At 61.4% G+C, this 56950-nt stretch carries 55 protein-coding genes (2 of these 55 only partly in view); 33 read left to right on the top strand and 22 right to left on the bottom strand.

Going from position 1 to position 56950, the window contains the following annotated elements:
* Positions 1-580, bottom strand: the 5' portion of a protein-coding gene (locus J4E08_RS16590) for an SDR family oxidoreductase (protein ID WP_349539452.1). It extends 131 nt beyond the left edge of the window; the window shows 580 of its 711 coding nt (coding positions 1-580); the start codon lies at positions 578-580; the stop codon falls past the left edge of the window.
* A gap of 188 nt (positions 581-768) precedes the next feature.
* Between J4E08_RS16590 and J4E08_RS16595 the strand changes: the two genes are divergently transcribed.
* The 10 genes from J4E08_RS16595 (at position 769) to J4E08_RS16640 (ending at position 14532) form a co-directional block, all read left to right on the top strand.
* The gene (locus J4E08_RS16595; protein WP_349539453.1) at positions 769-2358 is read left to right on the top strand and encodes an ABC transporter substrate-binding protein; all 1590 of its coding nucleotides are present in this window, start codon (positions 769-771) and stop codon (positions 2356-2358) included.
* 86 nt (positions 2359-2444) lie between these two features.
* A complete protein-coding gene (locus tag J4E08_RS16600) occupies positions 2445-3434 on the top strand; it encodes an ABC transporter permease (RefSeq protein WP_349539454.1) in 990 nt (329 codons plus the stop codon).
* Positions 3431-4306 carry an ABC transporter permease gene (locus J4E08_RS16605; protein ID WP_349539455.1) on the top strand — a complete coding sequence of 292 codons (876 nt, stop codon included), beginning with the start codon at positions 3431-3433 and terminating at the stop codon, positions 4304-4306. The genes J4E08_RS16600 and J4E08_RS16605 overlap by 4 nt, the downstream gene beginning before the upstream one ends.
* The gene (locus tag J4E08_RS16610) at positions 4303-5949 is read left to right on the top strand and encodes an ABC transporter ATP-binding protein (protein ID WP_349539456.1); all 1647 of its coding nucleotides are present in this window, start codon (positions 4303-4305) and stop codon (positions 5947-5949) included. Before J4E08_RS16605 ends, J4E08_RS16610 begins: the two co-directional genes overlap by 4 nt.
* 9 nt (positions 5950-5958) lie before the next feature.
* Positions 5959-7596, top strand: coding sequence for an aminotransferase class V-fold PLP-dependent enzyme (locus tag J4E08_RS16615; RefSeq protein WP_349539457.1), 1638 nt, complete (start codon positions 5959-5961; stop codon positions 7594-7596).
* Entirely contained in the window at positions 7593-8894 is a 1302-nt protein-coding gene (locus J4E08_RS16620; RefSeq protein ID WP_349539458.1) for an NAD(P)/FAD-dependent oxidoreductase, read from the top strand. Before J4E08_RS16615 ends, J4E08_RS16620 begins: the two co-directional genes overlap by 4 nt.
* Before the next feature lie 11 nt (positions 8895-8905).
* On the top strand, positions 8906-9415 hold the full coding sequence (locus J4E08_RS16625; RefSeq protein ID WP_349539459.1) for an L-2-amino-thiazoline-4-carboxylic acid hydrolase: 510 nt from the start codon (positions 8906-8908) through the stop codon (positions 9413-9415).
* 3 nt (positions 9416-9418) lie between these two features.
* Positions 9419-10597 carry a M20 aminoacylase family protein gene (locus J4E08_RS16630; protein WP_349539460.1) on the top strand — a complete coding sequence of 393 codons (1179 nt, stop codon included), beginning with the start codon at positions 9419-9421 and terminating at the stop codon, positions 10595-10597.
* A 729-nt stretch (positions 10598-11326) separates the two neighbouring features.
* Positions 11327-12820, top strand: coding sequence for a BCCT family transporter (locus J4E08_RS16635; protein ID WP_349539461.1), 1494 nt, complete (start codon positions 11327-11329; stop codon positions 12818-12820).
* A 197-nt stretch (positions 12821-13017) separates the two neighbouring features.
* A complete protein-coding gene (locus J4E08_RS16640; RefSeq protein ID WP_349539462.1) occupies positions 13018-14532 on the top strand; it encodes a YifB family Mg chelatase-like AAA ATPase in 1515 nt (504 codons plus the stop codon).
* Here J4E08_RS16640 and J4E08_RS16645 read toward each other — a convergent pair.
* The 4 genes from J4E08_RS16645 to rsmI all read right to left on the bottom strand — a co-directional run bounded on the left by J4E08_RS16645 (position 14502) and on the right by rsmI (position 17859).
* Entirely contained in the window at positions 14502-15398 is an 897-nt protein-coding gene (locus tag J4E08_RS16645) for an alpha/beta hydrolase (protein ID WP_349539463.1), read from the bottom strand. The two genes, J4E08_RS16640 and J4E08_RS16645, sit on opposite strands and share 31 nt — an antisense overlap.
* Entirely contained in the window at positions 15395-16330 is a 936-nt protein-coding gene (gene gshB, locus J4E08_RS16650; protein ID WP_349539464.1) for a glutathione synthase, read from the bottom strand. Before gshB ends, J4E08_RS16645 begins: the two co-directional genes overlap by 4 nt.
* Before the next feature lie 88 nt (positions 16331-16418).
* On the bottom strand, positions 16419-16814 hold the full coding sequence (locus J4E08_RS16655; RefSeq protein WP_349539465.1) for a YraN family protein: 396 nt from the start codon (positions 16812-16814) through the stop codon (positions 16419-16421).
* 136 nt (positions 16815-16950) lie between these two features.
* Positions 16951-17859, bottom strand: coding sequence for a 16S rRNA (cytidine(1402)-2'-O)-methyltransferase (gene rsmI, locus J4E08_RS16660; protein WP_349539466.1), 909 nt, complete (start codon positions 17857-17859; stop codon positions 16951-16953).
* A gap of 75 nt (positions 17860-17934) precedes the next feature.
* On the opposite strand from rsmI, the gene J4E08_RS16665 reads away from it, so the two are divergent.
* From J4E08_RS16665 to murJ, 3 genes are all read left to right on the top strand, one after another.
* On the top strand, positions 17935-19128 hold the full coding sequence (locus J4E08_RS16665; RefSeq protein WP_349539467.1) for a penicillin-binding protein activator: 1194 nt from the start codon (positions 17935-17937) through the stop codon (positions 19126-19128).
* Positions 19088-21895, top strand: coding sequence for a [protein-PII] uridylyltransferase (locus tag J4E08_RS16670; protein WP_502949288.1), 2808 nt, complete (start codon positions 19088-19090; stop codon positions 21893-21895). Before J4E08_RS16665 ends, J4E08_RS16670 begins: the two co-directional genes overlap by 41 nt.
* 111 nt (positions 21896-22006) lie before the next feature.
* A complete protein-coding gene (gene murJ, locus J4E08_RS16675; protein WP_349539468.1) occupies positions 22007-23560 on the top strand; it encodes a murein biosynthesis integral membrane protein MurJ in 1554 nt (517 codons plus the stop codon).
* A gap of 235 nt (positions 23561-23795) precedes the next feature.
* On the opposite strand, the gene J4E08_RS16680 is transcribed toward murJ, so the two are convergent.
* On the bottom strand, positions 23796-24494 hold the full coding sequence (locus tag J4E08_RS16680) for a rhomboid family intramembrane serine protease (protein ID WP_349539469.1): 699 nt from the start codon (positions 24492-24494) through the stop codon (positions 23796-23798).
* 78 nt (positions 24495-24572) lie between these two features.
* Between J4E08_RS16680 and trpS the strand changes: the two genes are divergently transcribed.
* Positions 24573-25601 carry a tryptophan--tRNA ligase gene (gene trpS, locus J4E08_RS16685; protein WP_349539470.1) on the top strand — a complete coding sequence of 343 codons (1029 nt, stop codon included), beginning with the start codon at positions 24573-24575 and terminating at the stop codon, positions 25599-25601.
* A 175-nt stretch (positions 25602-25776) separates the two neighbouring features.
* On the opposite strand, the gene J4E08_RS16690 is transcribed toward trpS, so the two are convergent.
* The 4 genes from J4E08_RS16690 to ruvC all read right to left on the bottom strand — a co-directional run bounded on the left by J4E08_RS16690 (position 25777) and on the right by ruvC (position 28749).
* Positions 25777-26409, bottom strand: coding sequence for a hypothetical protein (locus J4E08_RS16690; RefSeq protein WP_349539534.1), 633 nt, complete (start codon positions 26407-26409; stop codon positions 25777-25779).
* An 88-nt stretch (positions 26410-26497) separates the two neighbouring features.
* Positions 26498-27538, bottom strand: a complete 1041-nt coding sequence (gene ruvB / locus J4E08_RS16695) for a Holliday junction branch migration DNA helicase RuvB (RefSeq protein ID WP_349539471.1) — start codon at positions 27536-27538, stop codon at positions 26498-26500.
* 39 nt (positions 27539-27577) lie between these two features.
* Complete coding sequence (gene ruvA, locus J4E08_RS16700; protein ID WP_349539472.1) at positions 27578-28261, bottom strand: Holliday junction branch migration protein RuvA; 684 nt, start codon at positions 28259-28261, stop codon at positions 27578-27580.
* Positions 28258-28749: a crossover junction endodeoxyribonuclease RuvC gene (gene ruvC / locus J4E08_RS16705; RefSeq protein WP_183966836.1), complete on the bottom strand. Its 492-nt coding sequence runs from the start codon at positions 28747-28749 to the stop codon at positions 28258-28260. Before ruvC ends, ruvA begins: the two co-directional genes overlap by 4 nt.
* Before the next feature lie 321 nt (positions 28750-29070).
* On the opposite strand from ruvC, the gene J4E08_RS16710 reads away from it, so the two are divergent.
* Complete coding sequence (locus J4E08_RS16710) at positions 29071-29307, top strand: DUF1127 domain-containing protein (protein WP_349539473.1); 237 nt, start codon at positions 29071-29073, stop codon at positions 29305-29307.
* Between the two features lie 105 nt (positions 29308-29412).
* On the opposite strand, the gene J4E08_RS16715 is transcribed toward J4E08_RS16710, so the two are convergent.
* The 3 genes from J4E08_RS16715 to J4E08_RS16725 form a co-directional block, all read right to left on the bottom strand.
* On the bottom strand, positions 29413-29766 hold the full coding sequence (locus tag J4E08_RS16715) for a hypothetical protein (RefSeq protein ID WP_349539474.1): 354 nt from the start codon (positions 29764-29766) through the stop codon (positions 29413-29415).
* Between the two features lie 113 nt (positions 29767-29879).
* Positions 29880-30746, bottom strand: coding sequence for a 50S ribosomal protein L11 methyltransferase (locus J4E08_RS16720; RefSeq protein ID WP_349539475.1), 867 nt, complete (start codon positions 30744-30746; stop codon positions 29880-29882).
* 66 nt (positions 30747-30812) lie between these two features.
* Positions 30813-32042, bottom strand: coding sequence for an MFS transporter (locus J4E08_RS16725; protein ID WP_349539476.1), 1230 nt, complete (start codon positions 32040-32042; stop codon positions 30813-30815).
* 184 nt (positions 32043-32226) lie between these two features.
* Between J4E08_RS16725 and J4E08_RS16730 the strand changes: the two genes are divergently transcribed.
* The gene (locus tag J4E08_RS16730) at positions 32227-33288 is read left to right on the top strand and encodes a YeeE/YedE family protein (protein ID WP_349539477.1); all 1062 of its coding nucleotides are present in this window, start codon (positions 32227-32229) and stop codon (positions 33286-33288) included.
* A gap of 34 nt (positions 33289-33322) precedes the next feature.
* Here J4E08_RS16730 and J4E08_RS16735 read toward each other — a convergent pair whose 3' ends face one another.
* The 3 genes from J4E08_RS16735 to hemE all read right to left on the bottom strand — a co-directional run bounded on the left by J4E08_RS16735 (position 33323) and on the right by hemE (position 36627).
* Positions 33323-34084: an ABC transporter permease gene (locus J4E08_RS16735; protein WP_349539478.1), complete on the bottom strand. Its 762-nt coding sequence runs from the start codon at positions 34082-34084 to the stop codon at positions 33323-33325.
* Positions 34081-35019 carry an ABC transporter ATP-binding protein gene (locus tag J4E08_RS16740; RefSeq protein WP_349539479.1) on the bottom strand — a complete coding sequence of 313 codons (939 nt, stop codon included), beginning with the start codon at positions 35017-35019 and terminating at the stop codon, positions 34081-34083. The genes J4E08_RS16735 and J4E08_RS16740 overlap by 4 nt, the downstream gene beginning before the upstream one ends.
* Before the next feature lie 582 nt (positions 35020-35601).
* Complete coding sequence (gene hemE / locus J4E08_RS16745) at positions 35602-36627, bottom strand: uroporphyrinogen decarboxylase (protein ID WP_349539480.1); 1026 nt, start codon at positions 36625-36627, stop codon at positions 35602-35604.
* An 87-nt stretch (positions 36628-36714) separates the two neighbouring features.
* Here hemE and hemC point away from each other — a divergent pair, with 87 nt between their 5' ends.
* Positions 36715-37668 (top strand): hydroxymethylbilane synthase, encoded by a 954-nt coding sequence (hemC, locus tag J4E08_RS16750; RefSeq protein WP_349539481.1) that lies wholly within the window; start codon positions 36715-36717, stop codon positions 37666-37668.
* Between the two features lie 288 nt (positions 37669-37956).
* On the opposite strand, the gene rpsU is transcribed toward hemC, so the two are convergent.
* Positions 37957-38163 (bottom strand): 30S ribosomal protein S21, encoded by a 207-nt coding sequence (gene rpsU / locus J4E08_RS16755; protein ID WP_008207378.1) that lies wholly within the window; start codon positions 38161-38163, stop codon positions 37957-37959.
* A 115-nt stretch (positions 38164-38278) separates the two neighbouring features.
* Here rpsU and J4E08_RS16760 point away from each other — a divergent pair, with 115 nt between their 5' ends.
* Both J4E08_RS16760 and J4E08_RS16765 read left to right on the top strand, forming a co-directional pair.
* Entirely contained in the window at positions 38279-38962 is a 684-nt protein-coding gene (locus J4E08_RS16760; protein ID WP_183966822.1) for a COQ9 family protein, read from the top strand.
* A gap of 66 nt (positions 38963-39028) precedes the next feature.
* Positions 39029-40006, top strand: a complete 978-nt coding sequence (locus J4E08_RS16765; protein WP_183966814.1) for an NAD(P)H-quinone oxidoreductase — start codon at positions 39029-39031, stop codon at positions 40004-40006.
* A gap of 51 nt (positions 40007-40057) precedes the next feature.
* Here the strand turns inward: J4E08_RS16765 and J4E08_RS16770 are convergent, their stop codons facing one another.
* On the bottom strand, positions 40058-41539 hold the full coding sequence (locus tag J4E08_RS16770; RefSeq protein ID WP_183966812.1) for a D-alanyl-D-alanine carboxypeptidase family protein: 1482 nt from the start codon (positions 41537-41539) through the stop codon (positions 40058-40060).
* Positions 41540-41854: 315 nt separating this feature from the next.
* Entirely contained in the window at positions 41855-42556 is a 702-nt protein-coding gene (locus tag J4E08_RS16775) for an HAD family hydrolase (RefSeq protein WP_349539482.1), read from the bottom strand.
* Between the two features lie 117 nt (positions 42557-42673).
* On the opposite strand from J4E08_RS16775, the gene clpS reads away from it, so the two are divergent.
* The 4 genes from clpS to hemF all read left to right on the top strand — a co-directional run bounded on the left by clpS (position 42674) and on the right by hemF (position 45911).
* Positions 42674-42997, top strand: a complete 324-nt coding sequence (clpS, locus tag J4E08_RS16780; RefSeq protein ID WP_183967022.1) for an ATP-dependent Clp protease adapter ClpS — start codon at positions 42674-42676, stop codon at positions 42995-42997.
* A gap of 35 nt (positions 42998-43032) precedes the next feature.
* Complete coding sequence (locus J4E08_RS16785; protein ID WP_349539483.1) at positions 43033-44016, top strand: class I SAM-dependent methyltransferase; 984 nt, start codon at positions 43033-43035, stop codon at positions 44014-44016.
* A 40-nt stretch (positions 44017-44056) separates the two neighbouring features.
* The gene (locus J4E08_RS16790) at positions 44057-44857 is read left to right on the top strand and encodes an SDR family NAD(P)-dependent oxidoreductase (RefSeq protein ID WP_183966806.1); all 801 of its coding nucleotides are present in this window, start codon (positions 44057-44059) and stop codon (positions 44855-44857) included.
* 163 nt (positions 44858-45020) lie between these two features.
* On the top strand, positions 45021-45911 hold the full coding sequence (gene hemF, locus J4E08_RS16795; RefSeq protein WP_349539484.1) for an oxygen-dependent coproporphyrinogen oxidase: 891 nt from the start codon (positions 45021-45023) through the stop codon (positions 45909-45911).
* A 15-nt stretch (positions 45912-45926) separates the two neighbouring features.
* Here hemF and J4E08_RS16800 read toward each other — a convergent pair whose 3' ends face one another.
* Together J4E08_RS16800 and J4E08_RS16805 are read right to left on the bottom strand one after the other, a co-directional pair.
* The gene (locus tag J4E08_RS16800) at positions 45927-46472 is read right to left on the bottom strand and encodes a pseudouridine synthase (protein ID WP_349539485.1); all 546 of its coding nucleotides are present in this window, start codon (positions 46470-46472) and stop codon (positions 45927-45929) included.
* A complete protein-coding gene (locus J4E08_RS16805) occupies positions 46472-46921 on the bottom strand; it encodes a nucleoside deaminase (RefSeq protein ID WP_183966800.1) in 450 nt (149 codons plus the stop codon). The genes J4E08_RS16800 and J4E08_RS16805 overlap by 1 nt, the downstream gene beginning before the upstream one ends.
* 75 nt (positions 46922-46996) lie before the next feature.
* Between J4E08_RS16805 and J4E08_RS16810 the strand changes: the two genes are divergently transcribed.
* From J4E08_RS16810 to J4E08_RS16840, 7 genes are all read left to right on the top strand, one after another.
* The gene (locus J4E08_RS16810) at positions 46997-48118 is read left to right on the top strand and encodes a pseudouridine synthase (protein ID WP_349539486.1); all 1122 of its coding nucleotides are present in this window, start codon (positions 46997-46999) and stop codon (positions 48116-48118) included.
* Positions 48119-48222: 104 nt separating this feature from the next.
* Complete coding sequence (locus tag J4E08_RS16815) at positions 48223-48423, top strand: hypothetical protein (protein ID WP_183966796.1); 201 nt, start codon at positions 48223-48225, stop codon at positions 48421-48423.
* 5 nt (positions 48424-48428) lie between these two features.
* Positions 48429-49274 carry a hypothetical protein gene (locus J4E08_RS16820; RefSeq protein WP_349539487.1) on the top strand — a complete coding sequence of 282 codons (846 nt, stop codon included), beginning with the start codon at positions 48429-48431 and terminating at the stop codon, positions 49272-49274.
* 234 nt (positions 49275-49508) lie between these two features.
* On the top strand, positions 49509-50411 hold the full coding sequence (locus J4E08_RS16825; RefSeq protein ID WP_349539489.1) for a 5-bromo-4-chloroindolyl phosphate hydrolysis family protein: 903 nt from the start codon (positions 49509-49511) through the stop codon (positions 50409-50411).
* A gap of 26 nt (positions 50412-50437) precedes the next feature.
* On the top strand, positions 50438-51634 hold the full coding sequence (locus J4E08_RS16830; protein ID WP_349539490.1) for a toxic anion resistance protein: 1197 nt from the start codon (positions 50438-50440) through the stop codon (positions 51632-51634).
* 1 nt (position 51635) lies between these two features.
* On the top strand, positions 51636-52625 hold the full coding sequence (locus tag J4E08_RS16835) for a DUF2927 domain-containing protein (RefSeq protein WP_349539491.1): 990 nt from the start codon (positions 51636-51638) through the stop codon (positions 52623-52625).
* Positions 52626-52653: 28 nt separating this feature from the next.
* The gene (locus tag J4E08_RS16840; RefSeq protein WP_349539492.1) at positions 52654-53769 is read left to right on the top strand and encodes an SPFH domain-containing protein; all 1116 of its coding nucleotides are present in this window, start codon (positions 52654-52656) and stop codon (positions 53767-53769) included.
* A 57-nt stretch (positions 53770-53826) separates the two neighbouring features.
* Here J4E08_RS16840 and J4E08_RS16845 read toward each other — a convergent pair whose 3' ends face one another.
* Positions 53827-54360 carry a hypothetical protein gene (locus tag J4E08_RS16845; protein ID WP_349539493.1) on the bottom strand — a complete coding sequence of 178 codons (534 nt, stop codon included), beginning with the start codon at positions 54358-54360 and terminating at the stop codon, positions 53827-53829.
* Between the two features lie 403 nt (positions 54361-54763).
* Here J4E08_RS16845 and J4E08_RS16850 point away from each other — a divergent pair, with 403 nt between their 5' ends.
* The 3 genes from J4E08_RS16850 to dtd all read left to right on the top strand — a co-directional run.
* Complete coding sequence (locus J4E08_RS16850; RefSeq protein ID WP_349539494.1) at positions 54764-55897, top strand: TFIIB-type zinc ribbon-containing protein; 1134 nt, start codon at positions 54764-54766, stop codon at positions 55895-55897.
* A gap of 139 nt (positions 55898-56036) precedes the next feature.
* A complete protein-coding gene (locus tag J4E08_RS16855; protein WP_349539495.1) occupies positions 56037-56936 on the top strand; it encodes a carbohydrate kinase family protein in 900 nt (299 codons plus the stop codon).
* Positions 56933-56950: the start of a D-aminoacyl-tRNA deacylase gene (dtd, locus tag J4E08_RS16860; RefSeq protein ID WP_349539496.1), read on the top strand. It continues 426 nt past the right edge of the window; the window shows 18 of its 444 coding nt (coding positions 1-18); the start codon lies at positions 56933-56935; its stop codon lies beyond the right edge, outside the window. Before J4E08_RS16855 ends, dtd begins: the two co-directional genes overlap by 4 nt.

A 56950-nucleotide genomic window follows, 5' to 3' on the forward strand; every position in this document is an offset into this window, starting at 1 on the left:
GGCGTTTCGCCAGCAGCGGGGTTGCGACCTCTGCCGGGCAGAGCGCGGTCGAGCGGATGCCGTTTACGCCCTCTTCGGCGTTCAGACTGGCGGAAATATCGGACAGCGCGTGCTTGGATGCGCCATACGCGACGCCACCGTTCGGCGAATGGAACCGGCCCGCCCAGCTTGAGGTGTGGATCATGATTCCGTCTTGCTGGCCGCGCATGATCGGCAGACAAGCGGCAATCACATTCAGCGTCCCGGTTATGTTTATTTTCAGCAGGTTGTCCCAGCTTTCCCAGTCCAGATCGGCCCAACGGCGTTGCGGAATGTTCAGTCCGGCGTTATTGCAAAGGATGTGCAGACCATCGCCCCATTTGGCAATCTTTTGTGCGGCCTCAAGCATGCCTTGCCGGTCGGTTACATCGCCCGGGACCACCAGAACCCTTTCGCTGTCGGGACATCTGGCGGCGACCTCTTCCAGCGCCTGCACGCCGCGCCCCGTCAAGGCAACACGAAAGCCCGCCTTGGCAAAACCCAGAGCAACCGCAGATCCTATGCCCGATCCTGCACCAGTGACCCAAACCGTTTTCAGCATTATGGCCTCTTAAAATGACTGCATGCTAAATATTTATCCCAGTTAAGTTCTAAAACATAGTATTTTTTTCTATTTTATATTCACGAGTTAGATTTTCATTGACTACCCCTGCGTCATGCGCAGTGTTGAAGCAGAGCGAAAGCAAAATCGCGATTCCAGCAAGGAGTCCGACAGAAAGGGAGCTTTACATGAAGAAACAACTGATCGGCCTTGGCGTCGCATGCTTGACCGCAAGCACCGCACTGACGCCCGGCGCGGCTTCGGCGCAGGAGGTCAAGAAGGGTGGCACAGCCATCATTCACATGATTTCCGAACAGCGGACCCTGAACCCCGCGCTGCGCGCATCGACAGGCGTCTACAACATCAGCGGCAAAATCGTCGAACCGCTGATCGACAGAAGCTACGACGGCTACGAGCCCGTACTGGCGACCGACTGGTCCGATTCGGACGACGGCCTGACCATCACGGTCAAGCTGCGTGAGAACGTCCGCTGGCACGACGGGGAGGATTTCACCTGTGATGACGTGTCCTTTACCGCCATGGAGATGTGGAAAGAGCTGCTGAACTATTCGTCGGCTCTGCAAGCCAACCTGGAATCGGTCGATTGCCCCGACCCGCACACGGCCGTGTTCAACTATTCCAAGCCGATGCCGCTTGATCTGTTCGTGGCCGCCATGCCCGACCTTGGCCACCCGATGCCCAAGCACCTGTACGAGGGCACCGACATTCTGAACAACCCGTACAACACGGCGCCTGTCGGCACCGGGCCGTTCAAATTCGTCGAATACGAACGCGGTCAATATGTGATGGCTGAAAAGAACGACGATTATTGGCGCGAGGGCTTTCCTTACCTCGACCGCATCGTCTGGCGGTTCATCAAGGATAAATCTGCCGCTGCGGCCGCGCTGGAAGCGGGCGAAGTCCACGAGTCCGGCTTTATCGGTGTGTCGATGGCCGATGTGGTCCGCCTGTCAGAGGACGACCGTTTTGATGTCGGCACCGAAGGCTACGAAAACAACGTCGCCCACTCGACCGTCGAGTTCAACCACCGCAACCCGATCCTTGCCGACCTGAAGGTGCGGCAGGCCATCTATCACGGTCTGGACATCGATTATGCCATCGACACGATCATGCGCGGCTTTGCGGCCCCCGGTCGTGGGCCTGTTCCGAAAGCCGGTGGTGACAACTACACCGACGACGTGAAAACCTATGAGTATGATGTCGAGCTGGCAAAAAAGATGCTGGATGAGGCCGGTTATCCCGTCAAAGACGACGGCTTCCGCTTCAAGCTGCGTCACCGCCCTGCCCCGTGGGGGGAATACACCCAGCTCTGGGGTGAATACTTTGCGCAAGCCATGCGAGAGATCAACATCGACGTTGAGATCCTGACAAACGACGCGCCCGGTTTCCTGAATGGCGTCTACCGCGATCATGATTTCGACACAGCGAACGGCTGGCACCAGTTCCGGTCGGATCCTGCGGTGTCTACGACTGTCTGGCTGCGCTCGGGCCAGCCCGAAGGAACGCCGTGGTCCAATCAGTTTGGCTGGAAAAGCGAAGAGATGGATCAGATGATCGACGACGCAGCCTCCGAGCTTGACCCGGACGCGCGCGCCGAGATGTATCACGAGATCCAGCGCAAAGAGATGGAAGAAATCCCCGTGATCTTTGCCATCGAGCATCCCTTCATCTCGGTCACGTCGAAGAAGCTGAAGAACCACCACAACACGCCGCGCTGGAACTCTTCCAGCTGGTACGATCTGTGGCTCGACGAATAATCCGACCTTCGGGCAGGCCGCTGTCGGCCTGCCCGCTCCCAAGACCGCAAGCCCCTTTGCCTGCGCGCATCTGAAAGAATTTCGCGATGAAACCGACCATTCCCCCGTTGCTGATCTATGCCCTGAGGCGCCTTCTACAGGCCATTCCGGTCATTATCCTGATTATGATGGGCACCTTCCTGCTGCTCAAAATGGCCCCCGGCGACACGGTTGACGCGCTGGTCGGCGACATGGGGGGGGCCGACGCTGCCTTTATTGCTCGGCTGCGGGCGGAATACGGATTGGACCAGCCGATCTGGGTGCAGCTCTGGCGGTACATGGTCAAGCTGGCGACATTCGATCTGGGGCGGTCCTTCGTGTATGAACAACCGGTGGCAACCGTTCTGATGGATCGCCTTGGCACCACCTTGCTGCTCATGGCGACATCGCTCAGCCTGGCCTTTTCGATTGGTATCACGCTGGGGGCGTTTGCAGCACGGCGCGCCTATTCGCTGACCGACAACCTGATTTCCACACTGGGGCTGATTTTCTACGCAACACCCAGCTTTTTCCTGTCGCTGATGATGATGCTGCTGTTCTCGGTCAAGCTGGGCTGGCTGCCTGTGGGCGGGATCAAGACCATTGCAGGGTTTTACACCGGCTGGGATCACGTCGTGGACGTGGCACGCCACCTGGTCATGCCTACGGCGGCGCTGTCGCTGATCTATCTGTCGTTCTACCTGCGCCTGATGCGGTCGTCGGTGATGCAGGTCGCAGATCAGGATTTCGTGCGCACGGCCCGAGCCAAGGGCGCCGGCGAGACACGGTTGATGGTGCATCACATCATGCGCAACGCCCTGTTGCCTGCGGTCACCCTGTTCGGTCTGCAATTTTCCACCCTGCTGGGGGGATCGGTGGTGGTTGAAACCATCTTTACGCTGCCGGGACTGGGGCAACTGGCCTACCAGTCGGTGATCCAGCGCGACATGAACACCCTGATGGGCATCATCTTTTTGTGCTCGATCATCGTGATCCTCGTCAATTTTCTAACCGACCTGCTTTACGCACGTCTCGACAGCCGGATTGAACTCTCATGACTGTGCTTGATACTGATCTGCGACCGGCAGAACCGCCCCGCTATGTTGTCTTCTGGCAGCGCTACCGACGCAACCGCGCAGCCCTTCTGGGACTGTTCCTGTTCGCCATCGTCGTGCTGATGGCGCTGACCGCAGGTCTGGTCGATCCGGGCGATCCGCTGCGCCGCGCCGGTCAACCACTGGTGGCCCCCTTTGTGAATGCCTCCACTCCGCTGGGAACCGATCAGCTGGGCCGCAGCATCCTGTCGCAACTGTTCTACGGCGCCCGGATTTCGCTGCTGGTTGGCGTTCTCGCCACGCTGGTGTCGATCATCATCGGCATCGTGATCGGCGCGCTCGCGGGATACTTTGGCGGTTGGGTGGACGACCTGCTGATGCGAGTGACCGAAGCGTTTCAGACCATCCCGAACTTTGTGCTGTTGCTGACTCTCGTGGCCATTCTCGGCTCCAAGATCGAGTGGATCACCGTGGCGATCGGCGTCGTCAGCTGGACGGCCCCCGCCCGCATGGTGCGCGCCGAATTCATGTCCCTGCGCAACCGCGAATTCGTCGATGCTGCACGCAATCTCGGGGTGTCGAATACATCATTGATCTTCCGTGAGATCCTGCCCAACGCCCTGCCGCCGATCATCGTCTACGCCTCGGTCATCATGGCGTTGTCGATCCTGCTGGAAAGCGCTCTGGCTTTCCTCGGTCTGGGCGATCCGAACTACGCAAGTTGGGGTAACATGATTGGCCAGGGCCGCGCCGTGCTGCGCACCGCCTGGTACTGTTCGGCCATTCCGGGCATCGCCATCGTGCTGACAGTCCTGTCCTTCTCACTTCTCGGCGAAGGCCTGAACGACGCAATGAACCCGAGGCAGAAACAATGACCGTCGAAGCAAAGCCCATTCTAAAGGTTCGCGATCTGCGCATCGCCCTGCCAAAAGGCTCTGACCGTCCGTTCGCGCTGCAGGGTCTGAACCTGGATGTCCACGCGGGCGAAATCGTCTGCATGGTGGGCGAATCCGGCTCGGGCAAATCCTTGTCGGCGGGCGCCATCATGCGCTTGTTGCCGGAACCGCATGTCACGGTGGCAGGGGGGGAGATCACCTTTGAAGGCGAAGACCTGCTGGCCAAATCGGAAGCGGAGATGCGCAAGCTGCGCGGCAACCGGATTTCGATGATCTTTCAGGAACCGATGACCGCGCTGAACCCGCAAAAAACCGTCGGCTGGCAGATTGACGAGGTTCTGAAACTGCACATGGGCGTCGAGCGCAAGGAGCGTCAGGCCCACGCGATTGAAATGCTCAAACGTGTGCATATCCCGGACCCTGAATCCGCATACAACGCCTACCCTCACCAGATTTCCGGCGGTCAACGCCAGCGCGTGATGATCGCGATGGCATTGGCTTTGTCACCCAAAATGGTGATTGCAGACGAGCCGACAACAGCGTTGGATGTGACGACGCAGTTGCAGATCCTCAAACTGATCCGCGACCTGCAAAAAGAAGAGGGCGCAGGCGTCTTGTTCATCACCCATGACTTTGGCGTCGTGGCTGAAATCGCCGATCATGTGATCGTGCTCCGCCAGGGCGAGGTGGTCGAACAAGGTCCCGCGGGTCAGGTGCTCAACGATCCGCAACATCCCTACACCCAGGCGCTGATTGCATCGGTCCCCGATCTGTTGCCGCCCCCGCACAAACCCGTCACCACCCGTCCGACTGTGCTGAAGGGCACAGGCCTTCGCAAAACCTTTGCTGCGCGCGGCGGGCTGCTGACTGGCAAACGCAAGGCCGTGGTCGCGGTCAAGGATCTCAGCTTTGAGCTCCATCAGGGCGAAACACTGGGTGTCGTGGGCGAATCCGGGTCAGGCAAGACCACGGTGTCGCGTCTGGTCACCCGCCTGCTGGACGCCGATGCCGGCGCGGTCGAAGTGGACGGCACCGACCTGCTGGCCTGCAGCCCCGCCGAGCTGCGCGGTATGCGCAAGCATATCCAGATGGTGTTTCAGGACCCGATGGCATCGCTCAACCCGCGCAAGCGGGTGGTAGATATCATCGCCCAAGGACCGATCGTGCATGGTGAAGACCCTGAAAAGGCCCGTGCCCGCGCCCGTGAGCTTCTGGAACTGGTCGAACTGTCACCCGCCGCCGCCAACCGCTTTCCGCACGAGTTCTCGGGCGGCCAGCGACAACGCATCGGCATCGCCCGCGCGCTTGCAATGGAACCAAAGGTCATCGTCGCGGACGAGCCTGTCTCGGCGCTGGATGTCAGCGTTCAGGCGCAAGTGCTGAAACTGCTGGCCGAACTGCGCCACCGGATGAACCTGTCGCTGCTGTTCGTCACCCACGACCTGCGCGTCGCAGCACAACTCTGCGACCGCATTATCGTGATGCAAAAGGGCGAAGTGGTCGAGGCGGGCTTTACCGCCGAGGTCTTTGCCGACCCGCAGCACCCCTACACCCGCAACCTGCTTGCATCGATACCGGGGCGCACGTGGACGCCCCCCTATCGCAAGACAGACGCCGCCTAAGGACCACCGATGACCATTCAGTTCGACACCATCCGTACGGCCATTATTGGTGAGGGCACGGCAATTCCCGGGCCATTCGGGCCCCGCGCATTGATCTATGCTGATTACGTCGCCTCGGGGCGGTCCATCAGCTTTATCGAGGACGCAATCCGCAAGCATGTGCTGCCGTTCTACGGCAACACGCATACCGAAACATCGTTTACCGGTCGGCGGTCCACGCAACTGCGCGAACTGGCGCGGGACACTGTGCGCAAGGCTGTCAGCGCGGACGCAAACCACGCCGTCATCTTTACAGGCTCGGGCGCCACCGGTGCGGCAGACAAGCTTGTCCGGGCGTTGTCCATGCAGGGGCTGGACGCCACCTCGGTCGTGTTTGTCGGCCCTTACGAACACCACTCGAACGATCTGATCTGGCGTGAAAGCGGGGCTCAGATCGTGCGCATTCCGCTCAACGACGAGGGCGGTGTCTGCCTGACGACATTGGAAAGCGCCCTGAAACAGCACGCGGATGCGCCCGTGAAAATCGCGGCCTTTTCGGCGGCCTCCAACGTCACCGGGGTACGCACCGATCTGCGCGCCATTGCCCGGCTTGTACATGAAGAGGGCGGCTGGTGCGTGGCGGATTTCGCGGCGGCTGCCCCCTATATCCCGGTGCGTTTGAGCGCATCGAGCGACGGCGCGAACGACCGTATTGATGCGGCGTTTCTGTCACCGCACAAATTCCCCGGCGGCCCCGGGGCGTCGGGCCTGCTGATCGCCGACCGCCGTATGCTGGACAGCCTGCGCCCCACCATCAGCGGCGGCGGCACCGTGTCCTATGTGACCGCGCTGCGCCACAACTACGTCTCTGACCCCGAACGCCGCGAGGAAGCCGGGACCCCGTCGATCGTCGAAAACATACGCGCCGGTATGGTTTTGCAACTCAAGGCGGACATGGACGAGGATGAGGTCGAACGCCGCGAGCAGGCCATGACCAACCGATTGGAAACCGCCCTGCGCGCCATTCCGGGGGTCGAGATCCTCGGGCCTCAGAATGTGCCGCGCATCGGCGTGTTTTCGTTCAACATCCGGGTCGCGGGCAAGCTGCTGCACCACAACTATGTGGTTGCGCTGCTGAACGATCTGTTTGGCATACAGGCGCGCGGTGGATGCTCTTGCGCCGGTCCCTACGGGCATGCGCTGCTGGGCATTGATGACGAAACCTCTGAATGCCACGAACGCGCCGTCGAACAGGGACACTCTGCCTTTCGTCCCGGCTGGGCGCGCCTGGGGGTGAACTGGTTCTTTGACGACAGCGATACAGACCGGATCGCGGCGGCACTGGCGCTGATCGCTGAACACGGTCTCGATTTGCTGGCCTACTACCGTCTGGATCTGACCGCAGGCGTCTGGCGCGCCCAACGCACCGTCGAGGACAAAGCGGCGGCTTCGCTATCGGACCTGTGGACATTGCAGGAGAGCGCACAGGACACCCCGCCAACATTCGAGGCGTGCCTGACCTATGCCCGCGATCTGGCAGATGCGGCGGCCGACCTGCCCCCCGCGCCGATCACGGACCTTTTGCCCGAAGAAGAAGCCCTGCGCTGGTTCTGGATGCCCCACGACACGGTCCCGCCCGCGCAACCCGACCTGGAGCCAGCCCATTGACAGACGTCGCATTTCCACCTTCGCTATGGGCCGCCACAGCCCCACACCGCCCCCCCGCGCCACCGCTGGGCGGCACGGCTGAAACCGACGTGGCCGTGATCGGCGGCGGCTTTACAGGTCTTTCGGCCGCTATCGAAGTTGCCCGTAACGGCGGATCAGTCACTGTCCTTGAAGGCAAGGCCGTGGGCTGGGGCGCGTCGGGGCGCAACAATGGGCAGGTCATTCCAATCCTCACCGCCGCAGAGCCCGCGGCCTGGATCAAACGCTACGGTGCTGCTGGCGAACGCATGGTCCAGCTGATCGGCAATTCGGCAAACATACTGTTCGACCTGGTCCGTGAATTCGACATGAAAGCCGAAGCGGAACAAGCTGGCTGGTTCCAGCCCGCCCACAGTCCGGGGCGTGTGAAGCTGTGTCAGTCACGGGTCGATACATGGCAACGCCACGGCTTTCCCGCCGAATTCAAAACTGCCGAAGAAACCCGCGACATTCTGGGTAGCGATTTCTGGTATGGCGGCATGTTCAACCCGACGGGCGGCCATATCAACCCGCTGGCGCTGGCGCGCGCGATGGCCAAAACGGCAGAAGATCTGGGCGCAACGATCCACGAAAACTCACCTGTCATCCGATACGAGCGGGTTGGCGCACAGTGGGTGATCCGCACGGCCACCGGCACACTGAAGGCGCGCGCCCTGATCCTGGCCACCAATGCCTACACAGGTGAACTGGTGCCCTCATTGGCGCCGCGACTGGCGAAATCCATCATTCCGGTGTTGAGCTGGCAAATGGCGACGCAGCCCATTGGCGACAACTTGCGCCGCAGCCTGTTGCCGGGCCGGCAAGCGGTGTCCGACACCCGCGGCGACCTGCGCTTTTTCCGCTATGATGCGCGCAACCGGCTGATCACGGGGGGCGCAGTCATAGGCAGCTATGACGTAGCAAACCGCGTCCGGGCCAAGGCCGCCCGCAGTCTGGGCGAGGCGTTCCCCGAACTTGGCACGCCCGAGATGACCCACGTCTGGTCCGGCTACATCGGCATGAACTGGGACCGTTTCCCACGCATTCACCGGCTTGGCACCGACGGCTGGGCATGGATCGGCTGCAATGGGCGCGGCGTGGCCTTTGGCACGGCATTGGGCCGCGAGCTCGCCCGGGCGGCCACCGGAACGGACGAAAACGAGCTGGCCTTGCCCGTCACCGAACCGCGCCCCTTCCCCGTTCACAGCATCGCTCGTCGTGTTGCACCAACCTACCTCGCCTGGTTGAAACGCAAAGACCTGAGCGAACCCAAACTATAAGGACTTGCCTCATGACAACTGACACAAACACCTCTGACGGACTGGACGTGAACAGCGTGCCGATCCTGATGCGCCGCAAAATCGAGGCGATGATCCTGAAGCACGTTCTGGACGTCATAACCGACCGAACCGACCGCGCCGAGGCCGAAGCCGTTATTGGCGAAACATGCTCCCGGTCGGCGATCGAACAGGGCAAACAGCTTGCCGAGGCTTTGGGCCACGCGCCGGACCTGACGGATTTTGCAGCAATCCAGCCGAACTGGACGCGTGAGGACGCGTTGCGGATCGAAACACTGGAAGCCTCCGAAGAGGCGCTGGATTTCAACGTCACCCGCTGCCGCTATTCGGAGATGTACAAGGACATGGGGCTGGGCGACATCGGCCACCTGTTGTCGTGCAACCGCGATGGTGATTTCTGCATCGGCTATAACCCCGACATGGAGATGACGCGCACTCAGACCATCATGAAGGGCGCAAGCTACTGTGATTTCCGCTACCGCATGAAAAACAAGGACGCTTGAGCCATGGCCGTTGAAAACTGGGTCGCCAAACAAGTTGAATCGTTGACCGCCTTCCGCCGCGATCTACACCAGAATCCCGAACTGCTGTATGATGTGACCCGCACTGCGGCCACCGTCGCCGAAGCATTGCGCGCCGCAGGTGTGGACGAAGTGGTCGAAGGCATCGGGCGCACCGGTGTCGTGGGTGTTATTCGCGGACAGACCAACACATCAGGCCGAACGATCGGCCTGCGGGCGGACATGGACGCCCTGCCGATCGTCGAAGCCACGGGCAAGCCCTGGGCATCGCAGGTCGATGGCATGATGCACGCCTGCGGCCACGACGGGCACACCACCATGCTGCTGGGCGCCGCCCGCCAGCTGGTCGAAAGTCGCGCGTTTGATGGCACCGTGATCGTCATCTTCCAACCCGCCGAAGAAGGCGGTGCAGGCGCGAAAGCAATGATCGACGACGGCTTGTTCACCCGCTGGCCCTGCGATGAGGTCTACGGCATGCACAATCGCCCCAACCTCCCTGTTGGAGAGTTCACCATAGCGTCAGGCCCGATCATGGGGTCGGTCGACGAGGTGCGCATCACCATCGAAGGTCGCGGCGGCCACGCCGCACGCCCGGACAGCACCATCGACACGTTCCCGATTGCGGCGGCGTTGATTCAGGCGATCCAGACCATCACCTCGCGCACCATTGATCCGATGGACAACGCTGTGGTGTCGCTCTGCACGATCCACGCAGGCAATGCGTTTAACGTGATCCCGCAAAAGATCGAGATCACGGGCACGGTGCGCACCCTGCGCGAAGAGGTTCGCACGCATATCGAAGCACAACTGGCCGCGCTGGTGCCACAGATTGCGGCGGGCTTTGGTGCAACTGGAACGCTCGATTATATCCGGATGTATCCGGTCACCGTGAACCACGAACGTGAAACCGAACTGGCCGCCAAAGCCGCGCAAGAGGTGGCAGGCATGTCGAACGTCTCGCTCGATATGCCACCGGTTCTGGGCGGCGAGGATTTCTCGTTCATGTTGAACGAAGTGCCGGGAGCGATGATCAATGTCGGCAATGGTCCCTCTGCGGGCCTGCACCATCCTGAATATGACTTCAACGACGATGTCATTGCCTGGGGCTGCTCGTACTGGACCACGCTCGTGCGCCAACGGCTGCCGATCAGCTCTGAAACATAACGATAACGACCTGCCCAACCGGCGTGGGCGCATGACCGCGTCGGTTGGGCGTTTAGTTGCCTTGCCACAACACCCATGGGACCTGGCACCGAAATCCGAGGCATTTGCTCCCAAGCTATAAGTGTGCGTTTCGTTCTAAAAACTGAGAAAATCGCACACTTCGCCGAAACCGCCCGCGCATGGATCTGCGCGGGCGGCAAACGGTCTTCATCGCACCAATGCAATCTTGGAACATCCGCTCCTGCGGCAGTTGCACCGCGAGGTTCCCGCCCGCCATGCGGATTGCGACGCATTCGGCTGCCAAAGAATGGGCGAGGGCCGGCGGGTCGGACTTCGCCATTCAGCCCGAGGCCCGGATCATGATTGACAGATCGCGACACGACGCCATGTCAGGCCAGACAGCGCTCTGATGGGTAGCCTCCACCAAAGTAACAAAAGCACCGCACCGTAGACGAGAAGCCGACCACCCACTGGCATTGAAACTGGAACAATGCCGTGGAGTCAGGTCAGTCATGCATTGACAACCAACAGGCGCTTTCGTTACGCGGCAGCCTAGACTCGAGCCCTCCAGCTCACCGCCGGGCGCTTGCCGCCTCCCCTTCGGGTGCCATGTCGCCCATAGAACCTGCGTCCACGGCAAGAATGCCGGACGAGCGCCTGCACGACCTCCCCCGAAAGGACGATATGCCTGACAGACAAAGTCCCTCCCTCCGGGAGCGGAGCCTCGACGTGCCACTGGTCGTACTGACCGGCGGTTTCATTGTAGCATTCTGCACCTTCGCGCTTTTCGATATCGAGCAGCTTTCCGTCTGGATCGACGCAGCGTTCGCTTTTTCGGCCCGCTGGTTCGGGCTTTACTGGCAGGTACTGCTGCTGGCGACGTTCCTCATTGGCATCGGCCTGTGCCTCATGCCTGGGGCGCGCCATAAGATGGGGGACCTCGAAGCGCCCGAGTTTTCGACCTTCCAGTGGGGAGCGATGATCATGTGTACGCTGCTCGGCGGCGGCGGCGTCTTCTGGGCGGCCGGCGAACCCATCGCGCATTATCTCTCGACCCCGCCGCTTTTCGGCGACCTCTCCGGTGATCCGGATGCGCGGGCTCATGCCGCGTTGGCACAGGCGTTTTTGCATTGGGGTTTCCCCGGCTGGGCCATCCTCGGTGCCTTGGCGACGATACTGCTGTCGCATTACCACCATGACCGCGGACTGTCCCTTGCGCCGCGCACGCTGCTTTTTCCCGTCTTTGGCGACCGGGTGATCCACGGCCCGCTGGGCACCCTCGTCGATGCATTCAGCATCATTTCCGTGGTTGCCGGAACCGTTGGGCCGATTGGCTTTCTCGGGCTGCAGGTCAGCTACGGACTGGACGCGCTGTTTGGGATTCCGGACACCTTTACGACGCAGGCAGTCGTGGTGCTGGGGCTCGTTTCGATCTACTCGATCTCGGCCGTCACCGGGCTGTCAAAAGGCATACGGATTCTGTCGCAGTTCAACATAGGTCTGGTTTTCGTGCTGCTGGTCTTCATGCTGGTGGTGGGCCCCACGTCGGCGATCTTCGCCAACTTCGCGGGCGGCTTCACCACGTATATCGAAAACTTCTTTGCCATGTCGCTATTTCGTGGCGAGGCCGGTGCCTTCGGCGACAGTGCCTGGCTTGGCTGGTGGACAATCTTCTTCTGGGGCTGGTTTATCGGGTATGGCCCGTTGATGGCGATCTTCATCGCGCGGATCAGCCGGGGCCGGTCAATTCGATCCATGATCCTGATGCTCTCCATCGTGGCACCTGTGGTCACCAACTTCTGGTTCTCCATTATCGGCGGCTCTGGCATCATTTTCGAGCAGATGGATCCCGGCGTCATCTCCGCGCCCTTCGAAGGGCTGAACCTGCCGGCTGGCCTGCTGGCGACCACTCAGGCTTTCCCCTTTGGAACAGCACTGTCGATTGCGTTCCTTGTGCTGACGGTGGCATTCGTTGCGACCACGGGTGACTCCATGAGTTACGTCGTCGCGCAAACCATGTCTCAAGGGGAGCCACGTGTCTGGCTGCGCGCGTTCTGGGGGATCGCCATGGGCATCATGGCGGTGATCCTCGTCTCCATCGGCTCCGGCGGTGTCAGCAAGCTACAGAGCTTCATCGTGGTCACGGCCGTGCCGGTCTCTCTGACAATGCTGCCAACGCTCTGGGACGCACCGCGCATCGTTTGGCAACTGGGGCGGCGCTGAAGATTTTGGCGCCACACCATATCCGTTTTAGACGCCTCTCGGCCAGTGTCACGGGGCGACGGTTCACGGCTCCACCGTCAGAAACACAGTTGCCACTCAGGGGGCGGAGCTTCTACGCATCGACACGGCTAAATATAAGTTAATCGAAAAGTAACCATGCATACCCACAGTCTGCGGAACATACATCTGGGACACTCATGGTTGCCACTGCACACACAGTTGCGTTTGAAGGCGTCGAAGCCAGACCGGTCGAGGTCCAATGCGCCGTGACCCCTGGGGTTCCGGCGTTTTCCATCGTCGGCCTGCCTAACAAAGCCGTATCGGAGGCGCGCGACCGTGTGCGCACCGCACTTACCTCGCTGTCCATCGCTTTGCCCTCCAAACGGATCACAATTAACCTATCACCGGCCGATTTGCCAAAAGAGGGGTCGCACTTTGACCTTCCCATCGCATTGGGCCTGCTTGCAGCGCTGGACATCATCCCGCCTGATGCAGTCTCTCGCACCTTGGCCTTGGGAGAGCTTTCGCTTGACGGGACCCTCGTGCCTGTCCTTGGCGCGCTGCCCGCCGCGATGACCGCCGCGGCGGAGGATCGCGCCCTGATTTGCCCTCAGGCCTCTGGCCGAGAGGCCGCTTGGGTCGGAGCCTGCAACGTGCTCGGCGCCTCAAGCCTGCTTGATATCATTAAGCATTTCACAGGTCAGTGCATCCTCGAACCTGCCCAGCCCGGTGAAATCACACAAGGTACAACTCACCGCGATCTGCGCGATGTAAAAGGTCAGGAGCGTGCCAAACGCGCCATGGAAATCGCCGCTGCTGGCCGCCATCACCTTATGATGGTGGGCCCGCCTGGCGCAGGGAAGTCCATGCTTTCCGGACGCATGCCGGGGCTGCTGCCCCCGCTAACCCCGTCGGAGGCTTTGGAGACATCAATCATCCATTCCATAGCCGGTTTATTGACAGATGGAGGCATCTCCCGGACCCGTCCGTTTCGTGAACCGCATCACACCGCGTCCATGGCCGCGTTGATCGGCGGCGGACGTGGCGCCAAGCCGGGCGAGATCAGTCTGGCCCACAACGGCGTATTGTTCATGGACGAGCTTCCCGAGTTCCCGCGACCTGTTCTGGAAACGTTGCGGCAACCTGTTGAGACTGGTGAAGTCATGGTCGCCCGCGCGAATGCGCACATCCGTTACCCTTGCCGGTTTCTCATGATGGCTGCGGCAAATCCGTGCCGCTGCGGGCACTTGGCCGATGCCAACCGCGCTTGCTCCAAAGCGCCCCTGTGTGGCGAAGACTACTTGGCCCGCATCTCCGGGCCGCTGATGGATCGCTTTGATTTGCGCATAGAAGTTCCCGCCGTCGGCTACAGCGACCTCAATTTACCCGCATCCGGCGACACATCCGCCGAAATTGCCCAACGCGTCGCCCGCGCACGGGCGGTTCAAGATGCACGCTTCGCCACATCGCCGCATATGCGCACCAACGCCGACGCAGAAGGCAGTGTCCTTGAACAGATTGCCGCGCTGGACAGCGGAACACGCGATCTTATGATCCGGGCCGCAGACAGATTTTGCCTATCCGCGCGCGGCTATTACCGGATTCTTCGTGTGGCCCGCACCATCGCTGATCTTGCCGGATCGGAAAACGTCGAAAGGCCACATGTCGCGGAGGCCCTGAGCTACCGGCTGTTCTCCGCAAAGGACTCCTGAACAAACTGCGCCGCGTGTTTCAACGTCTCAGTCCCTTCTGGCACCCAACCCTGGAAAAGAGGCCAGACATGGGGTGCACTGGAATGCACCTCCGTTTGCACATCGGCCCCTTCATCCCGCAAACGAGTGGCCATGCGTGCCCCGTCGTCCCGCAAAATTTCAGTTTCCGACCATGCAATCCAGACCGGCGGACAATCCGGAAACGCAGCATACAGCGCCGAGGCGCGCGGATCACACGGGTCGGCGCCGTCCAAGACGATCTCTGCCAATTCGTGAATGCGCTCCGGTGGCAGGATCGGGTCCTGTTGAGCATTTTCCGTCAATGATTCACCGGTCAACGCCAGATCGGTCCAGGGAGAAAACGTAAATACACCCGAGGGGGCTTCTCCGCGCTGGCAAAGCTGCGACAGAAGACAAAGTGCCAAACCACCGCCCGCAGAGTCTCCGCCCAACACGATGTCTTCGGGTTTGTATCCCAGATGTCTCAAGCGCTCCCAGGCGGACATCGCCGCATCAATTTGGGCCGGAAACGGCGCTTCTTGCGTGAGTGGGTAACGCAGCGCACAGACCTCGATGCCCGCGTCGCAGGACAAGGCGCCAAGCATCGCGCTGTGCGTCAAAGGGCTGCCTGAAATGAAGCCCCCGCCGTGAAAATACAGCACAACACGGTCTGGGCGGCAACTGCCGCAGCAAATCCAGTATAATCCTCCGGCCCGTTCCAGAATGCGCAGATACGGAGGCGCGATTGCCAGCTTCGACGAAAGCTCGACCGACTTTTGCGCTTCCTCAGGCGTCCGCGTTCGGCCGATGCGCGGCCGCGTGAACAGCCGCAACTGCGCGTTCAGCAGTTGCAGCTGCCAGCTCATGCGACTTTGGCCTCTATCGCTTGCCAGATCATCTCGGCGACGTTGATGCCGTCAAAACGTTCAAGCTCCTGAATCCCGGTGGGCGACGTAACGTTGATCTCTGTCAGCCAGTCGCCAATGACGTCGATACCGACAAAAATCTGCCCGTTGTCACGCAACGTGGGGCCAATTGCGGCGCAGATTTCCAGATCTCTCTCCGTGAGCTCAACCTTCTCAGGGCGACCGCCCACATGCATGTTGGACCGCACTTCGCCCTCTGCTGGCACGCGATTGATCGCACCAACGGGCTTGCCATCAACGAGGATCACCCGTTTGTCGCCTTTGGTCACGTCGGGCAAATATTTCTGCACAATCAAAGGCTCACGAGAAAACCCCGTGAACAATTCATGCAAGGAGCTCAGATTGCGGTCGTCTTGCGTAAGACGGAAGACACCTGCGCCGCCGTTGCCATAGAGAGGTTTTAGAATGATATCCCCATGTTTGACCCGGAAGCGTTTGATGGCCTCCAGGTCTCGCGCGATCATGGTCGGCGGCGTGAAGCCCTCAAAGCCGAGAACCAGCAGCTTTTCTGGGAAATTGCGGACCCAGAAGGGGTCGTTTACCACCAGTGCCTTGCCCTTCAAACGTTCTAGCAAATGAGTTGTGGTTATGTAGTGCATGTCGAATGGCGGATCTTGCCGCAGCCAGATCACGTCCATGTCCGCAAGGTCTAGAGTCACGCGCTCCCCGAGAATCGCCGGTGCCTCAGCCACGCGCTGAACTTTCATCCAGTGTCCCGTGGCGGTGATCCGCCCTTCGTCAAAGGCCAATTGGTCTGGCCCATAGTAAAACAACTCATGCCCGCGTGCCTGCGCCTCCTCGGCGAGGCGGAACGTGCTATCTGCATTGATGTTGACCCCGTTGATCGAGTCCATCTGAAAAGCAATCTTCATGCGCATCCCCTGAAGAAATCCGGTACGATTTCGTCACATAGATGGCGCATCATGGCGGCAGAGGCAATGCAGCCCCCCTGTGCGAAGCTTAGCAATCGACGAAGGCATTTTCGATTATGCGCAACTCGCCGTAGCTGTTGACCAATGCTACATCAAAGCGGACGTCGGTAAGCGCGCCCCTTGGCTGCGTTCCGATGTATTCTTCGGCGGCCGTCTGCAATCGACCAATCTGCTTTGTCGAGAGCCGATCCAGCGCCTGGTCGAACGAACGGCTTTTCTTGACTTCAACGAAGACCAGTCCTTCACCGTCACGGGCGATCAGGTCGATTTCCCCGCCTTGGCCGCGCCAGCGATGACGTGCAATCGGAAACCCACGTCGTTCATAATCTTGCGCGACACAAAGCTCAGCCGCTGCGCCTGCCGCATGGCCGATCAATCCCTTTGATTGCCGCTGTGTCAGGGGTTTGGTGCGCGGTCTTTCCAAAATGTCAGGCGATTGGGCCGAACTGTGACGTGCGGGCTCCGCCAATGGCGACGTCCATTCAAAGAGAGACAGCTGTCTGGAGTCCACCTTTGTCCCTGTTCTACGCACTGTAACCCCCTCGGTTGGCCCTTGTAAGTCAATCACCCTCGCGACTTTCGGACAGCCGCATTGCCATTTGGTATACCGGCCTGCGCTTGAAACCGTAGCGCGCCGCCACGTAATCCGCAGCGTCGCGCACAGACATCGTCTGAAGCGCAAGGTTCACGACTTGTTCTAAGTCAATTTCCTTACCAGAGTCTGAATCACCCTTGCCCACGACCACGACGATCTCGCCTTTCGGCGGGTTTTGCGTATAGTGCTCTGCCAATTCCGCCAGGCTTCCGCGCCGCACCTCTTCGAACTTCTTGGTTAACTCCCGACACACGGCCGCCGGACGGTCCCCCAAGCGGGATGCGGCCTCGGTCAGCATCGCCCCCAGTCGCTTTGGCGACTCGTAGAACACCAGGGTTGCAGGCACCGCCACCAGTTCATCCAGGACCTTGCGTCGCGGACCGCCCGCATTGGGAAGAAAACCCGCAAACAGGAACCGGTCCGTCGGAAGGCCCGCCAAGGTCAGCGCCATGATCGCGGCAGATGCCCCCGGCGCGCTGGTGACTGCGCCCCCCTCTTCGACAACGGCGCGGCCCAGGTCGAAACCGGGGTCCGACACCATGGGCGTGCCTGCTTCGGACGCATAAGCCACAGACTTGCCAGCAGCGATGTCCGCCAGCAGACGTGGCCTCATCCGGTCGCCGTTGTGGTCGTGATAGGCGACCAGCGGCCGATCACCTAGCGTCACCCCATGCAGGTCCATCAGGCGACGCAGCGACCGGGTATCCTCTGCCGCCAAAACGTCCGCGTCGCGCAGAATATCCAATGCCCGCAAAGTGATATCCCGCGCATTCCCGATCGGAACCGCCACAAGGTACAGCCCTGCGGACAACGTGTTCGGCGCGCCGCCCCCGCCAAAATCCGCCTTCTCAGGATTAGTCGCTGGTCCCGCCATTCTGTCCGCCCTATGATTGCACGAAACCCTTGCGGGCCATTCACCCCGCAAGACACAAATGACGAGGGAGTCCCCATGTTCACCGTTTTGCCCCGCCTTCGCAAGGCGATGCGACCGCTTGCCGCTCTGACAGCCGCCGGCATTCTTGCCGCCTGTGATCCCATCACCACTGCAGGCTTGGGTGGCGCGTCTTCCAATGCAGGCGGTGCAGCGATCCAGGTCGGCGCGCCCGTTCCTGTGGCTTTGCTGGTGCCCAAGTCCGACAGCGGCGCCGCGCCGGTCGCCAATTCGCTCGAAAACGCCGCACGTTTGGCGATGGCAGAGCTGGACGGGGTCGAAATCGACCTGCGCGTCTATGATACCTCCGGACAGGCGGCGCAGGCCGCGTCCGTGGCGCAACAAGCGGTTGATGACGGTGCCAAGATCATTCTCGGCCCGCTCTTCTCCGAGGCGGCCAACGCTGCCGGGGCCGCTGTGGCCGATGAAAATGTGAACGTGTTGAGCTTTTCCAACACCACGGCGATTGCGGGTGGAAACGTCTTCATCCTCGGCCCGACCTTTGCGAACACGGCAGATCGACTGATGGCGCATGCCCGCAAGCAAGGCAAAAAGCGCATTGTTGTGGTGTATTCCGACGATGTCCCCGGCCAGTTTGGCAAGCTCGCCATTGAGCAAGCCGCCACGGTGAACGGCATTCAGGTCGTGTCCTCTGAGGGTTACCAGCTCTCCGTGCCCGGCGTATCTGCCGTGGCGCAAAAGGCCGCCGCCGCCGTCAGCTCCGGTCAGGCGGATTCGATTTTCATCACCACGGACGCCACCAACGCCGCGATGCCGATGCTGCTGAACCAACTGCCCGAGAACGGCGTGACGCCCGGCCAGGTGCAGTACGTCGGGCTGACCCGTTGGGATGTGCGCCCCGATCTGTTCACCCTGCCCGGTGCCGAGGGCGCATGGTTTGCGATCCCCGACGTGCAGCGTCAGGACGCGTTCAACCAGCGTTACGCCTCCAAATATGGGACTGCGCCGCACCCGCTCGCGGGGCTTGCCTATGACGGGATTTCCGCCATCGGTATGTTGGCAAAGCGTGGGAAGTCCGACGCATTGACAGGAAAAAGCCTCACCTCTGCTGGATTTACTGGGACCGGCGGTGTATTCCGCCTGTTGAACAATGGCGTCAACCAGCGCGCGCTGGCGGTGGCCTCGATCCAGAACAACCAGATGGTGATCCTTGACCCTGCCCCCAGCAGCCTATCCGGAACCGGTTTCTGAGCCAGACTCAAACGTCCTGCCGGCGGATTTGATTGCGCCGGCAGCCGATATATTTGACGTGCCGGCAATACGGGCCGACCTGTTTTCCGCCCTGAAGCCCGGCGCGTCAGAATCCGAGGTGCGAAAGGCCACCGTGGCGCACCTGTCCAGCGCGGCTGACCGCGGCCGCAAGGTCATCCAGGCCGCCTTCGAGCAGGAGCCCTTTGGCTCGCGTCGCACTACCCGCTCGTACACCTGGCTGACCGATGGGATTGTCACCCTCGCGTTCGAAGTCGCCACACAGGTTATACATCCCAAATACAATCCGACCGAAGGCGAACGGCTGTCCGTTGTGGCCGTCGGCGGATATGGCCGGGGTGAAATGGCGCCGTTTTCCGACGTCGATCTGCTTTTTCTGACCCCCTACAAGATCACCGCCTGGGCCGAGAGCGTCATTGAATCGATGCTCTACATCATGTGGGATCTGAAACTGAAAGTGGGCCACGCCTCCCGCACCGTGCGCGATTGCGTGCGCTTGGGAGGAGAAGACTACACGATCCGCACCGCCATGCTCGAAGCCCGTCACCTGACCGGCAACATCGACCTGTACGAAGAACTGGAAGAGACGCTCTGGACACAGCTCTTCGAAGGCACGGCACGCGATTTCGTCGCCGCCAAGCTCGAAGAGCGGGATTTGCGCCATGACAAGCAAGGCCAGCGATACATGGTCGAACCCAACGTCAAGGAGGGCAAGGGCGGGCTGCGCGATCTGCAGTCGCTGTTCTGGATCATCAAATACGTGCACCACACCGAAGATGTGGGACAACTGGTTGGCAAGGGTGTGTTTCTGCCCGAAGAATACGAGACCTTTGTGCAGGCCGAGCGGTTTTTATGGGCCGTCCGCATTCACCTGCACATGATCTCGAAACGCGCAGTGGAGCAGCTGTCCTTTGACACGCAGCCCGACATCGCGGCCCGCATGGGCTACAATGATCGCAGTGGCCGCCGCGCCGTCGAATGGTTCATGCAGGACTACTTCCGTCACGCCACGGCAGTAGGAGACCTCACCCGGATCCTGCTGACCTCACTGGAGGCCGACCACACCAAAGGTCCGCCGCTGCTCAAACGGATCTTTTCGCGCACGCCGGACACCGCCAGCGGCTACACTGTCACCCATGGGCGTCTGGCCATTCAGGACGATGAGCGTTTTCTGAACCAAAAACTGAACCTTCTGCGCATCTTTGAAGAAGCATTGCGCACGGAGCTTCTGATCCATCCCGATGCCATGCGTCTGGTGAAGGCAAATCTGCACCTGATCGACAAGGACATGCGCCAAGATCCAGCCGCGCAGGAGCTGTTTCTCGACCTGTTGCTGAACCACGGCAACCCGGAACGCGCCTTGCGCAGGATGAGTGAACTGGGCGTCCTTGCAGCATTCCTGCCGGAGTTTGCCCCCATCGTGGCGATGATGCAGTTCAACATGTACCATCACTATACGGTGGATGAGCACACCATCCAATGCATCTGGCACCTGTCCGAGATTGAGAACAATCAGCTCGAAGAAGATCTGCCCGTCGCGTCGACCATTATGGCCGAAGGGGTCAACCGGCGTATTCTTTATATCGCGCTCCTGCTGCACGACATCGGCAAGGGGCGCGACGAAGACCATGCCATCCTGGGCGCTCGCATCGCCCGCACCGTCTGCCCGCGCCTTGGCCTGACCAAGGAGGAATCCGAGACCGTGGAATGGCTGGTCCGCTATCACTTGCTGATGTCGGACATGGCTCAGAAACGCGACATCGCCGACCCACGCACCGTGCGCGACTTTGCCAAGGCGGTGAAGACCCGCGAACGGCTCGATCTGCTGGCCGTACTAACCGTTTGCGATATTCGCGGCGTGGGCCCCGGCGTCTGGAACAACTGGAAAGCCGCGCTGCTGCGGGGGCTCTACCGGCAAACACGCCGTGCGCTCGAAGGCGGGATGGAAGACCTCAACCGCGAAAACCGTGGTGCCGAGGCGAAGAAAGCGCTGCGCGACGCGCTGTCCGAATGGTCCGCAGCCGAAGTGGCCCGCGAAACCACACGCCATTACGAACCCTATTGGCAGGGGCTGCATGTCACGGGCCACGTCATCATTGCCAAGCTCCTGCGCGAGCTGAGCAACGACGAGATCGGCATGGACATCCATCTGGACGAGGACCGCGATGCGACCCGCGTGGCCTTTGCCCTTCAGGACCATCCCGGCATCTTCTCGCGGCTGACCGGCGCGCTGGCGCTGGTCGGTGCGAATGTCGTGGATGCGCGTACCTTCACCACACGCGATGGGTATGCGGTGGCCATGTTCTGGATTCAGGATGGCGAAGGCACCCCTTACGACAACACGCGCATTCCGCGTCTGCGTCAGATGATCCTCAAGACGCTCAAGGGCGAAATCGTCGCCCGCGAAGCCATCAAACCGAAGGACAAGCTGAAGAAGCGCGAGAAGGCGTTCAAGGTACCGACGCATATCACCTTCGACAACGATGGCTCCGAGATCTTCACGATCATCGAAGTCGACACCCGCGACCGGGCAGGGTTGCTCTATGACGTGACCCGGACACTGGCGCATCAGAACATCTACATCGCCTCTGCCGTCATCGCGACCTACGGCGAGCAGGTGGTCGATACCTTCTATGTGAAAGACATGTTCGGATTGAAACTTCACAGTCAGGCCAAGCGTGACCTGATCGAGAAGAAGCTGCGACTGGCCCTGGCCGAGGGGTCGCAGCGCGCCTACGAAACCGGCTGACGCCTGCGCGGATTCTGCACCATGTCTCTGCCACCTCTGCACAGCACTGGGGTGGCAGAGACCTTTTCTATCGGCTAAGCCGCAGTGCAGACCTCGGAGCGCGTTACGCCCATGAAACCCATACGTTTAATCACCGGCATCCTCACCGTTGGCTTCTGGACCCTCGCCAGCCGTTTTCTGGGGCTGGCGCGCGACATCCTCATCGCCACAATGATCGGCCCCGGCCCGCTGATGGACGCCTTTGTCGCGGCCTTCCGCCTGCCGAACATGTTTCGCCGCTTCTTTGCCGAAGGCGCTTTCAACGCCGCTTTCGTGCCAATGTACTCCAAAAAGGTCGAAGCCGAAGAAGACCCCCAAAAGTTCGCGCGTGATGCGTTCAACGGGCTGGCCTTGGTGTTGCTGATGCTCACGGGCCTTGCACTTGTGTTCATGCCAGTCCTTGTCTGGGCCACGGCAGGCGGGTTTGCAGGCGATGAGAGGTTCGACCTGACGATTGCTTTTGGGCGTGTGACCTTTCCCTACATCCTGTTGATTTCTTTGGCGGCGCTGTTTTCCGGCGCGCTGAACGCCATGGGCCGGTTTGCCGCCGCCGCCGCCGCGCCGGTGCTGCTGAACATTTTCATCGTGACGGCTTTAGTCCTTGGCCCTCGCTATTTGGGGGGCGACGCGATCTGGTGGCTGATCTGGTGCATCCCTTTGGGGGGTGTGGCGCAACTGGTTCTGGTCTGGATCGCGGCAGAGCGCGCGGGGTTGAAGATCCGACCGGGCCGTCCTCGTCTGACCTCGGACATCAAGCGCCTCACCCGCATTGCCATTCCCGCTGCGTTGGCAGGTGGTGTGATGCAGGTAAACCTTCTGGTGGGACAGCAGGTGGCCTCTCATTTCGACAAGGCCGTGAGCTGGCTGTTCAACGCCGATCGTCTGTACCAGCTGCCGCTGGGCGTGGTGGGCATCGCCATCGGCATCGTGCTGCTGCCCGACCTCTCGCGCCGTCTGAAGGCCGAGGATCACGCAGGCGGGCGTATGGCATTTTCCCGCGCGGGAGAGCTGAGCCTTGCCTTGACCGTGCCCTGCGCCGTGGCGCTGGTGGTCATCCCTTACCCGCTGGTATCTGTTTTGTTTGAACATGGTCGCACCGGGCCGGAGGACGCCCGCGCCATGTCGCTCGCCGTGGCGATATACGGCTTGGGCCTGCCGGCCTTTGTGCTGCAAAAGGTGTTGCAACCGCTGTACTTCGCGCGCGAAGACACGCGCTCGCCCTTCCGCTACGCGGTTTGGTCCATGGCGGTGAACGCGGTGGCGGCCGTCGGTCTCGCCCCAGTGATTGGTTGGATTGCGCCGGCCATCGCCACGACGCTGGCGGGGTGGACGATGGTCCTGCAACTGGCATTCGGGGCGCGGCGCATGGGCGACGTGGCGCGATTTGACGCCCGGTTTTACAGCCGCCTGCTGCGCATCCTCGCCGCCTGTGCCGTGATGGGCGCGGCGCTCTACGGCGGGCAAGTCGTGATGCAACCTTGGCTCGCGCAGCCTGTGGCCCGCGTTCCGGCATTGCTCGCTCTGATCGCGCTAGGAAGCGTGGTCTACGGTCTGGCGGGCCAATTGCTTGGCGCCTTCAGCCTGTCCGAGATCAAGAGCATCGTTCGCCGGCGCAGCGCCTCATGACCAAGGCGCTGCCAACCGGAGCGGCGGCGGGTACAGCGCTGGGAGACAGCGCCCGGCACAAGACGATTTTTCGCTTTCCACAACTCTGATCCCGCGGCGCGGGTATGGCGCCTCGCAGCAGGCAGCCGGGCAAATGCCACACGCGCGCCGCGGATCATCGGCACGATGCCCGCTTGCGAGCCACCAAGAGCGGCGCGTGCATATCATCGCGTCCGCCCGATACGCTGAACAGACGTTACCGCCGCAGTCGATCCCGCAAACGCGTCAGCCCACCGGGCACCAGCACCACCGCCAACCCGAATCCGGCAACAAAGCCCGCCAGATCCGCGATCCACGTGTCATCACCGCCGAACAGAAAGCCGAACACCAACCGGATCCCCATCAGCATCCCGATCAACGCAAATGCGCGGATCTGGGGCGCGCCGCTCTGCCCCAGCTTAAGCCAGAGCAGGTAGGAAAACCCTCCGATGAGACCAAAGGCCGACGGATAGGCCCCCACCAGCCAGGGATCGTTGCTCAGCAGGCCAAAGGCCAGGGCGCCGAAAATCGCGCTCACCACGTAGATCGTCACAAAAACGAACGGCCCCATGGCCTCCGCCACGACCTTTCCCATGGCCAGAACGAACACCATGGCAAATACACCGTTGTAGAATGCCCCGCTGAGAAAGGCGTAAGACACAAAACGGATCAGATGTTCCGGCGGCCATGTTCCATTGTCGACCATCCAATCGAATAGCCGCCCCGAAAAACCGAAGCGTTCGATATATTCCAGACGCAGTCCGACGGCATCCCGGCCGCCGATCAGCCCCATCTCGGACAGGGAAAAAACCGCTTCGATGCCCAACAGCACCAGAAACAAGGCCACCACGACAGGGGGCACGGGATTTACGGGCGCCTCGTTGATCGGGCGGAACGGGTCGTTAGGGTCGCTCATGGGGGCCTCTTCCTTGACGGTCCTCTGCGCCCTCGGTAAGCCACCTGCGTTGACAATGCCACCACGGAGACACCCGATATGACCGAAGGTCAGACCAATGCCGCCTTCACCCCGCGCGTGTTCTCGGGCATCCAGCCTTCGGGCGGGCTGACCTTGGGCAATTACCTTGGCGCGCTGAAGCGTTTCGCCGACAGCCAGGACAGCGGCGTGCAGTCCGTGTTTTGCATGGTCGACATGCATGCGATCACCGTCTGGCAAGATCCGGCCAAGCTGCGCAACGCCACGCGTGAGCTCTGCGCGGGCTTTATCGCCTCCGGTGTCGATCCGGAAAAATCGATCCTGTTCAACCAAAGCGCCGTGTCCGGCCACGCCGAATTGGCTTGGGTGTTCAACTGCGTCGCCCGCATGGGATGGATGCAGCGCATGACCCAGTGGAAGGACAAGGCGGGCAAGAACCAGCAGAACGCCTCGCTGGGTCTGTTTGCCTATCCGGCGCTGATGGCTGCCGACATTCTGTTGTATCAGGCCACGCATGTGCCCGTGGGCGAGGATCAGAAGCAACACGTCGAACTGACCCGCGACATCGCGATCAAGTTCAACCACGACTACGGCGTCGACTTCTTTCCGGTCCCGGAACCCGTGATCGAAGGCACGGCAACGCGGGTCATGTCCCTGCGCGACGGGTCAAAGAAGATGTCGAAATCCGACCCGTCGGATATGTCGCGCATCAACCTGACCGATGACGCCGACACCATCGCCGGCAAGATCCGCAAAGCGCGCACAGATCCCGATGCCCTGCCGTCTGAGGCGGAGGGTCTCGAACGCCGGGCAGAGGCGCGCAACCTTGTGAACATCTATGCCGCTCTGAATGGCCAGACGCAGGCAGAGGTGTTGGCAGATGTGGGCGGCAAGCAGTTCTCCGAGTTCAAGCCGATGCTGGCCGATCTGGCCGTGGCAAAACTGTCCCCGATTTCAGGAGAGATGGCGCGCCTTATGGAATCCCCGGAGGAGATTGACGCCATCCTGCGCCGCGGTGCTGACCGCGCCCGCGAGATCGCCAATCCGGTCATGGCCAAGACGCTCGAAATCGTTGGCATGGTGCGTTGAACAGAGCATGGGGCGCGCCGCAACGGTTGCGCCCCTTTTTGTCTCCAAGCTGGCCATGCCGCTAAAGGCTCCAAACCACGCAGATGACCGCCTGGAAAGGCAACGGGCAAGTGCCGGTGAACCTGTCGTGAGAGCGTGAGGTCTTAACAAACACTCAAGTCGCGCACACTCTGCCTCACGAGCGTGGGGCCTCCGCGGTAGCACGAGCAAAAATTCGCAGCGCGTGACTGTTATCCTGCGCCACCGGGGGCAAGATCGGATCATACGCTGCTTGGAGGACCGACGCGATTTCTGACCGCAGCACGATTGTCTCGCCCACACGCGCAAGCGGTGAGCGCTCTGCAAAAGCCGTATCAGACCAGACCAACATGCTCTGCACTGCCTGACCGAGGGCCAGCGCCTCCGCGGACATCTCGGCCAGCTCACCGTCTATGCGCAAGAAGACAAAACACGCCTTCACCGACCCATTGGTGTCGAACCTGAACGTGCGGTGTTGATGCGCTCCCGCGTCCTCCAGACGGTCCACCAGGGCGGGCAACCCATCCACCAAACGGTCAAGATCCGGCACATCGCGCAACTCCGCCCAATCGCGGACGAAAAACATCATCAGATTGGTGCCAAGTTCAGGGTCGTGCTCGGTCATCTTGTGGCCCGTCAGGGCGCAGACGGCCTCGAACGCGCCTTTGACCACGGAGAGTGTCTCATCCGCCACACCGAACACGATCGGTGCCAAGGGTCGCCCCCAACGCGCACAGAAATACTGGCCGTCAGAGCGGGTGAACAAGGCTGAGATATCCTCAGGCGTCAAAGCTGCGGTGTCTTCGTTCAAAATCTCGCCCTCGTCGATGCTGTGGGTCGGCTTGGTACACCGCGCGGCAACGGCGCTCAACCCGGCTTCAGCCGTCAAACAGTGTGCCCTGCCCCGGCTCCTGCGCGCGTGGCGGGTTCAGACCCAGATGCTGCCACGCCGATTGCGTCAGCATCCGGCCACGCGGCGTCCGCTGGATCAGGCCCTGTTGCAGCAGGTAGGGCTCCACCACCTCCTCCAGCGCATCACGGCTTTCGGACAGTGCCGCCGACAGCGTTTCAATGCCCACAGGCCCGCCAAGGTAACTCTCCGCGATCAGCGTCAGATAGCGCCTGTCCGCACCGTCCAGGCCCTTGGCGTCCACACCCAAGCGGGTCAAAGACGAATCCGCCAGCGCACGGCTGACCACACCGCCGCCCTCGACCACGGCAAAGTCGACGACCCGCCGCAGCAAACGTCCGGCGATCCGGGGCGTGCCACGGGCGCGCCGCGCGATTTCCAACGCGCCATCGCCCTCGATCTTGACGCCCAGCTTGCGCGCATTTCCGGCAACGATGGTCTCAAGCTCTTGGATCGTATAGAAATTCAACCGCGTCGGGATGCCAAAGCGGTCCCGCAAAGGCGTTGTCAGCAACCCCAGTCGCGTCGTCGCCCCCACCAGCGTAAATGGCTGCAATTCGATCCGAACCGTCCGCGCAGCCGGCCCTTCACCGATCACAAGGTCGAGCTCGAAATCCTCCATCGCGGGATACAGCACCTCCTCGACAGCGGCATTCATGCGGTGAATTTCGTCGATGAAGAGCACGTCGTTGCGTTCGAGGTTGGTCAGGATCGCGGCCAGATCACCGGCCTTGGCCAATACCGGGCCGGAGGTCATGCGAAAGCCGACCCCCAGTTCCCGCGCCATGATCTGCGCCAGCGTGGTCTTCCCCAAACCCGGCGGGCCATGGAACAGCGTGTGGTCCATCGCCTCGGCCCTTTGGCGCGCAGACGCGATAAAAACCCGCAGGTTCGACCGCGCCTCTGCCTGACCGATGAAGTCGTCCAGCATCTGAGGCCGCAGCGCGCGGTCCAGCCCGCCTTGTTCGTCGTCCATCGGCTCGGGCCGCAAAGTTGGATCAGGCTCCATGAGCTTCCCTTGTCCGTCGGGTGAGTGTCACGCCCACCTCTATCCCTTTGGGGCCAGCAGCTTCAACGCCGCGCGGATCAAACCGGCAGTATCGGCCTCCGGCGCCTCACCCGCAGCCTGAGCCACCGCCCCTGCCGCTTCGCCCGGTGCATATCCAAGGTTGCCCAAGGCGGACAGCGCCTCAGCCTGAGCAGAGGCCGACATCTGCACCGCCGTTGCTGCAGGGGATGGCACGGGATCGATCACATGATCCGCATCGGAGGCATCGACCTTGGCAGCACTGGCAGCGCCTGCCTCAATCCCCGCGCCCATGGCCATGACGGCAGGGGCCTTGTCCCTGAGTTCATTGACCACCCGTTGCGCGGTCTTGGGGCCTATGCCCTTGGCCGCCTTGACCGTATTCCAGTCACCCAAGGCAATGGCGCGCGACACCCCGTCCGCCCCGACCGCCGACAGAATCGCCAGCGATGCTTTCGCCCCGACCCCTTGCACGGACAACAGCAGCCGGAACCATTCCTTTTCCACCAACGAGGGGAAGCCAAAAAGCTGCAACAAATCTTCGCGCACCAACATGTCGGTGAACAGCGCTGCTGCCTCTCCTGCGCGGCCCAAAGAGGCCAGCACACGGTCGGTGCAATAGACGACATAGCCCACGCCGCGCACATCGATCAGCACATGATCGTCTCCCTTGTAGACGATCACTCCGGCAATCCGTCCAATCATGATGCTTTCACTTTCATTCGTTGAGTGCCCGACTGATGCGCGTGGCAAATGGCGATGGCCAGCGCATCCGCCGCATCCGGCCCCGCCAGCTTACACCCCGGAAGCTGCATCATGACCATATGCTGCACCTGCTTTTTGTCCGCATGGCCCACTCCGACCACAGTCTTTTTCACTTGGTTCGGGGCGTATTCCCCGACGGACAGACCAAACTGCGCCGGCACCAACAGCGCAACGCCGCGCGCCTGCCCCAGTTTCAGCGTGCCGACCGCATCCTTGTTCACGAAAGTCTTTTCGATGGCCGCTTCTTCCGGTGCGTATTTCTGGAAAACCCGCGTCAACTGGCCGTGCAGCGACAGCAGCCGCAGTGCCAGATCGGTGCCTTCCGAATCGCAAACCCCGTTCGCCACATGCCGCAAGCGGCTGCCATCCACGTCAATCACGCCCCATCCGAGGTGTCGCAACCCCGGATCAATGCCCAAAACCCGCATACCTGCCCACTCTTGTTGTTTTGCGGTCACGGGTAGCACGAAACACGAACAAACACCAAGGTTAATACAAGAGGGGTGAAAAGCGACGTTCTACCGACTGCGCGCGACATCTGGCCGGGACTGAGGTTTGAAATCGCACATCGGCGGCTTGTAAACGACACGTCATCAAGCGGAATTTATCTAAACTTTACAGACAATTGATGCATTTTTAAGCTATGCAAAAAACGCATCCGTAATATGCAGAAATGGCGGCTTGCTCGGACGCCATGCACAAATTACGTGCGGTTTGTAAACATGCCTCCCTCTTTTGAAAGCACAACAATGGCAACCTTCAACACCAACACTCCGTCCCACGCAGATTACCGCATCGGCACGTTCTTCAATTCCGCACTTGGCCTGTACGGCACGCTGAACGAAACCCGTGTTGCACGCAAAAGCATGTTCGCACGCTGGAAAGATGCCCGCGCGACACGCAAGATCCTGTCCGCCCTGTCTGATCGCGAACTTGACGACATCGGCCTGGCGCGCAGTGACATCGATTCCGTCTCGCGTCGGTAATTCGATGTTAAACTCCACTGGCAAAAGGCCGCGCCTCGGATCAGAGACGCGGCCTTTTTTCATGGAAGCTCACCTTGGCGCTGCTCCGCAAACCAGCCCCAAATGTCAGTGTCGGGAAACACCAAGAGAGACAATGCTGGAAAGCTGCGCGGTGATTGGATCGATCTGCATGAACCATGCGCCTGCACGCTCATACGCGGTGCCCTGCGACAAGCTCGCCACATGGCCGTTGTACGCTTCCGCGCCCAGACCGGTCAGCAAAAGCACCTTGAACCCGACAAACAGAACCGCGGTCCAGAGGATGATTTTCAGCGAGACCCTGGAGGTCTTCTTGTCAGGCACCTGAACGAAGTTCCCGGTGCGTTTGTCCAACTTTGTGACATAGCCATGCGCCATCCGCGCATGCTTGCGACGAACGGACTCTTGGCGACGATGGTAACTGCTGAGAGCATCTTGCATGGCAGCCTCGTTAAAAAAACCGGCCCCCACCGATGAACACATTTCTACCCAAAGATTGCGGCGGAATTGCGGCATCTGCCCCTGATTTTACGCAAATTAGCCGTTAACCAGTCTTATTTGCGCAGCAGCAGTGTCACCCAATCGCCAATCACACCGCGCCGGACTTCGGAAATGCCCTGCTCCGCATAGGCCGCGACCACGTCGTCTGCCTGACGGGTCAGGATGCCGGAGAGAATCATGTAGCCGCCGTCGCTCACATGTGCCTTCATCGAGGGCGCCAGATCAATCAGCGGCTGCTTCAGGATATTGGCAAAAACCAGATCAAACGGCGCGCGCTCATGCAGGGCATCGTTTTCAAAGCCCGCGGCTTCGACGCAGATCACCTTGTCGGTCAGGTTGTTGGCACGGACGTTGGCCTCGGCCACCTCGACGGCCACCTCGTCAATGTCGGATACAATCACCGGGTTCGGCCAGATGCGCGCAGCCCCCATGCCCAGAACTGCGGTTCCGCAACCGATATCCGCCACATTTTGACCGACGAATCCCTCGCTGGCCAGCGAATCCAATGCCTCAAGGCAACCCTGCGTGGTGCCGTGGTGTCCGGTACCAAAGGCCATGGCGGCCTCGATCAACAGCGGTTCCGACCCTTCGGGGATCTTGTCTTCGTCGTGGCTGCCATAAACAAAGAAGCGGCCCGCCACGACCGGCGTCAGCTCACGGCGCACTTTGTCCACCCAATCCGTGTCAGGCACCTCGGAGACGACGAAAGGCTTTGCGCCAAATGCAGCCGCCAACAGCGCCAGCTCGACCTCGTTCGGGGTCTCGATAAAGTAGCCGCCCACTTCCCATGTGCCGGAGTCATCCTCGATCTCGAAGACGCCAACCCCTGTGGGTTCCGGCTCCAGCTCTTCCATGGCCTCGCCCAGCGCCTCGGCGCGGTCTTTGTCGTTAAGCGTGGTAAAGGCGGTCCAAGTGGGCATCGGGGTCTCTCCGTAAGGCGTTGCGACGCGCATACACCAGCTTGGCGGCACACGCCAGAAGGCGCGTTATTCCGCAGGCGTCGGCATCAGGGCCGAAAACCGCGTCTCGTTGCCGGGCTCCGGGTGGCGCGGGATCATTAGCGCCAGCACCAGTGAGATCAGCGCAAATCCGGTCGCCATGCCAAAAACCGCTCCGGGCGACACAAGCCACAGATATCCAAGGCCCGCAGGCAGGAACACAGCCGCGATGTGGTTGATGGTAAAGGCAACTGCGGCGGTGGGGGCGATATCTCCGGGGTCGGCGATCTTCTGGAAATAGGTTTTCAGCGCCAGCGCCATGGCAAAAAACAAATGATCCACCACATATAGCGTCGCCGCCAGAGCCACCCCCCAGCCGAACCAGTAGATTCCGCCATACAGCGCGAACACCACGGCCAGCCCGACATATTCGAACACGAGCGTGTTGCGCTCCCCGAATTTGAACACGGCCCGGCCAAAAACCGGTGCGATCACGATATTCGCAACGAGGTTTACCAGGTACAGCGCCGTGACTTCGTGCACGTCAAAGCCGAAGCGTTCGACCATCATGAACCCGGCAAAGACAACAAAGATCTGCCGCCGCGCGCCCGCCATGAATTGCAGCGCGTAATAGAGCCAGTACCGGCGGCGCAGGAGAAACTTTTTCACCTGCGGGTTGGGGCTTTCAAACTGCGGAAAAACGGCTGCGCAGTAACCCACGATGATCAGGGTCAGCCCGCCGGACGCCATGAACACCGTGTCATAGCTCAGGTCCAGCGTCTCCCACGTCAGAACGATCACCCCGTAGGACAGCAACGTCGCGGCAGAACCCGCGGCGATCAGCCAGCCCAGCATCTGCGGCGCGCGTTCCTTGGTCAGCCATTGCAGCTGCAGGGACTGGTTTACCGTTTCGTAATAGTGAAAGCCGATCGACGACAAAAGCGTCACCATCAGCAGCCCGCCCATGGTGGGAAACCATGCGGTGACCGCTGTCGCCACGCCCAAAAGCGCCAGCGACACCAACGCCAGAACCTGCTCTCGCATCACCATGATGACCAAGATCACACCAATGGCGAGAAAGCCCGGGATCTCGCGCACCGTATGCAACCAGCCGATGTCGGACCCATCGAACTGCGCCACCTCGATGACAAAGTTGTTCAGCAGAGCCGACCACGTGGCAAAGCTCAGCGGCATGGCAATCGCCATGAGAAACAGCAGCGTGATCGGACGCCGCCAGATCGGCAGCGTATGGGCTTCGGCAATGGAGATCGGTTTCATGCCTATGCCCTTAGCGGCGCAAACGCGACTTGGCGAGAAAATTTACATGCGCAAGGCATCAAAGTTGGTGTCGGTTCAGGAAAGGCGATAGACATGCACACATTCGCATCTGACTGATCTGAGTCAAATCACATCGCCACGGCTTCTGGCACAAGCGCGCATACATCGCTTGAAAGGCTCAGCCATGGACATCGTACCCCTGCTTGATCGGATCGGAGAAAGCCCGACAGCCGCGCTTTTCGGCCTGATCACCGGGGTGATATTTGGTATCGCGGCACAGCGCTCGCGGTTTTGTCTGCGCGCCGCAACAGTGGAATTCGCGCGGGGCCACATGCAGGACAAGGTCGCGGTCTGGCTGCTGACCTTTTCGACTGCTGTGGTCTGGGTGCAAGGCGCACAGCTTTCGGGGATTCTCGACACGCGCGACGCCCGCATGATGGCGGTGCCGGGATCGTGGTCCGGCGCGGTGATCGGCGGTCTCCTTTTCGGCGCAGGCATGGTGCTGGCACGCGGCTGCTCCGGACGGCTCCTGGTGCTGGCGGCGACAGGCAACCTTAGGTCGCTGGTGTCCGGCCTGATTTTTGCAGTGACGGCTCAGATGGCGATGACCGGCTGGCTGGCCCCCTTGCGGGATCGGCTGGCCGCGCTCTGGATCACCTCGGGCGGGCGCAATATGGACCTGCTTTCAGCGCTGCATCTGCCGCGCGAGGCTGGTCTCGTCATCGGTCTGGTCATTGCCCTGATCGCGTTGGAGCTGTCGCGCCGCAGCAACATTGGTGCGCCCCGGCTGTTCTTTGCGTCTGGCGTCGGGTTTGCCGCTGCCGTGGGCTACGGACTGACCTATACGCTGGCCCAAAGCGCCTTTGACCCTGTCCAGATCGAAAGCCTGACCTTCACCGGACCCTCGGCCAACACGTTGATGTTCGTTCTTGATCGCAATCAGGGTCTGGAATTCGACATCGGACTGGTGCCGGGCGTGGTCCTTGGCGCGTTCCTCTCGGCCCTGTGGGCCAAGGAGCTGTCCGTGCAGGGGTTCGACGGCCCGACCCCTATGCGCAACGCCATAATCGGGGCGTTTTTGATGGGCTTCGGCGGAATGCTGGCGGGGGGCTGTGCCATCGGCGCCGGTGTCTCCGGCGGCTCGATCTTCGCTGGAACCGCGTGGCTCGCCCTTCTGTGCATGTGGATTGGGGGTATGACCACCGATCGACTGCTTGGCGGCCAAGGTGTCCCGGCGCACATCTAAAAATGCGCCGGGCCTGTGTTTCGCCCGCTGTCAATTAGCTGCGGATGCGCCAACCGGTTCTGAAGATCAACCAGATGATGCCAAGGCACAGGCAAAAGAACCCTGCAATCGCCAGCAGCGACACACCCACTGGCACATCAGCCATGCCAAAGAACGCCCAGCGGAACCCGGAGATCAGGTAAAGCACCGGGTTGAACATGGTGATCGTCTGCCAGACCGGCGGCAGCATGGAGACCGAGTAAAAAGAGCCGCCAAGGAACACCAGTGGTGTCACCACCAGCAGCGGCACCAGCTGCAACTGCTCAAAGTTCTTGGCCCAGATCCCGATGATGAACCCGAACAGCGCGAAGCTGAGACAGGTCAGCACCAGAAACAGCAGCATCGCCAGCGGATGCTGGATCGTCAGATCCACGAACAGCGACGCGGTCCCAAGAATCACAACCCCGATGAACAAGGCCTTGGTCGCCGCCGCGCCAACGTAGCCCATGACGATTTCCAAAAAGTTCACCGGCGCGGACAAAAGCTCGTAAATAGTCCCGACAAATTTCGGAAAATAGATCCCGAAGGCCCCGTTCGACAGCGATTGCGTCATGACCGACAGCATGATCAGCCCCGGCACGATGAAGGCGCCGTAGTCCACACCCTCCACCGTGTCGATGCGTGACCCGATCGCCGCGCCAAAGACGACGAAATACAGGGAGGTGGAGATGACCGGAGAGATGAAGCTTTGAAAAAGAGTGCGAAAGAACCTTGTCATTTCAAAGCGATAAATCGCTGCAACTGCGCGCCAGTTCATGCCGCGTCCTCCTCTTCCTGCTCGGCCACAAGACCGACAAAGATATCTTCTAGCGAGTTCTGCGCCGTCGAAACGTCCCGGACCTTCAGCCCGGCGCTGGCAACCGCGGCCATCAGTCGGCCAATGCCCGTGCGTTCCGCCCCGCTGTGATACGTGTAGACCAGCCGCTGCCGATCTTCGGTCAGTGTCAGATCAAATTCCTGCAAGCTGGGCGGCACGGCATCCAACGGATCGGACAGGTCGATGCGCAGCTCTTTCTGGCCAAGGCGCGCCATCAGCGCATCCTTTTCCTCCACCAGCAGGATCTGGCCGCGGTTGATGACACCGACGCGGTCGGCGATGGCCTCGGCTTCCTCGATGTAGTGTGTGGTCAGGATGATGGTGACACCTTGACGCTTCAGCTCCGCCACGACTTCCCACATGTCACGGCGCAGCTCCACATCGACACCGGCGGTCGGCTCGTCGAGGAACAGCACGCGTGGCTCATGCGCCAGAGCCTTGGCGATCAGCACCCGGCGCTTCATGCCACCGGACAGTTCCTTAACAGCAGAATCGCGCTTGTCCCACAGAGACAGCTTGCGCAGGACGTCCTCCACCAGAGCGTCGTTGCGCGCCTTGCCAAACAGACCGCGGGTAAAGCGCACCGTGTTGATGACTTTCTCAAATGGTTCGAGGTTGATTTCCTGTGGCACCAATCCAATCAGATCGCGCGCCGCACGGTAGTCGGTCACCACATCATGCCCGCCGACCCGAATCGTGCCCTCGGTGGGCAGGGTGATTCCGCAAACGGCCGAAATCAGCGTCGTCTTCCCCGCTCCGTTCGGGCCAAGAAGCGCGAGAATCTCGCCATCCTTGATCATCAGATCCACGCCGCGAAGCGCCTCGAACCCGCCCTCGTAGCGTTTTTTCACGCCTGAAATCTCGACCATCGTCATGCAAAATGCCTTTCGTTTGCGCAAACGGAACCTAGACTGACAGGGTCAGAATGCAATTGTGCAATAACGCATAGGCCATCTTCATGACGCTTTCAGATATGTTCAGCACGCTCGGATCACGCATTGGCCATGGCCTGACTTGCAGACTGCCCCCTGCCCTTGGCATCTGCTTGGGGTGGCTGCGATCACGGTCAACGACATGCCGAGCAAATGACTGTCCGCGGGCGACGGACGCTTTGGCGACGGGCCCGAAAATCAAAGCCTCGGCTTCCTGCTGCGCGCGTGGCACTGGCCCAGCGACGCCGATTGGCCGATCTTCATCGCCGTGGGTATTTTCACCGGGCTGAATGGCCAGGGCTTGAGCGCCGCCTGCCGCCGTGCCGACGCCGCAATCACAACTGCGCCCTTCGGAGACATCGGATTGCCGCTGGCTGACCTTTGGTGAATGGCCCGGCCTGACGACGTGGCGCGGCTGTGCGTTGATATCGCCTCTGGCCTGTTCGTGTATCTACGAGAACACCGCCGGGACGCCGCAATCGATGGGGGCGCAGATGACCAACCGGCATCTGCGCCCCACTGATCTCATCCGCGCACTGCGTCGATCATGATCTGCACGTTTTCCGGATCAGCGTCCGGTGTGATCCCGTGACCAAGGTTGAATATGTGAGGCCCCTTGGACAGCGCCTCGACCACGTGCTTGGTCTCATCGATCAATGCCTGCCCCCCGGTCACCAGATGCGTGTTCTTCAGGTTGCCCTGCACGCAGCCGCCCGGCTGCACGTTCTCGGCAATCCACTCAGGCGAGACCGAATCGTCCACTGCCACACAGTCAACACCCGTCGCCTTGTGGAACCCGATGTATTTGTCGCCCGCCTGACGCGGAAAGCCGATGACCGGCAGGTCCGGGAAACGTGACTTCAGCTCTGACGTGATCACCCGCGCCGGTTCCAGCGCGTATTTGTCGAAATCTTCGCCTTTGAGCGACCCAGCCCAGCTGTCGAAGATCTTCACCACTTCAGCGCCAGCCTCGACCTGTTTGGTCAGGTAGTCGATGGTACCTTCGGTCAGCCGGTCAATCAGCGCCTCGAACAAGGGACGGTTTTCGGCCTTCAGCGCGTGCGCCGGGCCTTGGTCCTTGGTGCCCTGCCCCGCGATCATGTAAGTCGCCACGGTCCAAGGCGCACCGGCAAAGCCGATCAGCGTCACATCCTCGGGCAATTCGCGGCGCAGGATTTTCACCGTCTCGTAGATCGGGTTGAGCGTGTCGTGAATCATCTCCCCACGGCCCAGCTTGTCGAAATCCGCCTGCGTCGTGACTGTGGACAGGCGCGGCCCCTCACCGGTGACGAACCACAAATCCGCGCCCAGCGCCTGCGGCAGCAGCAGGATGTCGGCAAACAGGATTGCCGCGTCAAACCCGTAGCGGCGCAGCGGCTGCAGCGTCACCTCGGCGGCCAGTTCAGGATTGTAGCACAGCGACAGGAAATCCCCGGCCTCGGCGCGCGTGGCCTTGTACTCCGGCAGGTAACGACCCGCTTGGCGCATCATCCAGATCGGTGGCGTTTCAAGCGTTTCGCCCGCCAGTGCGCGCAGAATGGTCTTTGTCATCGGGGCCTCCCTCAAGTCTCTGCTTCGCACTTAGGGCAATACTGTCATGGTTGCCAGCCGACAGTCTGCCGAATAAAGCTTTCACCCATGACACAGATGCCATCTCCCTCCGCTCCACTGAAAATCGGCACCCGTGGGTCGCCGTTGGCCCTCGCGCAAGCTCATGAAACGCGCGAGCGTCTGATGACAGCTTTCGATCTGCCTCAGGAGGCGTTCGAGATCGTGATCATAAAGACGACCGGGGACGACCGCTCGATGATTGCCAATGACATTCCGCTGAAGGAAATCGGCAACAAGGGTCTGTTCACCAAGGAGATCGAAGAAGCGCTTCTGGCTGGCGGCATCGACATCGCGGTGCATTCCATGAAGGACATGCCGACCGTGCAGCCCGAGGGCCTGATGCTCGACTGTTACCTGCCACGCGAAGACACCCGCGACGCGTTTATCTGCTCGCACGCGGACACCATCCACGATCTGCCCCAAAGCGCGGTCGTCGGCACCTCCTCGCTGCGCCGTCGCGCGCAACTGCTGAACCGCCGTCCCGATCTTGAGGTCGTGGAATTTCGCGGCAACCTGCAGACCCGGCTGAAAAAGCTTGAGGACGGCGTGGCCTTTGCCACATTTCTCGCCTGCGCTGGCTTGAAACGGATGAAGATCCCCGGCGTGCCGATGACCCCCATCGACACCGACGACATGCTGCCTGCGCTCGCGCAAGGTGCCATCGGTATCGAACGTCGCGTCGGAGACGCGCTGACCGAACGCCTTTTGGCGCCGCTGCATCACCACGACACCGGCCTGCGACTGGCGGCGGAGCGGTCCTTTCTGAAAACGCTGGATGGCTCTTGCGAGACGCCCATCGCCGGGCTTGCGGAACTGGACGGCGACCAACTGCGGCTGCGTGGCGAGATCCTGAAAACCGACGGTTCCCTGTCCCACGCGGGCGAAATCAGCGGCTCTATCAAGGACGGCGCTGCGCTGGGGGAGAGCCTGGCAAAGGAGCTGCTCGCCAAGGCCGGGCCGGATTTCTTCGACCACCTCTGAGCCAGCCCATGTTCTTTTCCAGCCGAGGCGTCGTTTCCTCTCGGTAGGAAGCGTAAGCGTGTCCACGGTTAGAAATGTGGCGTGGTGCGGATGCGAACTGCACGTCGAACACGCCGCGCCCGACCGACGTGCACACGCAGCGGACACCGGACGCTATCAACCCTCCGGGCAAGCGCAACCCTCACCGCTGCCGACCAGAGGCGCGGGCCTCCCCTTAAAACACGACAAACCCCCGAAGACGGCTGTCCCGGGGGTCGTCAACTCTTGTAAGTTCGGAAGCTACAGCTCTCAGAGCATACCTTCGCGCTGGGCCTTCTTACGCGCCAGCTTGCGGGCACGACGAATCGCTTCGGCCTTTTCACGGGCTTTCTTCTCGGACGGCTTCTCGAAATGTTGCTTGAGCTTCATTTCGCGGAACACGCCTTCGCGCTGCAGCTTTTTCTTCAGAGCGCGGAGCGCCTGATCGACATTGTTGTCACGAACACTGACCTGCATGTGGTTTTCACCACCTTTCTAGGTTTGAGTTTCAGTTAGAGTGCAGGAGGTGGCCCTATAGCAAGCACCGCACTATTTGTCTACCCTGTGGTCAACGCCAAGGAAGGAACACCTGATGCCCGATACCGCAGACCGCCTGCTGGACGCCGCCATGATGCACGTCGCCTTTGACGGGTGGTCAGAAACCACCTTTCGCGCCGCCGTCAAGGATGCAGACGTCAACATGACCGTGGCCCGTGCGCTGTTTCCCCGTGGCGCCGTGGACCTCGCCGTCGCCTATCACAGACGCGGCGATGCCGAGATGCTGAAACGCCTGGAGGCGGCGGATTTGTCGGAAATGCGCTTCCGTGACAAGGTTATCTTTGCCGTCCGCACCCGGATCGAAGCGGCAGAGGACCGCGAGGCCGTGCGTCGCGGCACCACGCTGTTCTCGCTTCCCGTCTACGCGGCTGACGGGGCCAAGCTGATCTGGGGCACGGCGGATGCGATCTGGACCGCGCTGGGCGACACCTCGGAGGATTTCAACTGGTACACAAAGCGCGCAACCCTCTCCGCTGTGTACTCGTCTACGGTTCTGTACTGGCTGGGCGATGATTCGCTGGAAAATGAAGCGACCTGGGCCTTTCTCGATCGCCGCATCGAGGACGTGATGCGCATTGAAAAGGCAAAGGCGGGCGTTCGTGACAACAAGCTGCTGAGCGCGCTGTTCGCCGGGCCGTCACGCATTCTGGGCCGGGTAAGGCCACCGGCCTCTGCGCGTCGCGACGACCTGCCGGGCGGCTGGACGCCCGGTGCCTGATCTGGCGGGGCTTTCCCTTCGGGCCTGCGCGCCCTAGCTTTCCCACGAAATGACAGGGAGGCAGCGATGACTGACATGCGCGCAATCGAAATCACCGAGGCTGGCGGGCCAGAGGTTCTCAAACTCTGCACCCGACCGGTGCCTGAACCCCAAGCCGGGCAGGTGATCCTCAAGGTCGCCTACGCCGGGGTCAATCGCCCCGACGCCCTGCAACGCGCCGGCAGCTACGCGCCACCAAAGGGCGCGTCTGATCTGCCGGGGCTGGAGGCCTCGGGCGAGGTCACGGCGGTGGGGGCTGGCGTAGACTGGCCAAAGGTCGGTGACATGGTCTGTGCCCTTCTGCCCGGCGGCGGCTATGCAGAGTACGTGGCCACGCCGGCCGCGCATTGTCTGCCAATCCCGGAAGGCATGGGCCTGAAGGAGGCCGCGTGCCTGCCCGAAACCTTCTACACCGTCTGGTCGAACGTCTTCATGCGTGGCGGCTTGCAAGCGGGCGAACGGTTTCTCGTGCACGGCGGCTCCTCCGGTATCGGCACCACGGCCATCCAGCTGGCGACGCATTTCGGCGCGCGGGTCTTTGCCACGGCGGGATCGGCGGACAAATGCAAGGCCTGCACCGACCTGGGCGCCGAGCGCGCGATCAATTACCGCGAGGAAGATTTCGGTGAGGTGCTGAATGCCGAGGGCGGTGCCGACCTGATCCTCGACATGGTCGGCGGCGACTACATCCCCCGCAACGTCAAATGCATGGCGACCGACGGGCGCATGGTCCACATCGCCTTTCTGCAAGGGCCCAAGGCGGAGCTGAACTTTGCACTGGTCATGGCCAAACGGCTGACGATCACCGGCTCCACGCTGCGCCCGCAAAGCGACGCCGCAAAGGCAGAGATCGCCGCGCAGCTCCGCGATAAGGTCTGGCCGCTGCTCGACGCAGGCAAGGTCGCCCCGGTGATGGATTCGGAATTTCCGCTTGAGGAGGCCGCGGCGGCCCATGCCCGGATGGAAGGCTCCACCCACATTGGCAAGATCGTCCTGAAGGTCTGAGCTTCTGTGACGTATTGGCAGGTCGGGCGCGTCCCGACCTGCCTGAAGGTTTTAGCTTGGGCCGACCATAAAGCAGTTGATCTGGCGTGCTTGCAGGCGCTTGCAGGCCAGTTCCGCACTGTCGCGCGTTAGACCCATGAAGTTCGCGTCGAACCCACGGTTGCCCTGCACCACCTTGCGCAGCGATCCATCCAATGTGGCGGTTTCGGCCAAAGCGGTCTTCAAAAGCACCTTTTCAGCGGCGAAACGGCTGGGATAACGGCCGATGTTGATGCCCCAATGACGGCTGTCATTGGTGGACAGACGCGTGACCACTTCGGCTTCGCGCCCCTGGGTCGGCTTATCCAAGGTCACGACGCGGGCAGGAATCACCCCCGCCGGTCGGGCCGCTGGCTTTGCAGAAGCTTTCGGTGCCACGACAGCCGTGGCAAGTGACGCTGTCTGAACCGGCGCTGCGGGGGGGGCGCTGGCAACAGGGACGGTAGACGCCGCTGCGGTTTCCTGCACATCGCGCAGCACGTTTTCGATCTCGTTTTCCAGTTCGGCCACGAGCGGCGCGACTTCACCCACCGGAACACCCGGTACGGCGACAGCGCGGCGGGCGGCGGGGCGCAGGCTGCGATTGACGGCGGCACTCGCCACGCGGATCGATTTGGCCCCGGTGCCCGGCACCGCTGCCGCCGTGTTCGCCACAACGATCCCCGACGGCCCTGCCCCTTTGCCCAGATAGGGCGGCTTCGTCGGACGATGCAGCGCAACGCGGCTTGGCGATTGCTGGAACCCGAGGTCCAGCAGTTCCGCGACTTTGGCATTGCGCGACGCCGTGGAGCGCCCGCCAAACACCGTGGCAATGATACGCTCGCCGCCGCGCTCCGCCGACGCCACAAGGTTGAACCCGGCCGCATTGGTGTAACCGGTCTTGATACCGTCGGCACCTTTGTAGCTTTGCAGCAGCCGACGGTTGGTGTGCGACACTTTGCGGACGCCCGCATCCGCTGTCACGCGGCTGAACAGGTTATAATATTGGGGGTAGTCATAGATCATGTGCCGCCCGAGCTCCGACATGTCGCGCGCCGTGGACAAATGCCCCTCTTCGGTCAAGCCGTGCGCATTCCGGAACGTTGTGCGGGACATGCCCATCGCTTTTGCCGTGCGGGTCATACGGCGGGCAAAGGCGGCCTCGGACCCTTCGATCGCTTCGCCGATGGCCGTCGCCGCATCATTGGCCGACTTCACGGCGGCGGCCCGCACCAGATAGCGCAGCGCGATGGTCTGACCGGACCGCAAGCCCAGCTTCGACGGCGGCTCTGCCGCGGCGTTGCGCGAAATGGTCACCAGGGTATCCATCGACAACTCGCCGTTCTGCACCGCCTCGAAGGCGATATAGAGTGTCATCATCTTGGTAAGGGATGCCGGATGGAGCCGTGTATCGGCGTTGCGCGCGTGCAGCACCTTGCCGGTGCGCGCATCCATCACCAATGCCGCATAAGGTGCGGCGGTTGCCTGAAGTGGCAGGAGAAGAACCAGCCACATGAACGTAAATATCCAGAGACCATACTGGCCCCACTGCCTGCGACGTGCCGTCACGAGTCCCGCCTTTCTGCCTCTTACCCCCGATATTTCGGTGGGTGATCTTCTTGCCCAACACCATTCTGCGAGTGCCGTGGTTAAATTAGACTTAACACGATAAGTGATTCCCGGAAAGACCGTAGGCTGTTGATTTCCATGGTGTTTTGCAGGCACATCACGCCCACATCTAGGGCAAAGGGCGCTCACACCCCCTACCAGTAGGATTGTGTTTCAATTGTGGCGAATTGTGGCGACTTTATGGCGGCGCGGTCAGCCGCGTTACCCGATCTCCGCAACCAAGTCTGACAGATCTGACAGGTCTCCGATCTCACGGAACCGTGACGCCCCCTCGGGGACGTCCGCATGCTCCAACGCCCAGGCAAGATCATGCGGCACATGCACGCCCCAGCTGCCCGCCTCCAGCGCCGGCACAACATCGGATTTCATCGAATTGCCGACCATCATCGCGCCGTCCACACCGCCGGGCCGCCCTCCAAAAATCCGTTGGTAGACCTCTGGCTGCTTGTCGGACACAATTTCGATGCCGTTGAACAGCTCCCCCAGCCCGGATTGCGCCAGCTTGCGCTCCTGGTGCAGCAAATCCCCCTTGGTGATAAGAACGATGTGATGCGTTTCAGCCACAGCCTCCACGGCGGCGCGGGCGTGCGGCAGCAGTTCCAGCGGGTGATGCAACATCTCCCGCCCCGCCTCCATCAGCTCGCCGATCACGGCACCCGGGACGCGATTGTCCGTCACCTCCAGCGCGGTTTCAATCATCGACAGCACGAACCCCTTCACGCCAAAGCCATAGTGGCCGATGTTGCGCCGCTCCGCCGCCACAAGACGCTCCGAAAGGTGGTCACGATCGGCGTGATCCTTCAGCAAGTCCGCGAATCTGTCCTGCGTCAGCTTGAAGAAACGCTCGTTGTGCCACAGCGTATCGTCCGCATCGAAACCAATTGTTAAGAGATTCTGCGCCATTTACACCTCATACTCCGTGAACCCCTTTTCGCCACGGCTCGTCCCGCTATATAATGAGGCCTATTCCGGAAACGCAAAGCAAGACCGCTCATGATGCAATCCACCTTGACTTGGACAATGGCAGGAAACGCGCCCGACGATGGCGAAGGCGACGCAGGTGTCGTCGTCGACACCAAGCCGCGGACCAAAAAACCGCCGCTGTATAAGGTGCTCCTGCTCAATGATGATTACACGCCGATGGAATTCGTCGTTCACGTGCTGGAACGGTTTTTTGGCATGACGCACGCACAAGCGTTCGAAATCATGCTGACCGTGCACAAAAAGGGCGTCGCAGTTGTGGGCGTTTTCAGCCACGAAATCGCGGAAACCAAGGTCGGACAGGTGATGGACTTCGCCCGCAGGCACCAGCACCCCTTGCAGTGCACCATGGAAAAGGAATAGGGCCGGGGTTTTCATAACCACTGGGGCCTGACGCCATGAGTTCCGAACGCATCCTTCATGCCATCGAACAGGGTGGCCTTGTCCTTCCAGACGGTCCTGTTGCGCTGTTCGGCGCCCCCGCCGATGCGCCGCTGGACGGATTGGACCCGACGCAGATCACCGTGATCCAACCCGATGCGGTCGCGTTTGAAGCCTGGAAGACCCGCGGCATTGCGGTTCAGACCGCGCCGGACGGCGACTATGCCGCCGCCATAGTCACCCTGCCCCGCGCCCGCGATCTGGCAGAGGCACGCATCGCACAGGCCGCCGCCCATGCGCCGCTTCTGGTGATCGACGGTGCCAAGACCGACGGCATCGAATCCATTATGAAAGCCGTAAAACAGCGCGCCTCCCTGGATGGGCAGGTGTCCAAGGCGCATGGCAAATGCCTCTGGCTGAAACCGGGCGACGCGCTGTCCGAATGGGCCCGCCCGGCCATGACAAAAAACGCCCATGGCGATTGGGTTGCGCCCGGCGTGTTCTCCGCCGATGCGCCGGACCCGGCCTCCATCGCACTGGCCGCAGCACTGCCCGAGACGTTCAAAGGCAACATGGCGGATCTCGGCGCGGGCTGGGGCTGGCTGTCGCGCGAGGTGCTGCGCCACGAAGGTGTCAAATCCCTGCACCTGGTGGAAACGGATCACGCCGCGCTCGACTGCGCCCGTCAGAATGTGACCGATCCCCGCGCCGCATTCCATTGGGCCGATGCCACCAGCTGGACGCCGCCGGCAAAGCTGGACGTGGTGGTTATGAACCCTCCGTTCCATGTGGGCCGCAAGGCAGACCCCGCGCTGGGACGCGCCTTTATCGCCTCCGCCGCCGGGATGCTGGCCCCGCACGGCCACCTCTGGATGGTGGCCAATCGGCACCTTCCTTACGAGACCGCGCTTGGCGAGAACTTCAAGGAAGTTTCCGAAGTCGGCGGCGACAACCGCTTCAAACTGCTGCATGCCTCGCGGCCGTCTCGCCCTCGTCGGTGAGCCGCGCTAGGGTGCCCCTTAAACCATCAGGGAATCGTTCATGAGCTTCTCTATCGAAGGCAAGACTGCCATCGTCACAGGTGCCGCAACCGGGGTGGGTCTCGCCATCGCGCGGCACTTCGCTGAAAAAGGCGCGAATGTCATGCTCGCCGACATGGACGAGGAAAAGCTTTGCAAAGAGTGTGACAAGGTCGATGAAGACGGCAACATCAAGTACTTCGCGGGCGACCTGCGCGAACGGCTGACCATGGCCAACCTGCTTTCGGCAACGCTGGATTCCTATGACCGGGTCGACATTCTGATCAACGGGTCGCGGCAGGTGTTGCCGTCCGATCCGCTGGATCCGGAAGATGACACTCTGGACACAATGCTCAGTCAGAACCTGTCGAACGCCTACAGGCTGTCTCAGATGGTCGCCAAACGTATGATCAAACAAGCCGAAGGGCAGACCGAAGGGCAGGTCGGGGCCATCGTCAACCTGTCTTCCATCGCCGCCCGCCGCACGCACCCGAATTTGCTGGCCTACTCGGTAAGCTGTGCGGCCATGGATCAGATGACGCGCTCTTTTGCGGTGGCCTTGGCGCCGGAACGCATTCGCGTGAATGCGGTGGCATTTGGATCGGTGATGTCCACCAGCCTGAAGCAAGTCCTGAAGGAAAACAAAGAGCTGCGTTCGCTGATCGAGGCGCACACGCCGCTGGGCCGCATTGCTGCAGCAAAGGAGTTGGCGGAAACCGTACAGTTTCTGGCTTCCGACGGCTCTGGCTTCATGACCGGACAGGTGATGACCGTCGACGGGGGCCGCTCGCTCCTGGATCCTGTGGCCGCTCCTATTCATTGACGTCGCCTCGCGGCGACGAGGCGACCCGATGGGGTCTTCGCCTCGAAACCCGCAGAGTATTTTTCAAACCAAAGAAGACAGCCGCGCGGCATCGACGACACATTGCCCCTGTCTGGTGACGCCACTAGGCTGCGCGCCGAAACGGGACGGAGGAGCCGCAGCCATGAGCGACATGATGGACACCGAAAAGAAACGCGCCAGCGATTGGTTCCGCGCGCTGCGTGATCAGATCGTCGAGGCCTTCGAGGCGTTGGAAGACAGCCACGACACTGGCCCGTTTTCCGAAGATGCACCCGGTCGGTTCGAAGTCACGCAGACAAAGCGTCATGCCGACGATGGGTCCGACGCGGGCGGCGGCTTGATGAGCGTGATGCGCGGCGGGCGCGTGTTCGAGAAGGTTGGGGTCAACGTGTCCACCGTCTACGGCACGCTTGGAACGCCTGCGCAGAAGGCCATGGCCGCGCGGGGGGTGCCGGGGATCGAAGCGGACCCACGGTTCTGGGCCTCGGGCATTTCTCTCGTGGCGCATATGCAGAACCCGCAATGTCCGGCGGTGCATATGAACACGCGCATGTTCTGGACGCCCGGCGCATGGTGGTTTGGCGGCGGTTCCGACCTGAACCCTTGCATTGAGTACGACGACGACACAGCGCATTTCCACGCCACGCAGAAGACCCACCTCGATCCGCATGGCGAGGACCTTTATCCGGAATTGAAGGCATGGGCGGACGAGTATTTCTACATCCCCCATCGCAAGCGCGCGCGAGGCGTTGGCGGCATCTTCATGGACGACCGCAATACGGGCGACTGGGAGGCGGATTTCGCCCTGACACAGGATATTGGCCGCGCTTTCCTGCCCGCCTACCTGCCATTGGTGGAAAAGCGCCGTGTGCAGCCCTGTGACGACGCCGACAAGGATGTGCAGCTGATCCACCGCGGGCTTTATGCCGAGTACAATCTTGTCTACGACCGAGGCACGAAATTCGGCCTCGCCACAGGGCATGACGCAAATGCGGTTCTCATGAGCCTGCCGCCCCTGGCGAAGTGGGTTTAAGCCGGGGTCTGACCTTCAGCCCTCGCGCCACGCGCCGGGGTCCAGTCCTTCAACTGACCAATCGCCCACAGACCAGCGCACCAACCGCAGGCAAGGCAGGCCCACATGGGCCGTCATGCGCCGCACCTGGCGGTTCTTGCCCTCGCGGATCGTCAGGGAGATCCACGAATCGGCCACCGTCTTGCGGTATCTTACCGGCGGCTCACGCTCCCAGAGGTCGGGCTGGTCGATCTGCTCGCAGGTGGCAGGCAGCGTTTTGCCGTCCTTGAGTGTCACGCCGTCGCGCAACGCCTGCAACTGCGCGGCATCTGGCGTGCCTTCGACCTGCACAAAATAGGTCTTTGGCTGTTTGAACTTGGGCGAGGCGATGCGCGCCTGAAGCCTGCCGTCATCTGTCAGCACCAAAAGCCCTTCTGAATCGCGATCCAATCGGCCGGCGGGGTAGACGCCGGGCACCTTGACCACGTCGCTCAAGGTCGGGCGCGCAGATCCTTCGGTGCCCTTGTCGGTAAATTGCGACAACATCCCGAAAGGTTTGTTCAGCAAGATCACACGCGCCATCACCGTCGCTCCTTGAAAAAATCACGCAACAGCGCGGCGGCGGGCTCCGCCGATATGCCATCATACACCTCGGGCACATGATGGCACTGCGGCTGGGAAAACACCCGCGCACCGCGTTCGACTCCCCCCGATTTCGGGTCCGACGCGCCATAATACACCCGCCCGATCCGCGCAAAGGAGATCGCCGCCGCGCACATGGGGCACGGCTCCAGCGTGACATACAGATCATGCCCGGGCAGGCGGTCCGACCCGAGGGCGGCACAGGCCGCGCGCAGGACCAGCACCTCTGCATGTGCGGTGGGGTCGCACAGCTCCCGCGTGCGGTTGCCATCGCGCGCCACGACGTCCCCTGATGGCGACACAACCACGGCACCCACCGGCACTTCGCCACGTGCACCGGCCTCGCGCGCCATGCTCAGCGCCTCATCCATATACGACCGAAAGCTCATTGCGCCTTGTACCTTGCGCGTCGCAGGTGGGAAAGCCGCTTCCCCCCGCCCCCCTTCGCGCGCTATGGGATCAAAATGGATAACAAGACCCCTCCCGGAGACCGAATCGCTAAGGTCATCGCCCGCGCCGGCCGCGCCAGCCGCCGCGAAGCCGAACGCATGATCGAAGAAGGCCGCGTCACCGTGAACGGTGAAACCGTGACCTCGCCCGCGTTGAATGTCACCGACACCGACCGGATCACAGTGGATGACACCCCGCTGGAGGCCGCCGACGAGGCGCGCCTGTGGATGTATCACAAGCCCACCGGCCTCGTGACGACCACCAAGGACGAGCAGGGCCGCAGGACGATCTTTGACGATCTGCCGGAGGATCTGCCGCGAGTCATGTCCGTGGGTCGGCTTGACCTGAATTCCGAAGGGTTGCTTTTGCTGACCAATGACGGCGGGGTGAAGCGCAAGCTGGAACTGCCGTCGACCGGCTGGCTGCGACGCTATCGCGTGCGCGTCAACGGGCGCCCGACCGATGCGGATCTGCAGCCACTGCGCGACGGGATCACCGTGGATGGGCAGTCTTTCCAGCCGATGATCGTGTCTCTCGACCGCCAGCAAGGTGCCAACGCTTGGCTCACCGTCGGCCTGCGCGAGGGCAAGAACCGCGAGATTCGCCGCGCCATGCTGGACATCGGCCTGAACGTGAACCGCCTGATCCGTGTCTCCTATGGACCATTCCAGTTGGGCCAGCTGAAGGAAGGCGAAGTTCAGGAAATCCGCCGCAAGATCCTGCGCGATCAGCTCGGCATGCCCGACACGCCGGAACCCGAGGCGCCAAGCAAACCCCGTGTGACGCGCAATCGCAAGCCACGACCGGACGCCCCCGTCGCGCCAGAGGCCCGCAGCACCAAGCCTGCCGGTCGCCGTGGGCCGCCGGTGCGCCGTGGCGTAGTGCGCGACGACAGCCTCCCGGAAAACGCGCGCGGCGCGTCCGGCAAACCTTATGGCAAAGGCGCAGGCAAGCCCGGCGATCGTCCCACGGGGGCAGGCAAGAGCTTTGGCAAACCCGGTGATCGACCTGCCGGCGCCGGCAAGCCGTTCGGAAAACCCAACAAGCCGGGCGGAAAGCCTTTCAACAAGGGGCCCAAACCCGGTGGCAAGGGGCCGTCTCGCGGGTCGGGCAAAGGGCGCTCATCGGGTAACTGATATTCATAAATTTTTTGCGGAGCGTTAACCTCCCATTTACGAATTCAAGGTTTTTCCCGCTGACCGCCGCGTTTTTGCCCGGTTTGGTCCGCAGGTTAAGCCTCATGATGACCACGACACTCGCCCTTCTTATCCTTTTCGGATCCGCACTGATGGTGCTGGCGAATCTCCGTTCTGTTGTTCAGGACACCTACGAGATGCTGCGGGTCAGCACGAAGCGTTTCCTCGACAAGGGAGAGCTGACGCGACGCACGGCCTTTGCCTTGCTGTGGCTTTTGATCTTTACGCTGAGCTTCTGGGGGTGACTGTCATGCCACGCGCTCTGCTGCACAACCGAAACATGGAAACGCCCCCATCCGAGGCGGAAATCGACTCCGGCCTGAACATCCTGCTCATCGCCGCCCTTCCATTGGTAGCCTGGCTCTTTGAGGGAACATTTTCCGATGTGGCGACGGCCTTTATGCAACTGTGGTTGCTGTGCGTTGCCATTCGCCTGATCGCGACAGGCCAACGCCGACATTATGCCTACACCAACACCCCCGGCGCGCGCGCGCCGCGCATTCCGCGAAAAATCCTTGGTGAAGTGCTCCTGGGCCTGCTGGTCACGCTTCTGGCAGGGCACCACTTTGACAGCATTCTTGTGCCGTTGATAATCGGCGGGATGGCCGTCGGCCTCGGCAATGCCGCCTTCGGAACCGACCCGCTCCGCGACAAGATTCCCCTCGCAACCGCCTCCCCTGACACGGGCCTGCAAGCGCAGATCGCAACGGAGCGCACGGAACACGCGCTGACGCAGATCGCTGACCGCATTGCCATGCTTGAGGACGCGGAACTAACCCGCCGGACAGAGGCCGCGCGCCACCTGGTCATGCGCCTGTTGCGCAGCTTCACCCGTGACCCGGAATCTGTGCTGCGGCTGCAGCGCCCGATGGATAAATTCATCAGCCTGTTGGACGCGGAGTCAAACCGGCTGTGCATGGGAAATGCGCGGGAAAGCTCGGCTTTTGCCCGCCGTCGCTACATTGCAAAACTTGAGGTCATGACTGAGAGTTTTGAAACCAGCGCCCGCAAGATCCGCGTGCGCGGCGACAAGGACGCCTTCGAGGTTGAGGCTGACATCCTACTTAACCGGATGCCCAGCAACACCCCCGCGTAATCGCACAGGACGCCCCTGCCCCGACTCGTGGCAATGAACCCAGAATTCGTGCGAGCGACGCAGTCCTCAAACGGTTGCCCCTAGCAAGTGCAGCATTTAGCCCCTAAGTTTCACGCATAGAGTGAAACGCCAAGGGGCACGCATGTCCGGAAAAGCCTTGCAGAAAATCAGCTTCGTGCTGCTGCTTATGCTCCTGTTTGGAGTAACCACCGGCTGGCTCGGGGGACTGTAAGCATGGCCAGACGGTTCGGCGGCAAATACAGCCCTGACGGCGGCTCGCAATCCGCGGTGGATCAAGACGATCGCCCCGCGTATAAAGGCGCCAGGGTCGCGCCCGCGGGTGCCCGGTCGAACGTCATGTTCATCCCCGGTCTGATCCTGGCGTTTACCTCGATCAACGAAGCGCCGGTGGATATGGCCATGGGTTTGCTCGGGGCGGGATCGCTGGTGCTCGGCGCATGGCTGTTGCGCGACGGCATGAATGCCGAGGCCGCCTACAACGACCGCAAGATCGCCCGCCGCCCCGCCATCCCCCGCAAGCTGTTTGCCGCTGCGCTGTGTGGCGTCGGGGCAGCCTTGGCCGCGTGGACATCTTCCGCTGGGATCGTGGTTCCGGCGATTTACGGTGTCGTTGCAACGGCGCTGCACATCGGCGCGTTCGGCATCGACCCGATGACGAACAAGGGCATGGAAGGCATCGACACGTTCCAACAGGACCGCGTGGCCCGCGTTATCGATGAGGCCGAAAGGCACCTCGCCGACATGATCGACGCCGTCAAACGCGCGGACGACCGCACTGTCGAGGCCCGTGTGGACCGCTTCGCCCTCAAGGTGCGCGAGATGATCCGCACCGTCGAAGAAGATCCCCGCGACCTGACCGCTGCGCGCAGGTATCTGGGCGTCTACCTGATGGGGGCCAAGGATGCGGCGATCAAATTCGCTGATATCTACGCCCGAAGCCAGGATCGCCAAGCAAAGAGCGACTTCATGATGCTGCTGACCGATCTCGAAGACAGCTTTGATCAGAAACATCGCAAGCTGCTGTTGGAAGACAACACCGATCTGACGATTGAAATTGACGTGCTGCGGGATCGTTTGCAGCGCGAGGGCGTTCATCTTGATCGCGAGATGCGCTGATTTTTACGAAATGAGGAATTTTCCCAATGTCCGAGAACGTGCGCCAAGGCGCTGAACAGACGCTCCAGATGGTTGACGAAGTGAACGCCACAGTGCTGCCGGAGCCGAAGGAGGCCAATGCCATCGTTCCCATGAAAGACGCGACCTCGGAAACCTCCGAAGAAATCCGCGCGCGCATGGATGAAATCGACATGCACGATACGCAGTCCATCGTCTCTTTTGGCTCTGCGGCACAGGCGGAGCTGCAGACCATCTCGCAGGCGATGCTGACGGATGTGCGCAACAAGGACGTGGGCCCGGCAGGGGACAGCCTGCGCGGTATCGTCACCACCATCCGGGGCTTTTCTGTCTCGGAGTTGGACGTGCGCCGCGATCGCTCGTGGTGGGAAAAACTGATCGGCCGCGCCGCCCCCTTCGCGAAATTCACCGCGCGCTACGAAGAGGTGCAAGGCCAGATCGACCGGGTGACCGAGGATCTTCTGAAGCACGAGCACGCGCTGCTCAAGGACATCAAGTCGCTCGATCTGCTGTATGAAAAGACCCTGCAATTCTATGACGAACTGGCGCTGTACATCGCGGCGGGTGAGGAAAAGCTGCAGGAACTGGACAGCATCGCCATCCCTGCGAAGGACAACGAAGTCCAGAACGCCCCCGAAGGCGAGCAGGTCATGAAGGCTCAGGAACTCCGCGACCTGCGCGGCGCCCGCGATGATCTGGAACGCCGCGTGCACGACCTGAAACTGACCCGTCAGGTCACAATGCAGTCGTTGCCGTCGATCCGACTGGTGCAGGAAAACGACAAGTCACTGGTGACAAAGATCAATTCCACGCTCGTGAACACCGTGCCCCTGTGGGAAACACAATTGGCGCAGGCCGTCACCCTCCAGCGGTCCAAACAGGCTGCCGCCGCCGTGCGCGATGCCAACGACCTGACCAACGAGCTGCTGACCTCCAACGCCTCCAACCTGCGCGACAGCAACGCCATGATCCGCGAAGAGATGGAGCGCGGCGTCTTCGATATCGAAGCGGTCAAGCAGGCGAACGCGGACCTTATCGGCACCATTGAGGATTCCATGCGCATCGCAGACGAGGGCAAGGCCCGCCGCGCCAAGGCAGAGGAAGAGCTGATCAAGATGGAACAAGATCTGCGCGACACTCTTGCCTCCGCGAAGGCCGCAAAGACCGGCACAGGCGACGTGGCCGCGACCTCGGTGCCGTCCTGACATGACGACGACGCATCTGCTCCGCGCGCTGGCCCTGACCAGCCTCGCGGCGCTCGCCGCCTGCGAGACTTCGACGCTTGCTCCTCGTGAGACAGCCGTCAGCCCACAGACGCGTCCGGCGACGGTGGCCACGCCACCGCCAGCCGCGACGCCCGACCTGACGATTCAGGAGACAGCAGCCAGCCGCCCGATGGCCGCCTATTACCGGCGCGTTCAGGCGGATCTGTTGGCCCAGGGCCTGCTGCGCACCGACGGCGGCGGTCCGGATTCGCCCTTCACCGACACGATGCTGGTCCGGCACTTCATGGCCATCGCCTTGGAAGAAGAATACGTGCGCGGTCAGGGGCTGCGTCCCTCCGGTGCGAATGCCACCTCTGCGGTGAAAAAATGGACCCAGCCGGTGCGGATGACCACCGAATTCACGCCCAACGTGCCAAGCGATCAGCGCGCATGGGACGAGGCGCAGGTCAGCCAGTACGCCAAGCGTCTGGGCGGCATCACGGGCCATCCGATCACGGTCTCGGATCAGAACCCGAACTTTCACGTTATTTTCACCGCACAGGACGATCACGCGCTGGTCGCGGATCGCATCCGCGAAATCGTCCCCGGCGTGAACCCCACGGCCCTGAACCTGTTCCGCAACCTGCCACGCGGCATCCATTGTCTGGTGGTTGCCTTTGCCACGGAAAACGGCGGCTACGACTACGGCAACGCCATCGCCGTGATCCGGTCCGAACACCCCGAACTCATGCGGCGCTCCTGTGTGCACGAGGAAATCGCCCAGGGCTTGGGACTGACCAACGACAGCCCCCAGGCACGTCCGACGATCTTTAACGACGACGACGAATTTGCGCTGCTCACCCGCCATGACGAGCTTTTGCTACAGATCCTTTACGATCCGGCACTGACACCGGGCATGTCCGCCGAGGACGCGCTGCCCATCGTCCGTCGCAAAGCCGCCGCGCTCACGGGCAACGACACGCCAAGTTAAGCAAAGATTTCAGGGAAGGAGATTTTTCATGCCGATCTGGGATTTTCTCAAAGGTCAGTTCATCGACGTCATCCATTGGACGGACGACACCCGTGACACGCTCGTCTGGCGCTTTGAACGCGAAGGCCACGAGATCAAATACGGCGCCAAGCTGACCGTCCGCGAGGGCCAGGCCGCCGTGTTCGTGCACGAAGGCCAGATGGCCGATGTCTTCACCCCCGGCCTGTACATGTTGGAAACCAACAACATGCCGATCATGACGTCGCTGCAACACTGGGACCACGGCTTTCAAAGTCCGTTCAAGTCCGAGATCTACTTCGTCAACACCAACCGCTTCACCAACCTGAAGTGGGGGACCAAGAACCCGATCATGCTGCGCGACCCGGAATTCGGTCCGACGCGCATCCGGGCCTTTGGCACCTACACGATCAAGGTCGCGGACCCGGCGCTGTTCATGACCGAAATTGTCGGCACCGACGGCGAATTCACCACTGACGAAGTCACCTTTCAGATCCGCAACATCATCGTGCAGGCGTTCTCCAAGGCGATCGCGCAAAGCGGCATTCCCGTGCTCGACATGGCCGCCAATGTGGGCGAAGTCAGTGACCTGATTGCCAAGGCCATCGACCCCACCATCGCCGCCTACGGCCTGTCGCTGCCCGAACTCTACATCGAGAACATCTCTCTCCCGCCGGCAGTTGAAAAAGCGCTGGATGCCCGGACCTCGCGTGGTCTGGCGGGCAATCTCGACGATCACATGAAGTGGAAAGCCGCCGAGGCCATGGGCCAGGGTGGTGCGATGGATCAATCCATGGGCATGGGCTTTGGGGCAGGCATGGGCATGAATATGGCGCAGCAAATGGCGCAGCCCGGCCCGTGGGGCCAGCGCCCGCAACAGCCCGCGGCCAGTGCGCCGCCTCCGCCTCCCCCGCCGCCGGTGGAACATGTCTGGCACATTGCCAAGGCCGGTCAGACCACCGGACCGTTTTCCAAGGCCGATCTCGGCAAGATGGTCACGACTGGCGACTTCGACCGTGACACCAACGTCTGGACACCGGGTCAGGACGGCTGGAAGAAGGCCGGCGAGGTCACGGAACTGGCGCAGCTTTTCACCGTGATGCCGCCGCCTCCACCCCCGATGTGATCCGCCGCCAGTTCACCAGCAAGATATGAGGCCGGGGGCGCATCACCCTCTCGGCCGCTAGTCCAGTTCCAAACGGCTCAGCAGCGACGGACCTTCACAAGCGTAACTCGGAAACGCGAGGCCATCATCCCGCACCGCTGACAGTGGCGTGTAGGGGTCCACCTGACTTTCAACGATCAGCTGCTCGTCAATGCAGATGTCCTGCGCAGCAGAGCCGATGTTAAAGCCGAAACCGCCCGCGCCACAGCTTGTCCCGAAGCCGTCCATGTTCCACGCCTGCGGCATGTCCACGCCCATGCCTTCGACAAGGAACGCCTCGGCAACCGGATCGAAATAAAGTCTCCACCAGGTCTCTTCGTTCAGCAGAGCAAGGCCCCACTGACCAATGGTCTCGCCGTTCCGGGTGCCCTCGATGAAAAAACATGACACATCGGACCCGGTGACCAATGGCCCGTCGATCGCGGTTGTTTCATAGGACATTCCGCCACGTACCGCGTAGCCGCCGTTGCCGTTCCAGGCAAAACGCCAGGACACTTCGTCGGCCTGCGCCATCATCGGCGCAACCACCATTGCCAAGCAGATCAGTCTCATTCCCACGCCCCCCGTCGATACGCACACAACCTACGCGCCCAGACACCGACCACAAGCCAGCAAGGCGCCTCTACGCGGGTTTGCGCCATGCCAATAGTTCAGAGGTTAAGATGAGTTGACGTAAGGTCATTCAGGATCACATCAGGAAGGTTAACATCCGACCGGATTTCAGCCCCAAACCGGTCGGTTCACACCTTCCAAACAGATAACATCTGTTACCAAATTCTTCCGCTGTTGTGGTTTCGTCCTTCACCCCCAACAACATCTGCCACCGCACGCCGCGTTCATCTCAGCGGACGCAGCCTTAACAAAAGCCGATCCTGAACGCCGATTTACCTCTTTCGCTCCGCGCCTCACCGCTTAGGATGCCGGAAACCTGACAGCGCACCGGAGCACGCCTTTCATGACCGACACGCCGCCGCCCGCGCCCACGACGGCACATCCCACTGCGACCGAAGAACACCGCTTCCCTTGTGACCAGTGTGGTGCCGACTACCGCTTTGATCCTGAAAGAAATATGCTGATCTGCGACTTCTGTGGATCGACACGGGACGTGATGGAACAAACCGGCCCGTGGGAAGGCGGCATCAAAGAGCTCGACTTCGACGCGGCGCTGAAGAACCTTCTGCCCTTGCAGGAGATGGAAGAGATCCGCGTCACCACCTGTCCCAACTGTGCCGCGCAGGTCGAATTTGACCCGGATGTCCACGCCACCGAATGCCCCTTCTGCGCCACGCCCGTTGTCACCGACACCGGAACGCACAGGCACATCAAGCCACGGGGATTGCTGCCCTTTTCTCTGGACGAAAGCGCGGGCCGCGCCGCGATGAACGACTGGCTCGGTCGCCTCTGGTTCGCGCCGAACGGCCTTCAGGAATACGCCCGCAAGGGCCGCAAGATGCAGGGCATTTACGTCCCGTATTGGACCTTCGACGCCGAAACCCGCTCAGACTACACCGGTGCGCGCGGCACGGTTTACTATGAATCAAGGACCGTGATGCGAGACGGGAAACCGCAAACCGTGCAGGTGCAAAAGGTCCGCTGGAGACCCGCCTCAGGCCGTGTCTCGCGCTTCTTCGACGACGTGCTGGTTCTGGCCTCCAAGGCTCTGCCAAAGAAATTCACGGATGCGCTGGAGCCGTGGGACCTCTCCGCGATGGAGCCCTATCGGCCTGAATTTCTTGCGGGTTTTCGGGCCGAAGGCTATCAGGTCGACCTTGACGAAGGCTTTGTCGAAGCGCTTCAAAAAATGGACCGCCAGATTGAACGTGACGTGAAGTTCGACATCGGCGGCGATCGCCAGAGGATCAACCGCATCGACACGGATGTGTCCGACATAACCTTCAAACATGTCCTGCTGCCGGTCTGGCTGGCCGCTTACAAGTATCAGGGCAAAAGCTATCGTTTTGTAGTAAACGGGCGGACTGGCCGGGTGCAGGGCGAACGCCCCTGGTCCGCTTGGAAGATCGCGTTTGCCGTGATCCTCGGCTTGCTCGTGGCCGGCGTCATTGGATATTTCTATGCGAAGGGCGGCTAAGTAACCGAATTTCAACCTGTGTCACGCAGGCTATGGTCGCGCGACACATTGCAAAGGTTAACGCGCGCAATATTCCCTTTCTACACAGGGGCAATTTCTGATAGATAGCGCAAACATTCTCATTCAAGGACGGTTTGCGATGATCCTCTGTTGTGGCGAAGCTCTGATCGATATGCTCCCGCGCACCACTGCTGCGGGAGAAGTGGCCTTTGCTCCCTACGCAGGCGGCGCGGTGATGAACACCGCCATTGCTCTCGGTCGGCTCGGCGCCTCATCCGGTTACTTCGGCGGCGTATCGAATGATCTTTTCGGTCAGATCCTTGCCGAAACGCTCACCGCCTCGAAGGTCGATCACAGCCTCTGCCCCCGATCCGACAAGCCCACGACACTGGCATTCGTTACGCTGGTGGACGGTCACGCCAAATACGCGTTCTACGACGAAAACACGGCTGGGCGGCTGCTCGCACCCGAAGATCTCCCAAACCTCACCGATACGATCAAGGCTCTGTTTTTTGGCGGTATTTCCCTCGTCGGTGAGCCCGCGGCTGATACCTACGCAGCGCTGTGCGCTCAGGCCGACGACCGCGTCATCATGATCGATCCGAACATCCGCCCCGGCTTCATCACCGACGAAGCCCGCTACCGCGCGCGCCTCGATACGATGCTGTGCCGTGCCGACATCGTAAAGATCTCGGACGAGGATATGGACTGGCTGGGCACCACGCCCGAAGCCCTGCTCAAGAACGGCTGCGCGCTGGTGCTCGTGACCCGCGGGGTCGACGGCGTCGATGTGGTGTCGCGCGAAGGCACCCAACGCGTTGCCGCCCATAAGGTCACGGTCGTCGACACCGTTGGCGCAGGCGACACCTTTAACGCGGGCTTCCTTGCCGGTCTCGATCGCGCAGGGCTGCTCAGCCGCGAAAAACTCGCCGCCGCTTGGCTCGCAGATCTCACAGACGCCGCAGAACTCGGCGTTCAGGCGGCTGCGATCACAGTCAGCCGCGCAGGTGCCAACCCACCGTGGAGCACCGAGCTGTGAGAGCCCTTGTTCAG

The sequence above is a fragment of the Sagittula sp. NFXS13 genome (assembly GCF_040148795.1).
In the GTDB taxonomy this organism is placed as follows: Bacteria; Pseudomonadota; Alphaproteobacteria; order Rhodobacterales; family Rhodobacteraceae; genus Sagittula; species Sagittula marina.

Coding starts and splice junctions, on each gene's coding strand:
- ruvB (WP_349539471.1), bottom strand. CDS start 27,538: ATGGAGCCTGATCCAACTTTGCGGCCCGAGCCGATGGACGACGAACAA.
- J4E08_RS16630 (WP_349539460.1), top strand. CDS start 9,419: ATGGCCGTTGAAAACTGGGTCGCCAAACAAGTTGAATCGTTGACCGCC.
- J4E08_RS16820 (WP_349539487.1), top strand. CDS start 48,429: ATGCCACGCGCTCTGCTGCACAACCGAAACATGGAAACGCCCCCATCC.
- ruvA (WP_349539472.1), bottom strand. CDS start 28,261: ATGATTGGACGGATTGCCGGAGTGATCGTCTACAAGGGAGACGATCAT.
- J4E08_RS16740 (WP_349539479.1), bottom strand. CDS start 35,019: ATGACGATGGTCGAGATTTCAGGCGTGAAAAAACGCTACGAGGGCGGG.
- J4E08_RS16770 (WP_183966812.1), bottom strand. CDS start 41,539: ATGTGGCTGGTTCTTCTCCTGCCACTTCAGGCAACCGCCGCACCTTAT.
- J4E08_RS16800 (WP_349539485.1), bottom strand. CDS start 46,472: ATGGCGCGTGTGATCTTGCTGAACAAACCTTTCGGGATGTTGTCGCAA.
- J4E08_RS16760 (WP_183966822.1), top strand. CDS start 38,279: ATGCCCGATACCGCAGACCGCCTGCTGGACGCCGCCATGATGCACGTC.
- J4E08_RS16810 (WP_349539486.1), top strand. CDS start 46,997: ATGGATAACAAGACCCCTCCCGGAGACCGAATCGCTAAGGTCATCGCC.
- J4E08_RS16830 (WP_349539490.1), top strand. CDS start 50,438: ATGTCCGAGAACGTGCGCCAAGGCGCTGAACAGACGCTCCAGATGGTT.
- J4E08_RS16790 (WP_183966806.1), top strand. CDS start 44,057: ATGAGCTTCTCTATCGAAGGCAAGACTGCCATCGTCACAGGTGCCGCA.
- J4E08_RS16850 (WP_349539494.1), top strand. CDS start 54,764: ATGACCGACACGCCGCCGCCCGCGCCCACGACGGCACATCCCACTGCG.
- J4E08_RS16835 (WP_349539491.1), top strand. CDS start 51,636: ATGACGACGACGCATCTGCTCCGCGCGCTGGCCCTGACCAGCCTCGCG.
- J4E08_RS16815 (WP_183966796.1), top strand. CDS start 48,223: ATGATGACCACGACACTCGCCCTTCTTATCCTTTTCGGATCCGCACTG.
- ruvC (WP_183966836.1), bottom strand. CDS start 28,749: ATGCGGGTTTTGGGCATTGATCCGGGGTTGCGACACCTCGGATGGGGC.
- J4E08_RS16680 (WP_349539469.1), bottom strand. CDS start 24,494: ATGAGCGACCCTAACGACCCGTTCCGCCCGATCAACGAGGCGCCCGTA.
- J4E08_RS16645 (WP_349539463.1), bottom strand. CDS start 15,398: ATGAGCTGGCAGCTGCAACTGCTGAACGCGCAGTTGCGGCTGTTCACG.
- J4E08_RS16855 (WP_349539495.1), top strand. CDS start 56,037: ATGATCCTCTGTTGTGGCGAAGCTCTGATCGATATGCTCCCGCGCACC.
- J4E08_RS16720 (WP_349539475.1), bottom strand. CDS start 30,746: ATGCCCACTTGGACCGCCTTTACCACGCTTAACGACAAAGACCGCGCC.
- J4E08_RS16665 (WP_349539467.1), top strand. CDS start 17,935: ATGTTCACCGTTTTGCCCCGCCTTCGCAAGGCGATGCGACCGCTTGCC.
- hemC (WP_349539481.1), top strand. CDS start 36,715: ATGACACAGATGCCATCTCCCTCCGCTCCACTGAAAATCGGCACCCGT.
- J4E08_RS16710 (WP_349539473.1), top strand. CDS start 29,071: ATGGCAACCTTCAACACCAACACTCCGTCCCACGCAGATTACCGCATC.
- J4E08_RS16765 (WP_183966814.1), top strand. CDS start 39,029: ATGACTGACATGCGCGCAATCGAAATCACCGAGGCTGGCGGGCCAGAG.
- J4E08_RS16845 (WP_349539493.1), bottom strand. CDS start 54,360: ATGAGACTGATCTGCTTGGCAATGGTGGTTGCGCCGATGATGGCGCAG.
- J4E08_RS16775 (WP_349539482.1), bottom strand. CDS start 42,556: ATGGCGCAGAATCTCTTAACAATTGGTTTCGATGCGGACGATACGCTG.
- J4E08_RS16715 (WP_349539474.1), bottom strand. CDS start 29,766: ATGCAAGATGCTCTCAGCAGTTACCATCGTCGCCAAGAGTCCGTTCGT.
- clpS (WP_183967022.1), top strand. CDS start 42,674: ATGGCAGGAAACGCGCCCGACGATGGCGAAGGCGACGCAGGTGTCGTC.
- J4E08_RS16600 (WP_349539454.1), top strand. CDS start 2,445: ATGAAACCGACCATTCCCCCGTTGCTGATCTATGCCCTGAGGCGCCTT.
- J4E08_RS16805 (WP_183966800.1), bottom strand. CDS start 46,921: ATGAGCTTTCGGTCGTATATGGATGAGGCGCTGAGCATGGCGCGCGAG.
- gshB (WP_349539464.1), bottom strand. CDS start 16,330: ATGAAGATTGCTTTTCAGATGGACTCGATCAACGGGGTCAACATCAAT.
- J4E08_RS16730 (WP_349539477.1), top strand. CDS start 32,227: ATGGACATCGTACCCCTGCTTGATCGGATCGGAGAAAGCCCGACAGCC.
- hemE (WP_349539480.1), bottom strand. CDS start 36,627: ATGACAAAGACCATTCTGCGCGCACTGGCGGGCGAAACGCTTGAAACG.
- J4E08_RS16605 (WP_349539455.1), top strand. CDS start 3,431: ATGACTGTGCTTGATACTGATCTGCGACCGGCAGAACCGCCCCGCTAT.
- murJ (WP_349539468.1), top strand. CDS start 22,007: ATGAAACCCATACGTTTAATCACCGGCATCCTCACCGTTGGCTTCTGG.
- J4E08_RS16840 (WP_349539492.1), top strand. CDS start 52,654: ATGCCGATCTGGGATTTTCTCAAAGGTCAGTTCATCGACGTCATCCAT.
- J4E08_RS16615 (WP_349539457.1), top strand. CDS start 5,959: ATGACCATTCAGTTCGACACCATCCGTACGGCCATTATTGGTGAGGGC.
- rsmI (WP_349539466.1), bottom strand. CDS start 17,859: ATGGCGGGACCAGCGACTAATCCTGAGAAGGCGGATTTTGGCGGGGGC.
- J4E08_RS16610 (WP_349539456.1), top strand. CDS start 4,303: ATGACCGTCGAAGCAAAGCCCATTCTAAAGGTTCGCGATCTGCGCATC.
- J4E08_RS16640 (WP_349539462.1), top strand. CDS start 13,018: ATGGTTGCCACTGCACACACAGTTGCGTTTGAAGGCGTCGAAGCCAGA.
- rpsU (WP_008207378.1), bottom strand. CDS start 38,163: ATGCAGGTCAGTGTTCGTGACAACAATGTCGATCAGGCGCTCCGCGCT.
- trpS (WP_349539470.1), top strand. CDS start 24,573: ATGACCGAAGGTCAGACCAATGCCGCCTTCACCCCGCGCGTGTTCTCG.
- J4E08_RS16825 (WP_349539489.1), top strand. CDS start 49,509: ATGGCCAGACGGTTCGGCGGCAAATACAGCCCTGACGGCGGCTCGCAA.
- J4E08_RS16595 (WP_349539453.1), top strand. CDS start 769: ATGAAGAAACAACTGATCGGCCTTGGCGTCGCATGCTTGACCGCAAGC.
- J4E08_RS16725 (WP_349539476.1), bottom strand. CDS start 32,042: ATGAAACCGATCTCCATTGCCGAAGCCCATACGCTGCCGATCTGGCGG.
- hemF (WP_349539484.1), top strand. CDS start 45,021: ATGAGCGACATGATGGACACCGAAAAGAAACGCGCCAGCGATTGGTTC.
- J4E08_RS16625 (WP_349539459.1), top strand. CDS start 8,906: ATGACAACTGACACAAACACCTCTGACGGACTGGACGTGAACAGCGTG.
- J4E08_RS16735 (WP_349539478.1), bottom strand. CDS start 34,084: ATGAACTGGCGCGCAGTTGCAGCGATTTATCGCTTTGAAATGACAAGG.
- J4E08_RS16785 (WP_349539483.1), top strand. CDS start 43,033: ATGAGTTCCGAACGCATCCTTCATGCCATCGAACAGGGTGGCCTTGTC.